The organism is Streptomyces sp. NPDC059534 (assembly GCF_042743475.1).
Taxonomy (GTDB): domain Bacteria; phylum Actinomycetota; class Actinomycetes; order Streptomycetales; family Streptomycetaceae; genus Streptomyces.
The window spans coordinates 1-53,384 of the sequence record NZ_JBHWAQ010000017.1 but is presented as its reverse complement, the minus strand read 5'-3'; the positions used below and the strand labels follow the sequence as shown (position 1 = coordinate 53,384).

General features: G+C 70.1%; 62 protein-coding genes. 17 read left to right on the top strand and 45 right to left on the bottom strand.

The genetic code is table 11. The features are described from left to right. Window positions 1–63: 63 nt before the first annotated feature. On the top strand, window positions 64–300 hold the full coding sequence (locus ACFVZH_RS20780; protein WP_384898943.1) for a hypothetical protein: 237 nt from the start codon (window positions 64–66) through the stop codon (window positions 298–300). Between the two features lie 109 nt (window positions 301–409). Next, the gene (locus ACFVZH_RS20775; RefSeq protein ID WP_384898941.1) at window positions 410–1,897 is read left to right on the top strand and encodes a peptide deformylase; all 1,488 of its coding nucleotides are present in this window, start codon (window positions 410–412) and stop codon (window positions 1,895–1,897) included. A gap of 76 nt (window positions 1,898–1,973) precedes the next feature. Here ACFVZH_RS20775 and ACFVZH_RS20770 read toward each other — a convergent pair whose 3' ends face one another. The 35 genes from ACFVZH_RS20770 to ACFVZH_RS20600 form a co-directional block, all read right to left on the bottom strand. Continuing rightward, window positions 1,974–2,294 (bottom strand): hypothetical protein, encoded by a 321-nt coding sequence (locus ACFVZH_RS20770; protein ID WP_384898939.1) that lies wholly within the window; start codon window positions 2,292–2,294, stop codon window positions 1,974–1,976. Between the two features lie 886 nt (window positions 2,295–3,180). Further along, window positions 3,181–3,837: a hypothetical protein gene (locus ACFVZH_RS20765; RefSeq protein WP_384898937.1), complete on the bottom strand. Its 657-nt coding sequence runs from the start codon at window positions 3,835–3,837 to the stop codon at window positions 3,181–3,183. A gap of 42 nt (window positions 3,838–3,879) precedes the next feature. After that, entirely contained in the window at window positions 3,880–4,305 is a 426-nt protein-coding gene (locus ACFVZH_RS20760; RefSeq protein ID WP_384898936.1) for an SLOG family protein, read from the bottom strand. Then, on the bottom strand, window positions 4,302–4,649 hold the full coding sequence (locus ACFVZH_RS20755) for a hypothetical protein (RefSeq protein WP_384898935.1): 348 nt from the start codon (window positions 4,647–4,649) through the stop codon (window positions 4,302–4,304). The genes ACFVZH_RS20760 and ACFVZH_RS20755 overlap by 4 nt, the downstream gene beginning before the upstream one ends. After that, the gene (locus ACFVZH_RS20750; RefSeq protein WP_384898934.1) at window positions 4,646–4,816 is read right to left on the bottom strand and encodes a hypothetical protein; all 171 of its coding nucleotides are present in this window, start codon (window positions 4,814–4,816) and stop codon (window positions 4,646–4,648) included. The genes ACFVZH_RS20755 and ACFVZH_RS20750 overlap by 4 nt, the downstream gene beginning before the upstream one ends. Then, entirely contained in the window at window positions 4,813–5,187 is a 375-nt protein-coding gene (locus tag ACFVZH_RS20745; RefSeq protein WP_384898932.1) for a hypothetical protein, read from the bottom strand. The genes ACFVZH_RS20750 and ACFVZH_RS20745 overlap by 4 nt, the downstream gene beginning before the upstream one ends. Then, on the bottom strand, window positions 5,184–5,357 hold the full coding sequence (locus ACFVZH_RS20740; RefSeq protein ID WP_384898930.1) for a hypothetical protein: 174 nt from the start codon (window positions 5,355–5,357) through the stop codon (window positions 5,184–5,186). Before ACFVZH_RS20740 ends, ACFVZH_RS20745 begins: the two co-directional genes overlap by 4 nt. Then, window positions 5,354–5,599, bottom strand: coding sequence for a response regulator transcription factor (locus ACFVZH_RS20735; RefSeq protein ID WP_384898929.1), 246 nt, complete (start codon window positions 5,597–5,599; stop codon window positions 5,354–5,356). Before ACFVZH_RS20735 ends, ACFVZH_RS20740 begins: the two co-directional genes overlap by 4 nt. Beyond that, entirely contained in the window at window positions 5,596–5,766 is a 171-nt protein-coding gene (locus ACFVZH_RS20730; protein ID WP_384898927.1) for a hypothetical protein, read from the bottom strand. Before ACFVZH_RS20730 ends, ACFVZH_RS20735 begins: the two co-directional genes overlap by 4 nt. 790 nt (window positions 5,767–6,556) lie before the next feature. Further along, the gene (locus tag ACFVZH_RS20725) at window positions 6,557–7,237 is read right to left on the bottom strand and encodes a hypothetical protein (protein ID WP_384898925.1); all 681 of its coding nucleotides are present in this window, start codon (window positions 7,235–7,237) and stop codon (window positions 6,557–6,559) included. A gap of 53 nt (window positions 7,238–7,290) precedes the next feature. After that, window positions 7,291–7,581, bottom strand: coding sequence for a hypothetical protein (locus ACFVZH_RS20720; RefSeq protein ID WP_384898923.1), 291 nt, complete (start codon window positions 7,579–7,581; stop codon window positions 7,291–7,293). Between the two features lie 74 nt (window positions 7,582–7,655). Next, window positions 7,656–8,468 carry a phosphoadenosine phosphosulfate reductase gene (locus tag ACFVZH_RS20715; protein WP_384898921.1) on the bottom strand — a complete coding sequence of 271 codons (813 nt, stop codon included), beginning with the start codon at window positions 8,466–8,468 and terminating at the stop codon, window positions 7,656–7,658. 28 nt (window positions 8,469–8,496) lie between these two features. Continuing rightward, entirely contained in the window at window positions 8,497–8,754 is a 258-nt protein-coding gene (locus tag ACFVZH_RS20710; RefSeq protein WP_384898920.1) for a helix-turn-helix domain-containing protein, read from the bottom strand. Next, window positions 8,751–9,059 carry a hypothetical protein gene (locus ACFVZH_RS20705; protein WP_384898918.1) on the bottom strand — a complete coding sequence of 103 codons (309 nt, stop codon included), beginning with the start codon at window positions 9,057–9,059 and terminating at the stop codon, window positions 8,751–8,753. The genes ACFVZH_RS20710 and ACFVZH_RS20705 overlap by 4 nt, the downstream gene beginning before the upstream one ends. Beyond that, window positions 9,056–9,397 (bottom strand): hypothetical protein, encoded by a 342-nt coding sequence (locus ACFVZH_RS20700; protein WP_384898916.1) that lies wholly within the window; start codon window positions 9,395–9,397, stop codon window positions 9,056–9,058. The genes ACFVZH_RS20705 and ACFVZH_RS20700 overlap by 4 nt, the downstream gene beginning before the upstream one ends. Continuing rightward, a complete protein-coding gene (locus ACFVZH_RS20695) occupies window positions 9,390–9,668 on the bottom strand; it encodes a hypothetical protein (protein WP_384898914.1) in 279 nt (92 codons plus the stop codon). Before ACFVZH_RS20695 ends, ACFVZH_RS20700 begins: the two co-directional genes overlap by 8 nt. Continuing rightward, complete coding sequence (locus ACFVZH_RS20690; RefSeq protein ID WP_384898912.1) at window positions 9,665–10,405, bottom strand: ATP-binding protein; 741 nt, start codon at window positions 10,403–10,405, stop codon at window positions 9,665–9,667. The genes ACFVZH_RS20695 and ACFVZH_RS20690 overlap by 4 nt, the downstream gene beginning before the upstream one ends. Before the next feature lie 2 nt (window positions 10,406–10,407). Beyond that, complete coding sequence (locus tag ACFVZH_RS20685) at window positions 10,408–11,274, bottom strand: hypothetical protein (RefSeq protein ID WP_384898910.1); 867 nt, start codon at window positions 11,272–11,274, stop codon at window positions 10,408–10,410. A gap of 29 nt (window positions 11,275–11,303) precedes the next feature. Continuing rightward, window positions 11,304–14,009, bottom strand: coding sequence for a DNA cytosine methyltransferase (locus ACFVZH_RS20680; RefSeq protein WP_384898908.1), 2,706 nt, complete (start codon window positions 14,007–14,009; stop codon window positions 11,304–11,306). Continuing rightward, window positions 14,009–14,632 (bottom strand): helix-turn-helix domain-containing protein, encoded by a 624-nt coding sequence (locus ACFVZH_RS20675; protein WP_384898906.1) that lies wholly within the window; start codon window positions 14,630–14,632, stop codon window positions 14,009–14,011. Before ACFVZH_RS20675 ends, ACFVZH_RS20680 begins: the two co-directional genes overlap by 1 nt. After that, complete coding sequence (locus ACFVZH_RS20670; RefSeq protein ID WP_384898904.1) at window positions 14,629–14,811, bottom strand: hypothetical protein; 183 nt, start codon at window positions 14,809–14,811, stop codon at window positions 14,629–14,631. Before ACFVZH_RS20670 ends, ACFVZH_RS20675 begins: the two co-directional genes overlap by 4 nt. Continuing rightward, entirely contained in the window at window positions 14,808–15,146 is a 339-nt protein-coding gene (locus ACFVZH_RS20665; protein WP_384898902.1) for a hypothetical protein, read from the bottom strand. The genes ACFVZH_RS20670 and ACFVZH_RS20665 overlap by 4 nt, the downstream gene beginning before the upstream one ends. Window positions 15,147–15,187: 41 nt before the next feature. Then, a complete protein-coding gene (locus ACFVZH_RS20660) occupies window positions 15,188–16,006 on the bottom strand; it encodes a hypothetical protein (RefSeq protein ID WP_384898900.1) in 819 nt (272 codons plus the stop codon). Beyond that, entirely contained in the window at window positions 16,003–16,860 is an 858-nt protein-coding gene (locus ACFVZH_RS20655; RefSeq protein WP_384898898.1) for a PD-(D/E)XK nuclease-like domain-containing protein, read from the bottom strand. Before ACFVZH_RS20655 ends, ACFVZH_RS20660 begins: the two co-directional genes overlap by 4 nt. Before the next feature lie 97 nt (window positions 16,861–16,957). Then, window positions 16,958–17,200 (bottom strand): hypothetical protein, encoded by a 243-nt coding sequence (locus ACFVZH_RS20650; RefSeq protein WP_384898897.1) that lies wholly within the window; start codon window positions 17,198–17,200, stop codon window positions 16,958–16,960. A 107-nt stretch (window positions 17,201–17,307) separates the two neighbouring features. Then, window positions 17,308–18,483: a hypothetical protein gene (locus ACFVZH_RS20645; RefSeq protein ID WP_384898895.1), complete on the bottom strand. Its 1,176-nt coding sequence runs from the start codon at window positions 18,481–18,483 to the stop codon at window positions 17,308–17,310. Window positions 18,484–18,596: 113 nt separating this feature from the next. Beyond that, the gene (locus tag ACFVZH_RS20640) at window positions 18,597–18,779 is read right to left on the bottom strand and encodes a hypothetical protein (RefSeq protein ID WP_384898893.1); all 183 of its coding nucleotides are present in this window, start codon (window positions 18,777–18,779) and stop codon (window positions 18,597–18,599) included. Next, the gene (locus ACFVZH_RS20635) at window positions 18,776–19,054 is read right to left on the bottom strand and encodes a hypothetical protein (protein WP_384898892.1); all 279 of its coding nucleotides are present in this window, start codon (window positions 19,052–19,054) and stop codon (window positions 18,776–18,778) included. Before ACFVZH_RS20635 ends, ACFVZH_RS20640 begins: the two co-directional genes overlap by 4 nt. Window positions 19,055–19,139: 85 nt before the next feature. Continuing rightward, the gene (locus tag ACFVZH_RS20630; protein WP_384898890.1) at window positions 19,140–19,874 is read right to left on the bottom strand and encodes a hypothetical protein; all 735 of its coding nucleotides are present in this window, start codon (window positions 19,872–19,874) and stop codon (window positions 19,140–19,142) included. Next, on the bottom strand, window positions 19,871–20,416 hold the full coding sequence (locus tag ACFVZH_RS20625) for a hypothetical protein (RefSeq protein ID WP_384898888.1): 546 nt from the start codon (window positions 20,414–20,416) through the stop codon (window positions 19,871–19,873). The genes ACFVZH_RS20630 and ACFVZH_RS20625 overlap by 4 nt, the downstream gene beginning before the upstream one ends. Continuing rightward, complete coding sequence (locus tag ACFVZH_RS20620; RefSeq protein ID WP_384898886.1) at window positions 20,413–20,601, bottom strand: hypothetical protein; 189 nt, start codon at window positions 20,599–20,601, stop codon at window positions 20,413–20,415. The genes ACFVZH_RS20625 and ACFVZH_RS20620 overlap by 4 nt, the downstream gene beginning before the upstream one ends. After that, window positions 20,598–20,849: a hypothetical protein gene (locus tag ACFVZH_RS20615; protein WP_384898885.1), complete on the bottom strand. Its 252-nt coding sequence runs from the start codon at window positions 20,847–20,849 to the stop codon at window positions 20,598–20,600. Before ACFVZH_RS20615 ends, ACFVZH_RS20620 begins: the two co-directional genes overlap by 4 nt. Next, a complete protein-coding gene (locus ACFVZH_RS20610) occupies window positions 20,846–21,052 on the bottom strand; it encodes a hypothetical protein (RefSeq protein ID WP_384898883.1) in 207 nt (68 codons plus the stop codon). The genes ACFVZH_RS20615 and ACFVZH_RS20610 overlap by 4 nt, the downstream gene beginning before the upstream one ends. A 99-nt stretch (window positions 21,053–21,151) precedes the next feature. Beyond that, window positions 21,152–21,454, bottom strand: a complete 303-nt coding sequence (locus tag ACFVZH_RS20605) for a hypothetical protein (RefSeq protein ID WP_384898881.1) — start codon at window positions 21,452–21,454, stop codon at window positions 21,152–21,154. A gap of 1 nt (window position 21,455) precedes the next feature. Further along, complete coding sequence (locus ACFVZH_RS20600; RefSeq protein WP_384898879.1) at window positions 21,456–21,701, bottom strand: helix-turn-helix domain-containing protein; 246 nt, start codon at window positions 21,699–21,701, stop codon at window positions 21,456–21,458. A 201-nt stretch (window positions 21,702–21,902) separates the two neighbouring features. On the opposite strand from ACFVZH_RS20600, the gene ACFVZH_RS20595 reads away from it, so the two are divergent. Further along, window positions 21,903–22,322: a hypothetical protein gene (locus ACFVZH_RS20595; RefSeq protein WP_384898878.1), complete on the top strand. Its 420-nt coding sequence runs from the start codon at window positions 21,903–21,905 to the stop codon at window positions 22,320–22,322. Between the two features lie 437 nt (window positions 22,323–22,759). After that, window positions 22,760–24,052 carry a tyrosine recombinase XerC gene (gene xerC / locus ACFVZH_RS20590; protein ID WP_384898876.1) on the top strand — a complete coding sequence of 431 codons (1,293 nt, stop codon included), beginning with the start codon at window positions 22,760–22,762 and terminating at the stop codon, window positions 24,050–24,052. 79 nt (window positions 24,053–24,131) lie between these two features. On the opposite strand, the gene ACFVZH_RS20585 is transcribed toward xerC, so the two are convergent. The 3 genes from ACFVZH_RS20585 to ACFVZH_RS20575 all read right to left on the bottom strand — a co-directional run bounded on the left by ACFVZH_RS20585 (window position 24,132) and on the right by ACFVZH_RS20575 (window position 29,553). Continuing rightward, window positions 24,132–26,081, bottom strand: a complete 1,950-nt coding sequence (locus tag ACFVZH_RS20585) for an RICIN domain-containing protein (RefSeq protein ID WP_384898874.1) — start codon at window positions 26,079–26,081, stop codon at window positions 24,132–24,134. A 179-nt stretch (window positions 26,082–26,260) separates the two neighbouring features. After that, on the bottom strand, window positions 26,261–27,625 hold the full coding sequence (locus tag ACFVZH_RS20580) for a ricin-type beta-trefoil lectin domain protein (protein ID WP_384898873.1): 1,365 nt from the start codon (window positions 27,623–27,625) through the stop codon (window positions 26,261–26,263). Window positions 27,626–28,089: 464 nt separating this feature from the next. After that, window positions 28,090–29,553: an MFS transporter gene (locus ACFVZH_RS20575; RefSeq protein WP_384898871.1), complete on the bottom strand. Its 1,464-nt coding sequence runs from the start codon at window positions 29,551–29,553 to the stop codon at window positions 28,090–28,092. A 65-nt stretch (window positions 29,554–29,618) separates the two neighbouring features. On the opposite strand from ACFVZH_RS20575, the gene ACFVZH_RS20570 reads away from it, so the two are divergent. After that, window positions 29,619–30,407 carry an ArsR/SmtB family transcription factor gene (locus ACFVZH_RS20570; protein WP_384898869.1) on the top strand — a complete coding sequence of 263 codons (789 nt, stop codon included), beginning with the start codon at window positions 29,619–29,621 and terminating at the stop codon, window positions 30,405–30,407. Between the two features lie 28 nt (window positions 30,408–30,435). Here ACFVZH_RS20570 and ACFVZH_RS20565 read toward each other — a convergent pair whose 3' ends face one another. Further along, window positions 30,436–31,215 (bottom strand): hypothetical protein, encoded by a 780-nt coding sequence (locus ACFVZH_RS20565; protein WP_384898867.1) that lies wholly within the window; start codon window positions 31,213–31,215, stop codon window positions 30,436–30,438. Between the two features lie 139 nt (window positions 31,216–31,354). Further along, window positions 31,355–32,152, bottom strand: a complete 798-nt coding sequence (locus tag ACFVZH_RS20560; protein ID WP_384898866.1) for an alpha/beta fold hydrolase — start codon at window positions 32,150–32,152, stop codon at window positions 31,355–31,357. 293 nt (window positions 32,153–32,445) lie between these two features. On the opposite strand from ACFVZH_RS20560, the gene ACFVZH_RS20555 reads away from it, so the two are divergent. Further along, window positions 32,446–32,793: a hypothetical protein gene (locus ACFVZH_RS20555; RefSeq protein WP_384898864.1), complete on the top strand. Its 348-nt coding sequence runs from the start codon at window positions 32,446–32,448 to the stop codon at window positions 32,791–32,793. Between the two features lie 195 nt (window positions 32,794–32,988). On the opposite strand, the gene ACFVZH_RS20550 is transcribed toward ACFVZH_RS20555, so the two are convergent. Then, a complete protein-coding gene (locus ACFVZH_RS20550) occupies window positions 32,989–33,819 on the bottom strand; it encodes a class I SAM-dependent methyltransferase (protein WP_384898862.1) in 831 nt (276 codons plus the stop codon). Window positions 33,820–33,881: 62 nt separating this feature from the next. Between ACFVZH_RS20550 and ACFVZH_RS20545 the strand changes: the two genes are divergently transcribed. After that, window positions 33,882–34,481 carry a TetR/AcrR family transcriptional regulator gene (locus tag ACFVZH_RS20545; RefSeq protein ID WP_384898860.1) on the top strand — a complete coding sequence of 200 codons (600 nt, stop codon included), beginning with the start codon at window positions 33,882–33,884 and terminating at the stop codon, window positions 34,479–34,481. Between the two features lie 99 nt (window positions 34,482–34,580). Here the strand turns inward: ACFVZH_RS20545 and ACFVZH_RS20540 are convergent, their stop codons facing one another. Then, complete coding sequence (locus ACFVZH_RS20540; RefSeq protein WP_384898858.1) at window positions 34,581–36,092, bottom strand: hypothetical protein; 1,512 nt, start codon at window positions 36,090–36,092, stop codon at window positions 34,581–34,583. A 306-nt stretch (window positions 36,093–36,398) separates the two neighbouring features. Between ACFVZH_RS20540 and ACFVZH_RS20535 the strand changes: the two genes are divergently transcribed. Next, window positions 36,399–38,861, top strand: a complete 2,463-nt coding sequence (locus ACFVZH_RS20535; protein WP_384898857.1) for a glycoside hydrolase family 9 protein — start codon at window positions 36,399–36,401, stop codon at window positions 38,859–38,861. Between the two features lie 279 nt (window positions 38,862–39,140). Here the strand turns inward: ACFVZH_RS20535 and ACFVZH_RS20530 are convergent, their stop codons facing one another. After that, on the bottom strand, window positions 39,141–40,268 hold the full coding sequence (locus ACFVZH_RS20530; protein ID WP_384898856.1) for an NADH:flavin oxidoreductase: 1,128 nt from the start codon (window positions 40,266–40,268) through the stop codon (window positions 39,141–39,143). Window positions 40,269–40,386: 118 nt separating this feature from the next. Between ACFVZH_RS20530 and ACFVZH_RS20525 the strand changes: the two genes are divergently transcribed. Next, complete coding sequence (locus ACFVZH_RS20525) at window positions 40,387–40,821, top strand: MarR family winged helix-turn-helix transcriptional regulator (RefSeq protein ID WP_384898854.1); 435 nt, start codon at window positions 40,387–40,389, stop codon at window positions 40,819–40,821. A gap of 55 nt (window positions 40,822–40,876) precedes the next feature. Here the strand turns inward: ACFVZH_RS20525 and ACFVZH_RS20520 are convergent, their stop codons facing one another. Then, window positions 40,877–41,698, bottom strand: coding sequence for an anti-sigma factor family protein (locus tag ACFVZH_RS20520; RefSeq protein WP_384899154.1), 822 nt, complete (start codon window positions 41,696–41,698; stop codon window positions 40,877–40,879). A 5-nt stretch (window positions 41,699–41,703) separates the two neighbouring features. Then, on the bottom strand, window positions 41,704–42,270 hold the full coding sequence (locus ACFVZH_RS20515; RefSeq protein ID WP_384898852.1) for an RNA polymerase sigma factor: 567 nt from the start codon (window positions 42,268–42,270) through the stop codon (window positions 41,704–41,706). A gap of 130 nt (window positions 42,271–42,400) precedes the next feature. Between ACFVZH_RS20515 and ACFVZH_RS20510 the strand changes: the two genes are divergently transcribed. From ACFVZH_RS20510 to ACFVZH_RS20475, 8 genes are all read left to right on the top strand, one after another. Next, complete coding sequence (locus tag ACFVZH_RS20510; protein ID WP_384898850.1) at window positions 42,401–42,898, top strand: plastocyanin/azurin family copper-binding protein; 498 nt, start codon at window positions 42,401–42,403, stop codon at window positions 42,896–42,898. Beyond that, window positions 42,888–43,301, top strand: coding sequence for a hypothetical protein (locus ACFVZH_RS20505; protein WP_384898849.1), 414 nt, complete (start codon window positions 42,888–42,890; stop codon window positions 43,299–43,301). The genes ACFVZH_RS20510 and ACFVZH_RS20505 overlap by 11 nt, the downstream gene beginning before the upstream one ends. A gap of 264 nt (window positions 43,302–43,565) precedes the next feature. Continuing rightward, complete coding sequence (locus ACFVZH_RS20500) at window positions 43,566–44,789, top strand: alpha/beta hydrolase family protein (RefSeq protein WP_384898847.1); 1,224 nt, start codon at window positions 43,566–43,568, stop codon at window positions 44,787–44,789. A gap of 568 nt (window positions 44,790–45,357) precedes the next feature. Then, complete coding sequence (locus ACFVZH_RS20495) at window positions 45,358–49,887, top strand: polymorphic toxin type 27 domain-containing protein (RefSeq protein ID WP_384899152.1); 4,530 nt, start codon at window positions 45,358–45,360, stop codon at window positions 49,885–49,887. Window positions 49,888–49,906: 19 nt separating this feature from the next. Next, on the top strand, window positions 49,907–50,314 hold the full coding sequence (locus ACFVZH_RS20490; RefSeq protein WP_384898846.1) for a hypothetical protein: 408 nt from the start codon (window positions 49,907–49,909) through the stop codon (window positions 50,312–50,314). A gap of 302 nt (window positions 50,315–50,616) precedes the next feature. Further along, window positions 50,617–52,155: a TerD family protein gene (locus tag ACFVZH_RS20485; RefSeq protein WP_384898844.1), complete on the top strand. Its 1,539-nt coding sequence runs from the start codon at window positions 50,617–50,619 to the stop codon at window positions 52,153–52,155. A gap of 82 nt (window positions 52,156–52,237) precedes the next feature. Further along, complete coding sequence (locus ACFVZH_RS20480; RefSeq protein WP_384898842.1) at window positions 52,238–52,711, top strand: hypothetical protein; 474 nt, start codon at window positions 52,238–52,240, stop codon at window positions 52,709–52,711. A 203-nt stretch (window positions 52,712–52,914) separates the two neighbouring features. Continuing rightward, window positions 52,915–53,337, top strand: coding sequence for a transposase family protein (locus ACFVZH_RS20475; RefSeq protein WP_384898841.1), 423 nt, complete (start codon window positions 52,915–52,917; stop codon window positions 53,335–53,337). The last annotated feature ends 47 nt before the right edge of the window (window positions 53,338–53,384 follow it).

Below are 53,384 nucleotides of genomic sequence, written 5' to 3'. Positions count from 1 at the left end.
GGTGGCCACGATTCGAGTGGCCGAATCTTGCAGGTCGTGGCCACGACCTACTAACCTCGCGACATGAGTGATGACCGCAGCAAGCCGATCTGGGCAAAGATCCGAACGGTCCAAGGCAAGTGGGACGACTTTGGCGATGCCGCCGAGTCCATGCACTCCTCTGGCCGGCCGCCACGCAGCCGGGTCATCAAGGAGTTCATGGATTGGTACATGCGCCAGCCGGGAGCCAAGCTTCCCGAACGTCCACCAGCTGGCCCTTGGTCCAAGCTGCGGGCAGTCGAAGAGGGCGAGGTTGAGTAGCTCCTTCCGGTCGATCCAACGGCCAACCTCAGGACACCTCGGCTCCGAGGTGTGACGGCAGGCTGATCGCCACTCACTCACATGTCACTCACACTCACAGGGGGATGCGATGGCGGCGGACCGCGCGTTAGCGGCGGACGAGTTCATTGCCGAGCTGAAGCGCTGGCGGGATGTCCGCGGCCTGTCGCAGAAGGCGCTCGCGCAGCTGGTCGGGTACACGCCCTCATACATCTCGAAGGTTGAGTCCGGGCACCAGCGCCCGTCGCGCGACTTCGCTGAGGCGGCCGACCGCGTGCTGCTTGCCGGCGGTGCGCTCCGGCGGGCCTTTCAGGCGCTCGGCGCGAAGCCGAAGGTCGAAGTTCCCCGCCCGGCTCCGACGCCCGATCCTCTGTCGAGCTTGGTCGTCGAGCACGAGGACACGTCGCTGCACTACGACGGCCGCGTGTACCGGGCAACGCAGCGCCGGCTGCTGATGAATGGCGGTACGGAGCCGATCACCAGTTACCTGATCCGGATCTCGGTGGACCGCTACCCGGGGGACCCGGAGCGATCGAACGCGCACTACCGGCAGAACCCGCTGACCTGGGAGGAAATCAACCTCAGCGCCAGCGTTGACGGCGAGTCGATCGGCTGGCGCGTCCAGCACGACCGGGACGCCTTCAAGGAGCTGTGGCTGCTCTTCGAGAACGAGGACGGCCGCTACCCGCTATACCCCGGCGAGTCGGTCTGGCTGGAGTACAGCTACACCGTCGAGGACACCAAGTGGGGTTCCTGGTTCCAGCGTGCGGTGCGCCTGCCGACGAAGCGGCTGAGCGTCTCCCTCGACTTCCCGGCGGAGCTGGAGCCGGCGGTCTGGGGCACGGAGACGACGATGACCGCAACCGGCAACCCATTCCGGAATCCGGTCCGTTCGGCCACCGAGGGCGGGCGTCGCGTGTTCTCCTGGAGTACCGACGAACCGCCCCTTCACGCCCGTTTCCGCCTTGAATGGAAGTTCAGGGCCAAACCGATCAAGGAGACTCAGCTGACTGCTGACACGGCCAGCGGCCGCATGCAGGCGATCGGCATCGTCCAGGAGGGCGACCCGATCCTGACGACCCCTGCCCGCCTGTTCTCCCTGCCGGACGAGGCCGAGGACGCTCGCCGCGTCGTGGCCGAGCTGAACTCGGCCGCCGACCGCGCGAGCGGCGTGCACAACTTTGGCAAGGGCATGGGGATCGCCGCCCCTCAGATCGGTATCAACCGTGCCGCCGCGATCATCCGCACGCCGGAGGGCGAGTCGATCACGCTGTTCAACCCGCGCATCATCGAGGAGGGTGGCGGCTTCGACGAACAGTACGAAGGGTGCCTGTCCTTCTTCGACGTCCGCGGCATGGTCCCACGCCCCATGTCCCTGAGCGTCGAACACACGGACATCGACGGCCAGCAGCGCATCACCATCTTCGAGCGCGGCCACGCCCGGCTCGTCGCCCACGAGGTCGACCACCTGCACGGCCAGCTGTACCGGTCGAAGATGCGGCCCGGCGTCCAGCCGATCCCCGTCTCGGAGTACCGCGGCACAGGCAGTCAATGGAGTTACCAGGCCGAGGGGCGCTGACGCCGCGGCGTCTGACCCCGACATGACGAAGCGCCCCCAGCCCGAGGGCTGGGGGCGCTTCATCCTCTTGCCGCTCTTATGCAGCCGCATCCGTGGCCGGCAACGAAGATGGACCAGCTGTCGCTGCAGTCCATCCATCAACCAGGTCGAGAACCAGGCCCAGGACCCGAGCAGGGAAGTACTCGCGACCACGCACGGGCGCCTCTCGAGCGTCGCGCAATGCTGCAAGAACAACCCGTTCCAAACGCGGAGCAAGATCATTCGGTAAGTCTTCCGCGAGCCGAATGACGTGGTCGAAGCCGTCGCGGGCGTGGACAGCTAGACGCGGACGCGGATCCCCGGAAGTGATGCCGAACTTGACGATCTCGTTGAGATCGTCAACGACTACGTAGAACACGTTCGGTTCGCTCCCCTTGCACCGCCAGCAGAGACCCTGCCCTTGCATCACATGGTGAGGGCGGGGGCTAACTTCATGGCCCAGGGCGCACCGCACGCGGTGGGGCGCATTAACTCCTCGCCAGACGGGCTCGAGGGATGTCGCCCCAACCTGCATGAGGAGTCTGCGAAATCGATCCTCGGGAGCTTGCTCGGGTGCCCGCGCACAAGCGAGACAGATACCCCATCGTCGCACGTTGCTCGGTCGCGGCGCGCTTTCATGTCCCGCAGCACATCGCACTCGATGCGGCTGCTTGGTACCCAGCCAGGCCGGCTCCAAGACCTCGCCCCCGAGGCTCGCAACGCGCTCCTGAAATTCCTCCCAGGCGGCACGGGGATCCTTGCCTGCACACCTGCGGCAGATCCCCTGACCCGACGACACACCAGTGGGGCGAGGTGCACACTCGTGCCCGTCTGCGCATCGAACCCGATGAGGCTGGCCGGTGCCGAGCCACCTAGGCTCAAGCAGGGTGGCTCCGAGTTGATCGAGCCGCTCTCGGAATGCTGATGCGGCTGCCGTCGGATCATTACCAGCGCATGTGCGACAAATCCCTTGACCCTGCTGCACGCCTGCTGGACGGGGAGAACATTCGTGCCCGGCGCTGCACTGCGTCCGATGTGGAACGTGGTTGCCGAGCCATTCCGGCTCGAGCACCTGGCCCCCGAGCTCTTCGACGCGCCTCCGAAATGCGGCACTGGCTCGTGCCGCTCTCTCTGTGTTTTGTACGGTTGCCACGCGGGGACTCCTTCACAGTCTCCGAAGTGGCCCCGGCCGGTGCACCACCACCGCTGGGGCCGCGCCATGTCCGATGGCTTCAACGTACCCTCATGCGCTGACAGTTCGGCGCTCACGCTGCGGCCCTTCGCTTGCGGTCAGCGTCGAACTCGGACTCGAGCTGCATGAGTTCACGCTTGTGGTAATCGGTCTCGCAGTCAGGGCAGGTGCTGCCGCTGCTGGCGAGGGAGACGCGCATTTCGCCAGCACAGTCGTCGGTTGAGCAGTAGACGGTGAACTTGCGGGGGCCTCGTTCGCCGGTGGTGTAGTTGCCGAGGCGGCCGTGGATGTCGGTGATGGTCTTGATGTCGGCTGCGATCTCGGGGTACTCCTCGCACGCCCAGCGCAGGTTGTTGATCAGTGGGTGGACTGCGAGGCCGATCTCGTCGTAGCGGAGCTTGCGGCTGGGGTCGAAGGCGAGGGCGACGAACCAGGCGTCGGCTATGGCCTGGAGTTCGGTGACGACGCCGCCGTCGGAGATGTCGCTGAGGACGGGGACCCGGAGGGGCGCGGGGGCTTCGCGGCCGCCGCTGCTTCGGACGGCCTGGCTGCCGCCCTTGATGAGTCCGTTGAGGCCGTTGATCTGGTCGAAGAGTGTGGGGATGGCCCGGAGTGCTTCGAAGGTGCGGCTCTCGCAGATGACGCAGGCGTACCGGCCTGCGGCGATTTCCTCGCTGTAGAGGCGGCGCCGGCAACTGGTGCAGCGCGGGAAGGCGTAGGGCTCGTTCACGGCGGCGGTCTCCTTGCGGCAGTGCTGGTGCGGGCGGGACGGTCAGGCGGTGAATCGCTGGGTGGGGATGCCAGCCTTCTCGGCGAGGTCGGCGCATCCGCTGGCGCCGTGCGAGGGGTGCGGGTCGGGGCGTCGGCAGCGCGGGCTGGTGCACGGTCCGATGAAGGCGAGGCAGAGGTCTGCGCCGAGGTCGACCATGCGCCGGTTGCGGCGGGGGCCGGCGCCGGGCCAGGGGCCGAAGTCTTTGGTGGGGTGGCCTTGGGCGGGGTGTCGCTCCTCGGTGACGCCGAGGGTGCGGCCGTGCATGCGGACCCACCAGGCTGCTTGGGCGTCGGCGCCGGTGGGGCATGCGCCGTGGACGATGACGGCAGGTACGTGCTGGAAGACGGCGGTGGCGATGTTGGCGTAGACGCAATCCATGTCGGCCCAGTCCCGGCTACCGGTGACCAAGATCCGGTAGGGCTTCACGGCGTCTCCTTGGGTCCGTAGAGCGTGTCGCGCCACTGCTGGACGTCTCTCTCCCGCACCCATCCGGTCTGGAGGCAGGGTTCGCCGGGGTGGCCCTTGTGGACGAACTGGCGGAGGACGTTGTCGAGGGTCTCGCCGAGGGCTCGGGCTCGGGTGTCTGCCTTGCTGGCGCGTTCGAGCAGCGGTCGGACGACGGCTTTCATGACGGCGTGTGCGTCGGCGCGGTAGGCGAGGAGGTCGTCGGGGTGGGCGTCCGACCACTTGTAGGGCTGGCAGGACCATTCGTAGATGGCTGCGGCTATCCGGTCGACGAGGTCCTGCTCTGCGGGCTCGGGCTGAGTCACGGTGTCTCCTCGGGGTGGCAGTTCTGGCGGGTCATGAAGGACCGTCCGCAGCCGTCGTTGGGGCAGTTGAAGACGTCGCCCCAGTCGTGGCGGGGACGGGGGACTTCCTTGAGCTCGACGCCGTCGGGGATGACGCACTGCTGCTGGCAGTCGATGTGGCTGGTCACTGGCTGGCCTCGCTGTCGTCGCGTCCGAACTGGCGGTCCCAGACGCGGCAGGTGAGGAGGTGGCCGATCGGGCTACTGGGGTCGGGGTGTCCGCAGTTGCAGGTCTGGGTCATGTCGGGCTGGGGCATGCGGGCGTCTCCGTTCTGGTCGACGTTGGTCGTGACGGTGTAGTCGCGGGGTGGGTGTTCGGCGAGGAGGAGGGCGGCTTCGGCGGTCTTCTCGGCGTCCCAGTAGTGCTCTTCGGCGATCCAGGAGCCGCGTGTGTCCGTCTGCGGGCCTGGCGCAGCGCCAGGCTCCCGCGTTGCCTCCGCACCCTCCGAGGCGCTCTCACGCCCGCACAGCCCCTCTGGCGGGGTCGAGTTGGGGTTCACGCTGCCTCCCCCTTGCGAGCGCGGGGCCTGGCGAGGATGGCGCCGAGCTGCCGGCGGGCTTGGTCGTAGCCGTGCAGGACGTTGCGAAGTCGCTGGGCTTCGTCCTCGGTGAGGGGCCGGGTGGTGGATTCGTCGACGAGGGCGATGATCTCGGCAAGGTGGCGGTTCACGCTGCGTGCTCCTGTCGGGCGTGGAGGTCGTCGGCGGTGATGAGGCCGGAGGCGAAGGCGAGGGCGACGGCGTTGGTGCGGTCGACGGCGCCGAGGCGGGGCTTGATGCCCCAGCGCCATTGGTCGCGGACGGTATGGAGGCTGAGGCCGAGTTGGTGGGCGATGGCGGCGTCGGTGAGGCCGTTGGCAGCGAGCCGGACGATGTCCAGCTGCCGGGGTGAGAGTCGGGTCGGCGTGCTCACAGCACCTCCAGGACGATCGGGACTTCGACGATGAGCCGGCCGCCGCCTTCGGCCCTTGGGGCGTGGAGGTCGAGGAAGGCTTGCTCGTCGGGGTCGCGGCCGGTCTTGCGGTCGGCTTCCTTCTCCCAGCCGTCAGCCCAGAGTGGGGGCTGGGCAGCGCTGGTCACTTCTTGCCTGCCTTCGACCAGCTGCGCTCACGGGGAGGACGTCTCTTCTCGTACTCCCTGCGGCAAGCCCGACACCTTCTCTGGCCACAGTCGATGATCGTGTTGGCTTCGTCATACGGGTGCCCCTGCGGGCAGTGCGTCCGCCTAGCGCAGTTGGCCGTTGGGCCCCTTCCCCTCCGGTTGTTCTCCCGGGGTGTGACTGCCTCAAGATGCGCCGGGTTCACGCAACGCCGGTGCGCACATGACGTCCCACCTGAGCAGGAGAGGTCACGGGTGTGGCATACGTGGTCCAGTTGCATCCCTGTAGGTATGGGGCCGAACGTGACCTCATACGCAAATCGGTGGGCATAGACGTTCCGCGGGGGTGCCCAGAACCTTCCGTAGCCGTGGTGGTCCATGGTCGAGTCCCATGGCCAGCACTCCTCGTTCGCCCGGCTGGGAACCTTGACCCAGAACCGCGCGATGGTGGCCTCCTGCCGCTGACGGATAACAGCGGCGGGCATGTGCGCCGAGACGGACCTGAGGCAGAGGTGGCTTGGTTCGACGCAACCCTCCGTTCCGCACCAGGTTGTGATTGGGACTTCGGGAAGGTCCCCATACTTGGCCTCCCAGGCGACGCGTCGAGCGGAAAGCTGACGCCCCTCGTGCTCCAAGTACGGGACCTTCGTCGGGCCTTTGAGGGTGCCCGTCCAGAGCAGGCAGCCGTCAAGGCTCGGTTCAGTGTGTTCGGGCCACTTGGTCAGGATTCCTGCGACGGCGTGGACACCAAGGGGAGCAGCGTCGATGGGCATTAGTGGGCCTCCTCCGCGGTCCAGGTGGTCGTCACCCGCACAAGGCGGTGGGTGGCCTCGGGGCTGGTCTCCCGAGAGGTCTTCAGGTAGTCCTCGGCCACGGCTCGGTCGTTGACGGCAGGCAGGGTGACGGTCCCGCCGCGCGGGTAGCGACTCTCGACGCTCCAGCGAACGTGGGCCTCGTCGGCGGGTTGTGCTTCGGCCGGCTGCCCGACAGCGGGGACGTGCGGGTCGTCGGAACCGGGAGGCCGGTGGCCGAACGGCTTGGCGCAGTGGGCGCCGCCCATGAACTGGACGTAACACGTGGGGATGCGCCGGTCGGCCATCTCCTCGGGCGTCGGTCCGTGGCGTCCGTCGGCGGTCCACGGCGCGGCCTCGACGTCCGCCTGCCTTCCTCCCGGCGTGCACCAGTCACCGGGCTGGCCGTGGCTGTCGGACCAGGGGGCGCCGCACTGGCCGCAGGGGACGGGCTTGGCGGCCGGGGCGGCGGTGGTCTGGCGGGCGGCGTCTCGGATCCCGGCGATCACCTCCTCGACGCGGGCGGCGGGGACGAAGAGGGTGGTGCCGTTCTCGATCTGGATGCCCACGGCAGGGAGGGGCGGTTCGCCTGCGCGCTGGGCGATGGCGGTGGGGCGGGCGGTGAGGTGGTCGCCGTAGTAGTCGCGGTACTCGAAGGTCACGTGTGGCTCCTGTTGGTGGGGGCTGTCCCGGGGGACAGGCCCGGCGGCGAAGGTCAGGGGGTGTCGAGCGCGTAGCGGACGGCCGCGGCGATCTCGGCTTCGTGGTGCTCCTGGTCGGACTGGGCGCGGGCCTTCTGCTCGCGCTGCTGGGCGGCGCAGTCGGGGCAGTGGATCGGGATGTCGGGGTTCAGGCACCAGGGGCCGTCCCAGTCGAAGTCCCGGGCGTAGCTGGCGGCGCTGTCGCGGCTGGTGAAGTAGGCGGTGAGGCCGTCGTGTTCGGCGTCGAGTTCGCAGGTGTCGCAGGTGAGCTTGAAGACGGGGTGGTCGACCTTGGCGATGGGCACTGCTGCTCCTTGGGATGGGATGCTGTGGGTGGCCGTCCCGCATTGCCCGCGGGACGGCCGGCTTGCGTGCGGGGTCAGGTCATGCACCAGCCCGAGTCGCAGAGCCCGCCGGACTCATCGAACATCGGCAGCAGGTCGACGCCGTCCGGGATGGCGTCGCGCAGCGGGCGGTTGAAGCGGGTCAGGTACACGTGGTCCTTGCCGAGCTCGTCGCGCCGCTTGTTCAGCAGCTCTTCGAGCTGACACGCCTTCTCGAACTCCTCGGGCTCCTGGCGGCGCATGTCGTGCCAGGTCTCGGGCCGGTGGAACGGGCAGAAGAAGCACGACGACTTGGGCGGGACGGGGAGGCCGGCCTCGCGGATGATGCGCTGGCAGTCGATGCGTCGGAGGCCGAGGTCGAGGAGCGGGTAGACGATCTGCTCGTGGGGTTCGGTGATCCGGTTGTTCGCTCGGTGGATCTCGTCGACGGAGATGCCGATGCCGATGGTGGCGCGGTTGGTCTTGCTGGCGCCGCGGCGCTTCATCTCCTTGCCGACGACCTTGATCTTGAAGTCGGCGGTGCAGCTGCGGGTGCCGGGGGCCCCGTTGGACATGCGGACGGGGATCGGCAGGGAGCGGGACCCGGGGCGGGTGAGGCGTCCCCACAGGGTCTCGGTGTCGCCGTCGCGGCGGATGCGCTGAACCTCGACCAGTTCGATGCCGTGCTGGGCGGCGTAGGGCTTGGCGTGCTCCTCGACGTACCGCAGGGTCGCGGCCCGCTCGCTGTCGTTGCCGACGTTGGCGAAGACGAACAGAGGGAAGTCGATGCGGCCCTGGGCGGCGAGGACGAGGAGGGCGGTGGACTGGACGCCGCCGCCGTAGCTGATGGAGCGGACCGGGTCGGTCATTTCGTGTGTCTCCTTCGTGGTGGGCGGGTCAGGCGGCGGGGGTGCGGAGGGCGGCGAGGAGTGTTGCCCGGTTGGCGGCTTGTTGTGCGGGGGAGGTGGGCATTCGTTCGGGCCGGTAGTCGCGGACCTGTCCGGTCGGCACTTCCTCGGCGTAGAGGCGGTCGAGGGAACTGAGGGCCCTGCGGGTCTCGTTGGCGGTGCCGCGGCCGCACCCGAGGCGGAGGGCGATGGAGGCGTCGGAGTGGCCGTCGCGGACGAGGGCGGCGATGTCGGGGCGGATCTTCATGCGGCCATCGCCTCCGCCTCGAGGAACCGGCGGGCGTGGACGAGGTCGGGGAGCGGGAAGCCGTCCGTGTGGCAGGGGGTGCCGGGCGCGACCTGGCAGTGGGGGCAGCAGGCGGTGGCTTCGGCCCACATGGAGCGGCGGGCGGGGTGCGTCTCGTCGAGGGTGCGGCCGGTGGCCTTGACGCGGCAGGGCCGGTGGGGGGCGGCGTCGCAGTGGGGGCAGGCGACGGATCGGGCGGGGTGCTGGCCGGCCCGCATGAAGTGGCGGAGTTCGGTCGGCATCGGGGCGTTGGGGCGGATGGTCACTGGTCCTCCTTGGGTGTGGGCGGGGTGCAGCCGGTGCATCCGCAGATCTGGCCTTCGTCCATGAACTCGGGGTGGTCGGCGGTGCGGAGCCATTCGCGGTACTCGTCGAGGGCGCGGGTCCAGTCGGCCGCGGTATGCCGGGAGGGCCTCGCGACGGGGGCGGTGCCGGCGGGCCAGGCACCGGGCGGGCGGCCTGTGGGGCGCCTGGGGGCCGGAACTGCGGGCTGCTCGCGGCGGGCCTTGCCGATGGCCAGCTGGGCCCGCATGAGGGCGCGGATGCCTGCAGCGCCCTCTTCCTTGCGGATGGCGGCGATGTCCTCGGGGGTGAGGTCACTCACTGGGCACCTCGGGAAGGTCGAGGCAGTCGCCGTCCGGTGGCCGCCAGCCGGCGTCGAGCAGGCGGGCGATGATGCGGCGGGCCGCAACGTGTGGCGTAGCCTCGGGACCGAACTGCGGGCAGGCCGCCGGGTTCACGGCCCGAGCGTTCTGGACCTCGATCAGGGCGCTGACAACAGCGGAGATCCACATCTCGGCTACGTCGAGACCGGATCGGCCGTCCTTGTACATGGACTGGGCCACCACGCAGTCGACGAGTTCCATGTCGCTCATGCCGCGCCTCGCCGGCGTCGGCTCGGGCCGTCCATGGGGACGATGCGGGTGATCTCCCGGAGCCGGTCGGCGATCCGCTCGCCGAGCTTCTCGATGAGGTCGGGCCCCTGCTTCTTGCCGCTCCTGTCACGAGAGTCGGCGGGCAGGTTGCTGGTGATCAGAGTTGGCAGCGACTCGTTGTACCGCTCGTTGAGGAGCCGGTAGGTGGCTTCCTCGGTGAACTCGCTGACCTTCTCGGTGCCGAGGTCGTCGATCAGCAGGAGCGGGATCTTCTTGAGCCGTTTCACTTCGTACTCGGTGCCGCGCTCGCTGCCGCCGGGCCGCATCAGGGCGTACATGTCGGGCGCGGTGATCGCGATGACTTCGTAACGGTCGAGGCCGGCTTCGGCGATGCGGCGGAGGGCGCCGTAGGACTCGTGGGTCTTGCCGGTGCCGAACGTGCCGGTGAGGAGGAGGAAGCCGGCGGTGCGGGGGTCGGCGGCGACCTTGTCGGCCCATGCCTGGAGTTCGGGGTGGGTGCAGGTGGCGTTCTGGTAGCGGAACGGGGTGACTGCCGTCCAGCGCTTGAGGTTCCATTCGGCTCGGCGGCGGCGGTGGTACTCGGGGTGGCCGGGCTCGTCTTCGGCGGGGGTGTTGTCGATGGGGCCGGGCTCGATGTGGTTGAGGCCGCGGGCTGCGAGTGCGCGCTGGAGGCGGGCGGTGATGTTGCCGCCGAGCGCGGGGGCGGGTTCGGGCATGGTCAGAATCCGTTCGCGTAGACGGAGGTGTCGGCTGGCGGCTCGAAGGGCTTGTGGCGCTGGCTGCCGACGGCGTGGAGGTTGGGCTTGCCGGGGGCCTGGTCGGGCTCGTCGTCGTAGCAGCCCTTGGTGAGCCAGGTGGCGGGGTACTTCGTGTACTGGGGGTCCTGGCCGGCACGCTCGCGGGCGTAGGAGAGGGAAGCGGCGACCATGTGCTGGGGGTCCACGCCGCGCTCGATGGCGGCGATCCATGCCTGCTTCGCTTCCTCGCGGTCACGCTTGCGGGGGTAGTTCGACCAGAAGGCACCGAAGGCGGTGAGGTGGTGGTCGGTCTGCTTGGCACCCGGAAGCGGCGTGAGAGTGGGTGCGGGAAGAGAAGACGTTTTCTTCCCCGTTTTCGTCTCTCCGTCTTCTTCTTTAGACGTACCGCCGTGTGGCACGTCGGTCCCAGCTGGGGGAAGACCGGTTTCCGCAGGTCGCTCCGACGTACCACACGCCGGTACGTCGGTCTGGCCTGCGGGTTTCCGTGAATCCGCTGTTCGCACCGACGTACCACCGTGTGGTACGTCGGTGAGGACGAGGACGGTGCCAACCTGACCGCTCTTCAGCGGCTCCAGAACCGGCTCCAGATAGCCGCACGCCTTGAGCTCGGCGAAGGCTGCGCGGAACTGCCGTCGGCCGGGGCTCGCCTTCCCGTGCTTGGCGACGGATGCCTTCCACATGTCGTCAGCCGTGGCCTGCCATCCGTCGGGCCGGCTGAGAAGCTCGGCAAGAATGCCGCGCGCCATGTGGCTCATACGGTCGTCGCGCACGGTGGCGTTCGGGACCTGAAGGAAGTCCTTCGTCAGCCTGCTGCGGCGGATCCTCACGAGGCGTCTTCTCTCTGGCTGGTGGGTGGCTAGGCGGCGGCCGCGAAGGCGGGCTCGGCGTGCCTGTCGATCTGCTCGCCGGTGACGGCTTCGACGAGGGCGCAGACGAGGATCTCGGCGGCGTTCGGCGTGACGGCATTGCCGTACTGGCGGACCTTGTCGCGCTTGTTCCCGAGGACGATGTAGTCGTCGCTGAAGCTCATGGCCCGGCCGATCTCGTGGGGCTCGAGCATTCGGAAGAGAACGTCGTCGACCTGAATCTCGCCCCGGACCAGGGCGTACCGGTCGCGGGTCGTGAGCGCACCGATCGGCTCGTTCACGGATCGGGGTGCGCCGTTGCCGTAGTAGGGGACGAGCATGTGCTCCCAGGTGAGGAGCGACTGGTGGCCGGCCGTGGTCATGGTCCGGAACGGCTCCGCTGGCGTGGTGCAGTGCTCGCCGCCGTCGCCCTTGCTGCCGTTGTTGCGCATCACCATGGCTGCCGGGGCGACGAGCCCGTGGTGGTTGCCGGAGGCGGTTACGGTGGCGAGGGACTCGGACACGGACCGTGCGACTGACCCGCCACCGCGAAGCTCGGCAATGAACGGCAGCCAGGCGAGGCCCGTCTCGTTCCGGGTCGTCATGGCCCGAAGCGGACCGTGCGCGGAGGCAGCGTTCTTCCCCTCCCGTCCCTCGACGGGGACCATCAGCGGCGGCACCATCAGCGCGTCGTTCTCCCGCGTGGTGCGCGCTGGCATCGGCTCCGCCACGGATACGGCCGCGTCTCGCCACGTGCCGCCGGCGGGCACCATCATCGGCACCGGACGGGCGAACTTCTTCAGCCCTGCCTCGATGCGGGCGATCGTCTTGTCGGCGAGGGGCTTGGACCGGTCGCCGATCCGCTGACCGGGGATGGACCAGTCGATCGCGGCCGCAGCTGGCAGCGCTTCGGGCTCGACGATCTGGTTGCGGCATGAGGTGTTCGGGCACCGGTACACGTACTGGGACTTGTAGCGGCCCATGTCGCGCTTCGGGTCCTTGAACACCTGCATCGCCTGTACGTGCCGGTCGCAGCCCGAGCACCAAGCCCGGGGCCGAAGCCACTTGTCCCAGTCGGGGGTCCGGCCGAGGGACTCGTGCCAGTAGCCGACGTACAGCCGGTCGCGGGACTGCGGTGCCCGGTGCACAGACCGCGGGTCGGCGTGCATGCTGTTGAGGGCAATGATTCGGGTTCGGTAGCCGAGCTTGTGGATCTCACCGATCCAGCGGTCCCACTGGTCCCAGGCGCGGACGTCGGTGACGTTCTCGACGATCCCGGCCTTGACGAGTCCGCCGCGCTCGATGACGCCGCGCAGGTACAGCGGGACCTCCTCCATGAGGGCCCGGGACTCTTCCTCGGCGGACGGCTCGTCGTCCTCATCGGTGGTGGCGAGGAGGTCGAGGAGGCTGCCCTGCATGGCGCCGGCGAAGTCCCGCTTCTTGCCCTTGGCGACGGACCAGTTCGTGCACTCCGGGGAGGCCCAGAAGATGTCGGTCACAGGCCAGTCCCAGACGGGTGCCTTGCGGATGTCCCCCTGGTAGTGGCTGGTCGTGGGGAAGTTCGCGGCGTGGGACTCGATGGCGAGCTTCCAGTGGTTCGCGGCGCGTTCGACGCGGACACCGGGCACGGCGTGGACGCCCTGGCTGGATCCGCCGGCGCCACAGTTCCCGGTCCAGTGGACCAGGCCGTTACGGCGGCACAGCCACGTTCCATGCTCCACCGTGGGGCACCACACGACTCCGGTGTAGGTGGTCCATTCGGCGACCGCCTGCCGCAAGGGCTTGGCGGTGACCCGCTCCAGGAGCGAGACCCGCCACATCGGGTAGCCGGTGCCCTTGTGCTGCATCTCCCACCGGTGGATAGACGTTGCCCGGCCGGCCAGGATGGCGGCGAACTGGAACGCCTCAGCACGGTCCTTCCGGTTCTGCGACAGGGACGAGTCGCGCGCACCGTTCCTGACCCGGGTCGTCCCGTCGGCGAGCATCGACGACTCCACCAGGAGGTCAAGCTGCGCGGAGGTGAGCTTGAGCAGCCAGGCGGGGTCGAGGACGTGGTCGGGGGCAGCGGCGAGAATGGGTGCGGCTGCCGCGACATTGAGGCGCCAGTACCTGGTGCCCTCATAGTCCGCGACGTTCCACGCCGGCTGTCCAACGCGGCGGCCGGCTCGGCCCATGGGCGGCCCGTAGAGCGCGGTCAGCGCCTTCTCGATCCGCTCGCACTTCCCGGGGTTGACCGACGGCGACTGCGACAGGTGCAGTCCACCGTTCGCGCGGTAGCTGCCCTCGGTCCACGCCCACCCGACGAGCTCGACCAGCGCGTCATCGTGCAGGCTGCGCTCGGGCAGCTCGAAGGGCGCGCTTCGGACGACCGACGACTCGAGGTTGAGCTGGTCGGAGGTGCGGATCTGCCACTGCTTCTGGCGTCCGGACAGAGTCCCGACGCGCTGCTGGACGGGCCAGCGGTGGCCGACGGTCACCAGAGCGGAGAGAGCCTTGCCCTCGATCTTCAGCATCTTCTCGTCGACCAGGTCGAAGATGTTCATCCGCTGGATCGGCACCCAGCGCGCCACTCCGTCGACGGTGCTGAGGCTGGCGACCAGGTCCCCCTCCGCGATCTGGTCGTAGCGGCGCCACCCACGAGCGGTGAAGATCTCGGTCTCGGTGTCGGTGCAAAACCAGTCCATGACGGTGAGAGCGTCGTTGTCGTGGAGGGCCATCAGGCGGCTTCCTTTCGGGGCTCGGGGTTGCGGAGCAGCTCCTGCTGAAGGTGGTTCCGGGTGATGTCGATGGGCGCTTCGGCGGTCTGCCGCTCGGCGCGTCGGCGTGTGAGCTCGCGGGTGTGCTCGGTGTTGGCAGCGCGGCAGGCATCGCAGAAGGGGGTGCCCTTACGGCTGTGGCGCTTGTAGCCGGCGCGGGTTCCGCAGCGGGCGGGCTCTCGCGGCTTCCGGGGCGGTCGGGGCGCTGCTTCCCGCTGTCGTGCCTGCTGGCGGTAGTGCCGGTCGCACAGGCCGCGCGCTTTCACGATGTCGTCGCATTCGTCTGCGCGGCATGCGCTGGATCCGCCGATGCCGTGCTCGAACTTCCAGCGTGCGATCTGCCGCTTGTCGACGCCGACCACCTGCGCGGTAGCGGCTTCGGTCCAGCCGGCCCGCACGAGGAGGAGAGCCGCGGTGAGGCGTTCTTCGGCGGTGAGCGTGGGCCTTGGGGTGTCGCCGGTGATGGCGCGTTCGATGGCGATCCAGTCGATGTCGCCGGTAGTCGTCGTGTCGGTGGGGAGAGGGGGTCGGGCGTTGATGCCGACGGCTCGCGTGGCCAGCAGGGGCCGGAGTGCTGCGGTCATCGGTCTTCCTCCTTCCGGGGCTGGTGAGCGGGGATTTGCCAGAGGGCCTGGCAGAGTTCGAGGGATTCGACGGCTTCGCGCATGCGCCGGGTGGCCCGCCAGTCGTCGAGGTCGGCGAGGATCCGGAGGGCGGCGAGCTTTCGCCAGCAGTCCGCCTCCCGGCGCTCCCGGGACGTCATGCCGCGGCTCGTCGGGCTGCGGCGGTGCCCTTCCAGGTGCGGACCCCGGAGTGGTTCACCGTGGGGCGGCTGCTGCAGGCCCAACCGGCGGTGCGGATGTAGCCCTCGTCCCGGAGGAGGGTCATCAGCCGGCCCCAGTGGTGGGCGGAGTCCGGTGGTTCGGGCAGCTTGTGCTCGTCGGCGATCTCGAAGCAGGTGAAGGTGCGCCCAGCCGCGGCGGCCGCTATGTACTGGGGCCAGACCTGGGCGAGCCACGTCTCGTAGTCCTCGGCGCGCTGGCGGCGGGCGGACTGCTCGGGGACGGTGCCGTCGAGCGCGGGCTGGATGGGGAGCATGGCGGTGTCCTTCCGGGTTGGCGACTTCTGGGTTGGCGGGGCTACTGCGGGGTGCTGCCGGTGCCGCGGCTCTTGATCTCGGCGGCGGTGATCCGGGCCTGCGGGAACTCCTCCTCGACGGAGATCTCCCTGCGCTGGATCGACTTGTGGGTGATCAGGAGCTGGGCGATGTCGGCCCCGGTCCACTGCTGGCGCTTGCGGCCGAGCTTCTGCTCAAGCCGGTCTTCGGTGACGCCGAGCTGCTTGAAGACGCCGACGGCTCCTTCGATGCGCTGCTCGAGCGGCTTGCCGTCACCCTTGTGGAGGGTCTCCCGGCAGAGGTCCTCGGCTTCCTCGATGAACCAGTCGGGGATGACCGCGAAGATCGCCTCGCGGAGCCGGCGGGCACCGTTGTTGGCGTTGTTCTCGTAGATGTCGCGGAGGTCGATGAGCGCCTCGACCTTGCCCTTGGCGAACTTGGCGTGGGGGACGATGAAGGTGAGGACGTGCCGGGTGTTCGCCTCGACGTCCCAGGCCCATGCCTGCATTTCGGACTGGCGGTACTCGTCGTCGCGGCGCATCTCGCTGACGCCGTACTGGATGTTGCCCCAGGTCTGGGCGAGGGTCTTGGCGAGGTGGATGGTCGAGCCCTCGACGGCGCCGCCGGCCCGGGGGAACCGGTAGAACGCCTTGCCGGCGAGAGCCATCGAGCCGCAGGCGGACTGCATGGCGTTGCGGGAGCGGCCGACCTCGCGGGGGAACTGGCGGGCGACGTAGATGGCGGCCTGGACTTCGGCGACGGCGCGGGACTGCTCGACGGCGGTTCCCTGCCCGATGCGGTCGGCGCTGGGAGCGGCAGGGGTCTGGGCGGGGAAGTTCACAGGTAGGTCTCCTTGTCGCGGATGGCGGACCAGGCGGGCAGCGAGACGTAGTTGGGCTCGTCGCCGTAGCCGGGCCAGACGCCGGTCTCGGTGCACTCGGCCCAGAGCTCGATCGCCCGACGGTTCTTGTTCCGGGCGATGAGCCGGTCCTCGAACGGGATGCCGACCACGTTGATCAGGTAGGGCGGCTTCTTCTCCTGGGCGATGAGGAGCAGTTCGGCGTCCTCGCCGCCGAGGCCGAAGGCGCGGGCGGCGTCCTCGTACCAGTCGGCCTGCATGTGGTAGCCGTACTTGGCGATGGACCTGGCCATGGCGTCGTCGCTGGCGTCTTCGCAAGTCTTGAAGTCGGGGATGATCAGGCGGCCGGCGTGGATGGACGGCAGCCAGTCGAAGCGGACGCGGCGCCGGATCCCGGTGGGGCCGTCGAGCCAGAAGCCGGACTGCTCGGGCGCCCCGTGGGCCGGGTCGAGGAGCGCGGCGGCGAGAGGGTTGGCTCGGAGCGCCTCGCCCATCGCCTTGATCATGTCGAGTTCGTGGCGCTTGAGCGGGATCCCGCCGGCGTCCCGGATCGCGGCGACTTCGCTGCGGATGGCGTCGGTGTTCCACAGGTCGTGGTCGACGAGGACGAGCTCGGGGCCGTTGCCGAGGACTTCCTTGTGGGCGGCGTTGCCGTAGTCGAAGGTCTTGGTTGCGGGCTGGGGGTGGTCCTGCTCGTGGCGGAACTTGGCGGGGCAGGACGGCGGCAGGAGCTTCCGGGCGCCGGACGACGACAGGCTTGTCTTGTCGGCGTGGTAGGCGTCGTTGGACAGATCGGTGTGCAGGCCCAGCGCGGGAGCCCCTGCCGCCGCGGTCACTGCTGGCCGTCCTGGGCTTCGGCGCAGCCTTCGCAGCGCGTGCCGGTGTCGGTGCGGACGAACGGGCCGTCGATGTCGCCGCAGCGGGTGCAGGTGATCACGCGGCCACCTCGCCGCTGGTCGCGATGGCCGTGAGGTTGGCGACGCCGTCGGGGTCGTACTGGATCGCGGCGACGGCGGCCACGTAGTCGGGGAAGCCGAGGGCGAGCTTGTCGCGGTTGGCCGGGTCGGCCATGTCGATGCTCTTGATGATCTGCTCGGTGAAGCTGCCGGCCTGGCAGCCGCCGCGGCCGTAGTGGAAGAGGACGTGGTTCGCGACTTCCGGGGTGATGCTGTCCATCTGGGGCTCCTGAGGGTGTGAGGTGCCAGCCGCCCCGCGCTGGGGGCTTGGGGCGGCTGGCTGGCGCGGAGCTGGGGGGAGGCTCGACGCGCCGGTCTGTGGTGGGGTTACGCCTTGGCCGTCTCGGGCTTCACGGCGGTCCACTGCTCGGCCTGCTCGTCGTAGATGACGTGCGGGTTGTCGTCGACGCGGAAGCCGACGCCTGCGCACTTGGCCGCGTTGAGGCCCGTCGCAAGGCGCTCGGCCCACTCCGGTGCCTGCTTCTCCCGATGGGCAGCCACGGCGTTCCTGTGCTCGTTCTCCCACTGCTGAGGGTCGTGGCCAGCCTGCTCGGCCGTGTCCCAGGCCCACTCGCCGATCTCGCCGGAGTCGAGCTGCTCGGCCGTGTCCTCGACGACCCGGCGTGCGGCCCGGGGGTCGACCTGGTGGAGAGCGTCGAGGTAGCGGAACGCGATCCAGTTGGCGACGGCGACACGGATGTACGCGAACCACAGGTCGCCGTCGGCGTGGTAGTCGACGTCGTGCAGGTCCCACGTGGCCCGCAGCACTTCGCGCAGGCTCTCTTCACCCGCCGCTGGGACGGTACGGACCGCGCCGGTGGCGGGCTGGTCCGCCTCGGGCATGGCCGTGGCCATGTCGATGCCCTTCCCGCCGGCGGAGAGCGACCAGCCCCACAGTTCGCGGGCCTTCTCGAACGTCTCGATGCTGATGGGACTCAGCCCGGAGTAGCGGGCGGGCATCATGGCGCCGATGAAGTCCTCAGCGACCAGGAGTGCAGCCTTCTCGTCGGCTGTCACGCGGACCCGGAGGAAGCCCTCGGCGCTACCGAACCGGGCAAGCTTGTCGCTGTCGAAGGCCGGGAACAGCCTCTCCTCGACGGCGTGCTCGGTGATGGTGCGGAAGAGGCCGCGCCAGTCCGGGAACTCCAGGCTGGGGTCGACCGTGACGCTGAAGGTGGCCTGCTTGGAGCTGAAGGTGGCCACGTTGTCGGCGACCTGGATGGTGATGTCGATGCCGCCCTTGTGGCCAGCTGTCCACTCGCGCAGCGCTTTCAGGCTGGTGCCGGGGATGGTGCAGGCCCACGGCTCCTGGGCGGTGTCGTCGTGGCTGAGCTGGTATCGGGCGGCGGCGAGCGTGTACCGGTCGGAGGCGACGGCGTAGAGGTAGCGGCCGTCGACGTCGAGGCGGATGCCGTGGAGCGGCTTGATTGTCTCGTCGCCGATGTGGCCGATGGTCTTGTTGATGAGGAGGCCCAGCTGGTGGGCGTTGATGCTGATGCTCACGGTTCTCCTTCTGGGATGCTTGGGGTGCGCCCCGTCGAATTCGCCTCGACGGGGCGTCCTGCTGGGTTGTGGCGCCGGGCCGGCGGGTCGGTTCACCGCGGGGCCCGGCGAGTTCAGGCGGCGGCGCGGGGGCCGGTGATGGGGAGGAGCATCTGCGCCTGGTAGCTGGCGGAGACCTCGGGGAAGTCGTGCTTGGCGACGAGGTGGTCGGTCATGTCCTCGACCGCGGCCCGGTTGGCGGTGACGTAGACGTGGTGCTGGCAGTTGGGCGCCGGGCAGCGGAGGTAGGCGGTCACGCTGCGGCCTGCTTCCGGTGCTCGCAGGTCCCCTTGATGCAGGGGGCCGCCTGCTCGTCCCACTGCTTGCGGGTGACGAGCCGGATCGTCCAGCCGGCCTTCAGCTCCCGGTCACGGTCACGCTGCCGCGGGGTGAAGTCCTTGTGGGCCTCGGTCGGGCTGATGGCGGTGTCACCATGGCTGCTGCTGTAGACGCAGCCGGCCGGGTTGGCTCGGACCCAGAAGCACTGGGCGAGCGGGAGGACCTCGTCGTCGATCTGAACCATGAGCTTCACGTGCGCTCCTTCCAGAGGCGGTGGCCGAGGGCCAGGAAGGCGAGGGATGCGACGCCGGTCGCGGCGAGCTGGAGCCAGGCGCGGGTCACGAGACGGTCGCCTTGCGGGCCGCGTCGTGTTGGGTGACAGCCCAGGCGATCGCGTGGCACTGCCAGACGTAGTGGTAGTCGAGGGAGCGGATGCTCCAGTCGCACCAGACGTCGCCGAAGTCGAAGCCTTCGGTGCGGCGGGACCTGGCGTTGTGGGTCTTGCCGTTCTCTCGCTCGTGGCGGATCGCCCACATGACACCCCGGTCGCGGGTGCCGTCATCCTCGGTGGTGCCGCACGAGCACTCCCAGCGCTCCTTCACGCCGTACTCGAACTCGCTTACGACCCGCGTGGCGTTGCCTTCGTCGTCGAGGTACCCGCTCTGCAGGACGTCCTCGGTGACGGCCTTGCCGACGCCGCGCGGGGCCCAGCCCTCGCGGATCGCTTCCCGGGTGTACTCCCGGATCCGTGCTTCAAGGAGACTGCGGTCGTACTCGGCGACCGAGTCCCGGCCGTTGACCAGCATCCGGGCCCAGTGGTCCGGGTTCACCCGGCCACGGAACGCGTCGAGCATGTCCTCGCGGTCGGCGGCATAGTGCGCGAAGTGAAACGAGCCGTGACTGCCGGCGACGACCAGGTTGTGGGGCCAGGTGACCACTTCGATGACGGTCATGCTGGTCTTCGGGGCAGCGAACCGCAGGTAGCGAAGGGGGCCATCCTCGCGCTGAGAGGTGATCTTGTGGTTCGGGACGTCGCTGGCGAAGTGCCCGGCGACATTGTCGTAGTCGGTCACGCCGACGCTCCTTCGGTGATGATGTCGACGTGGCTGAGGCAGATCCCGCCGGCGTAGCCCTCGACGGAGACGACGGGCTCGCCGTGGCCGAGGGTCCAAGCCGGAGTGCGGGTGACCGTGTCGAGACGTTCGGTGGGGTCCGTCTCCGCGCCGTAGACGCAGCCCGCCTCCCGGCGCTCCTGGAACTTCAGGGCGATCGGGTCGTCGGGGCGGACGCCCGGGTAGGCGATGACGCGGGTGCCAACGGAGTACCTGGCGTTGAAGTCATCGGCGGCCTGCTGGCCCTTCCGCTTCTCCTCGTCCTTCTTCGCCTTGAGCTCGGCGGCCCTCGCCTGGTGCTTGGCCTCGATCTCGTCCCGGTGCTGGGCGATGATCTGTCGGGCGTCGTCGAGGGTGACGCCGGCGTCGAGGAGCGGCTGGCAGGGCCAGTCGATCGAGTAGTCCCAGGCGTCGTCGGGGGTGCAGTGGAGGCAGTAGAAGCCGCCGAAGATGAGCTCGTCCCAGTCGTGGAGCTGCAGGAGGTCGTCTCGGGAAGTGCTCATCGGGTGCCTCCGGTGTAGTCGCGACCGCGGAGGTCGTCGTCGATGTCGAGGAACGCGTGCCACTGGTCCCAGTGGTCGCCGTCGGGCTGCGGGTTGGCGGCGAGGGCGTGCGCGCGGATGTCGGCGATCTGCTGCTCGAGGTCGGCCTGCGTGACGTCCAGGCGGGCGATGTCGGCGGCGGTCATCGGGCACCGTCCACGACGAGCAGCGGGCTGTAGGCAGCGAGCACCTTGTTTGCGCGGGCCAGGCGGGCGAGCATGTCTTCGCGGTCGGCACGGTCCTCGGCCCAGGCCAGCGGGCGATAGGCCCGCAGCTCACGCTCGGCGCCCTCCGCGACCGTCATGGCCTGGCGAACCGGCTCGGGCACGGAGTCGAGGACGAGGAGCGCCACCTTCATCGGCATCGGGACGGGCGTCAGGGGCAGGGTGATCACGCCGCCACCTCCGTCCAGACCGTGGAGGGGAGCTGCCGGCTGTACACGAGGGCCTCGGGGCTCACCTTGGCGGCGGCCTTCGCGATGGCCTTCCGGCTCCGGCCGATCTGGACGATCAGCGCGTTGGGGCCGAGGACGTCCTCGAAGGGGATGGCGACACCGAACTCGACGATGTCGTCGGGGGACTGGGATACTCGGGACACGGGGTCCTCACTCTCTCTCGCAGCTGTGTGCGGTGGAGGGGTGGATCTCGAAGGGCCGGCCGTCGGGCTCTGACCTCCGGCGGCGGCCCGCAAAGCCGACTAAGCGGCGAGGGGCGTGAGCGGCTTGCGGCCCAGGCCCTGGCGGCCCCGGCGGGGGGCGATGCTCCGGGCGGGTTCGACCAGGCTGTCTTCGAGCAGGGCCTGCCTGTCGGCCTTGGTGGTCACCACCGTCCGGCCCGGCTTGCGCTTCAGGCCGAGGCTCTTGAGCCGGCGGCGCACGGTCTTGACGCTGCAGCTGAGGACGAATGCCGTCTCCTGGACGGTCATGACCTCGGCGTTCAGGTCCTTCGGCTCCTGCGGCGTCTCGTACTTCTGGTAGCGCTCGTACCTGTCACCAGGCATGTCACTCCTTGTCCTTCTCTCCCCTGTCCGGGAAGGGCTGGGCTTGCTCGGCTGCTTCGAGAGCTGCGAACAGGCGCTTGTGGCGGGCCGGGCGCATGCGGGTGCGGGACCCGGTTTCCAGGTGGCTGAGGTACGACCGGCTTATGCGGGCGGCCGTGGCGAGATCGTCGATTTCGAGACCTGCATCCATGCGCCGTTTGCGCAGTTCCGGCCCGTCCACCGGGATGGTGGTTGGGGCTTGGTGCATGCCTTGAAGGTAGACCTAGTTACACCTTCATGTCCAGCACTAGTTGGACCCTCGACGCCCCGAGTTGGACATCGAGTGTCACCAACTTGGCCCCCGGCAGGTCGCGTGGCCGCTTAACGGCGCCTTAGGGGAGGGTCAAGATTTGCGCCACAGTCGACCCTGGTCCTGGCTGGCCCTAGCTGGCCCTGTCACTATGAGGACATGGCACCCCGTGACCTCGACGCCCTCGCGAAGGCCGTCAAGAAGCGCCGCATCGAGCTCGGCCTCGGCTACAAGATCGCGGCCAAACAGGCCGGCATCTCACCCAGCACATGGAAGCGAATCGAGATCGCCGAGCCGGTCCGCGAACTCAGCTACGCGAAGGTCGACCCTGTCCTGAAGTGGGCACCCGGCAGCTGCACTGCAGTGCTGGAGGGAAGGACCGCGGTCCCCGTCGCCCCTCTGGAGGGTGACCCGAGTGTCTCGATCTCGCCGGTCCCCCCCGAGGCGCTGGCCGCCGCCAAGGATGTCGTGCAACTTGCAGCCATCGCGACCACTAGCGGCCTGACCGCCGATGAGATCCGGTCGCTCAGCGAGCGAGTCGTCGCCGACCTCAAGGAGAAAGGGCTACTCGGCGGTTGAAACTCAGTCTTTAGTCGTACAACCATTTCGCCTGGTCAGATGCTGATAAAAATGGCCACTCAAGTTCGGCCACTAGTAGTACCGAATTCCACTTTTCATGGCAGGCTCGGCGCACACCCTCGAAGGCTCCCGCAACAACCCGACAGGGGGAGCCATGCTGCAACAGGACGCGCTCATCGTCGACTACGGGCCGGTCTTCCATGGAACGGCTCTCAAGACCGACACCGGGATCGTCTGCGTCATCCCTCGTCAACTCCATCCCCACAGCGAAGCCGGTAACGCCTTGCGGGAGTTGGTCCAGGGTCTAGGAGGAAACTGTGGCCAGTGCGACGGCTGCCCGTTGGGCCGTCAGGACTGAGATCATGGGAACGCGGAGGCCCGGCAGGTTGGGGAACCGGCCGGGCGCCGCGGCCTCCGGCCACGTTGAGGGGAGCACCATGCCTGGTATCGATCAGCACGTCCACATCGAATGGCGCGGCGGCACCTGCCGCGTGAAGTGGTGGTGTGGCGAGCTCCTGCCCAATGGCCGCAAGCGCTACGAGTCCAAGGGCGGGTTCACCGACGAGGACGAAGCGTTCCGGCACGGCCAGGACAAGCTCTACGAGATCCGGCACGGCACGAACGTCTCGAACCGGGACGGCGCCACCATGTTCAATGAGTGGGTGGCCGACTGGCTGGCGTCGGTCGACGTGAAGCCGATCACTGAACGCAACTACAAGTCCATGGCGAGCCGCCACATCGAGCCGTTCTTCAAGCATGTGGCCGTCGGCGACGTGGACGTCCTCACCTACAGGGCCTTCAAGAAGCACATCCTCGGAAAGCTCGGCCCCAGCTCCGCCCGCAACGTGCTGATGCTTCTCGGGATGATGCTCGACGATGCTGTGCCGCGGCTGATCAAGACGTCGCCTGTCGAGCGCACCCGGCGGCGCGGCACGTACAAGAAGAAGCCGCGGGAGCGGAAGCGCGATGTACCCCTCGCTGCCGTCGAGCAGCTGGCCCAGAACATGCGCGCGCTCCTGGGGCAGTCCGGGTATGTCTTCGTCTGGACGATGGCGATGACGGGCATGAGGCCGGCCGAACTTTATGGACTGCGGCGGGAGTACTGCTACCCGTACTGGCCTGCGGCCGACCCGCGCGAGGACCCGGACGAGGAGGACCGGTACGAGGAGGACGCCGAGCGTTACGGCAAGGCGCCGACGCACATGCCGGCGATTCGTGTGCAGCAGCAGGTGCAATCCCCTGAGGGCGGGCTCCGGTTCTTCCCTCCCAAGTACGACAGCTACCGGTCGCTGGTGGTGCCGCCGTTCCTCGCGGAGATGCTGGAGGATCTGCTGGAGTCGCACGACAGCCCCTGGGTGTTCCCTGCGCTGGGCGGCGGGAGTCTGGGCGCGGCAAGTCTCAACCGGCGTTACTGGCGTCCGTCTGCGGACGGGAGCGAGGGGCGGGACGGCCCTGGGGTGCGCCGGCCGAGGCCGAAGCTAGAGGAGGTGCCGGGCTGGAAGGGCAAGCGCCTGTATCTCCTGCGGCACGCGCACAAGGCGTGGCTGGACGAGGACGGGATCCACAGCCGGTTCGCCATCGAGCGCCGCATGGGGCATGAAGTGCAGGGCGTGGAGGGCCTGTACAGCAGCGTCACCGTGCCCATGGAGCAGAACATCGCGAACGCTCTGCAAGTACGCTGGGAGAAGTTCACTGCGGGCCGGGACGACAAGGACGACGAGATGTCTTGATCATCTCCCACTTGTTTCCCAGTCAAGGGGCAACAGGGGAGTCCGCCCCAGGTCAGGGCCAGATAGGGCCTTTGAACCACTACTTCTGGTAGAAGTACGTCCGTCCCCGGTTGCCGTTCCAGATCGTCTGGTGCTTCTGGTAGTGCTCGACGAACAGGCCGTACATGGTGACGTCGTCGCCGTTGACGAGCAGGCCCGTGTCGGCGGTGTTCACGGTCCAGCCCACCCCGGAACCGTGGTCCGCGCGCCAGACCCAGAGGTGGTCGCCGATGACGTGGTCGCTGTTGACGACGAGGCTGGTGGTGGCCTTGCCCACGCCCGCGCCGCCGACGCGGAAGTACACGTCGTGGAGCGAGGTCGGGTTCGCCGCGTGGGACGCGGACGACCCGGTGGGGCCGAGTTCCAGCAGGGTCTGCGAGTTGAGGGTCCCGGCGTCGAAGAGGACGCCGGCGATCTTCACCCCGTCGACGTCGGCGACGGTCATCGCCGTGATGCCGTTGTCGGGGACGAAGGTCGCGAGACCGAGACCGAGGACCACGGTGTCCGGGCGGGTCACCCGCAGGGTCTGGTTCAGGTGGTACACCCCGGGGGTGACGAGCAGGTCCTTGCCCTCGGCGAGGGCGGCGTTGATCTGGGCCGCCGTCGCGCCCGGCTTCACGACGAAGAAGCGCTCGATGCCGAGCTGCGTCCCGGCGGGGGTCCCGCCGGCCGCCCAGCTCGTGCCGGTCGAGTCGGTGCGCGGGGCGGGCACGACGACCTTGTACGCGCCGCTGGCGTCCACGGTGAGGTAGGGCTTCTCCCGTACGACGGGGGAGCGGTCCACCGTCGTGTACGGCGGGTTCGGGAAGCTCGTCCCGGGGACGCCCTGGCTGCCGACGAAGACCATGTTCCAGTTCGACCCCGTCCAGGAACCGAGCTGAGAGTTCCGGGTCAACCACTGCTGCTGGGTGCCGGACCGCACCTGGCCGTCGACCTTGGAGTCGGCCATGAAGCCGCCGCTGGACCAGCCGCCGTCGCTCAGCTCCAGGTTGCCGCGCACGTGCATCCGGCGGTACGCCGAGGCTTGCGAGACGGCCCAGCGGTCGGTGCCGCCGGTGGGGGTGACGGAGAGGTTCTCGGCGCCGCGCCAGAAGTTCTGGGTCGCGTTCTGCGGCGGGAACCAGTCGGCCTCCACGTGCACGGCGCCGTTGATCGTCACGGAGTCGGGCGACGCGCCGAGGCCGATGACCTGGGTGTAGAAGCCGACGTTGACATCGTTGTTGTACGTGCCGGGCTTGAAGAGGACGGCGTACCGGTCCTGGCCGAACTGATTGGTCTCCTGCCGCTGGAAGATGGTGTTCAGGCGGCTCTGGACGGTCGCCGAGGGCATCGAAGGGTCGAGGACGACGACGTTCGGGCCGAGGTCGACGTCGCCCGGCGTGGTGCTGACCGGAGTGATCCGGAAGCGCTGGGCGGCCGTCCCGTTGCAGGTGTACTGGACGAGCTGAACGCTGTCTGCGGTGGACGCGGCGGGCACGTCGAGGCACTTGCCGCTGTTGCGGTTGACGAGGCGGAAGCTCCCGTCCCCCTCGTCGACGGCCCGCCACTGCTGGTTGAGGCCACCGCCGTACGTCCACAGGTGGACGCGGGCGTTGTCGGCGGTGGAGACGTCGCTGACGTCGACGACCTGGGCCGGGTCGTTCCGGCTGCCGATCCTGACATGGCCGTCCGAGGTCGGCGCGACGTTCCACTGCTGCGCGGTGGTGCCGTTGCACGCGTACTGCTGGACGGCCGTGCCGTTGGCGGTCGCGGCGGCGCGGGCGTCGAGGCACTTGCCGCTGCCCGCGTTGACGACGGTGACCGTGCCGGTGGGGACCTCGGCGGCGACCGCCGAGGGCGCGGCGGAGGAGGCGGGGGAGAGGGCGACAAGGGCCGACGACAGGGCGGCGCCCGCGACGAGGACTGCTCCCAGGCGACGGGGACGTGAGCGGGCGCGGGCGGGGCGCCGGGGTGCGGCGCTCCCGGGGTGGACGGCGGGCGGGGCGGACATGCGGGCTCCTGACGGGTGGGGGAGAGGGAGACGTGCGGGGCTGCTGCCCAACGGCGGTAGCAGCGGTACCGGCGATACCGGCGGTACCGGGACGCCGGGCGTACCGGGATGCCCTGGTGCGGCGAGCGCGAGGGCTCCGGGGGCGGGTACGCGGGCGCCGGGGGCGCGGGGGCCGCAGGTCAGCCGTTGTAGGCCGCGAGGATCCGGGTGAACTCCCATGCCTGCTGCCCGACGCCGGAGCAGGTGTCGGCGCCGCCGCCGGAGCACGGACGGTCGCGGTTGACGGACCAGAAGGTCAGCCGGGCGAGGTGACGCTGCTGCGCGTAGGCGAGGATCGTGCGGAAGTCGGCCTGGGCGATGGTCTCGCCCACGTCCGTGACGCCGTTCATCGAGGAGATGCCGGTGTGGCGGTATGCCTGGTCGTCGGTGTAGCCGTACGCGTTCTTCACGGCGGTCTTGAGCCCCTCGGCCGCGCGGACGGTGAGGGTCCCCATGTTCTGTCCGTTGCCGCCGAAGTTGAACGGCATGATGGTCCAGCTGTCGACCGTGAGACCCGCCGCGGTGGCGCGGTTGATGAGGCCGGTGTCGGGGCCGTTCTGGCCGGTGCCGAAGGTGACGTACACCTTCAGGCCGGGGTTGGCGGCCTTGACCGTCCTCAGGGCGTCCACGGTGCGCTGCTGGACGGTGGGGCTGTCGTACGCGGCGGCCTCGATGTCGATGTCGATGGCCTTCAGCCCGTACGCGTTGATGACCTTCTGGTACGCGGCGGCGAGCTCACCGGCGCTGGAGCAGGAGCTCTCCAGCTTGTTGCCGCTCCATCCTCCGAAGGAGGGGATGACGTCGCCGCCGGCCGCACGGACGGTGTTGACCGTCTGCTGATCGACGCCGCCGAGGAGCGGACGGCCGCCGTCCCACTGAGGGTTGCAGTAGCCGTTGCTGAGGACGAAGGCGAGGGTGAACCACTTGACCCCGGTGGCGTTCATGACCGTCGTCGGGCTCGGCGGGCTGCCCCAGCCGTTGTAGAGGTAGGGCGCCACGGCCATGGAACCGCCGGGCGCGGGCGCGGTCCCGCCGGCCGGGGGCGCCGTCCACTTCTGGTTCGCCGCGCCGGTACAGGTCCAGATCTGCAGCCGGGTGCCGTTGGCCGAGCTGTTCCCGGTGGCGTCCAGACACTTGTCCGCCTGCGGGTTGACGATGTCGCGGGCCGCGGTCACCGTCCATCGCTGCGCCGCGGAGCCGTTGCACTCCCAGAGCTGAACGGTCGTGCCGTTGGCCGTTCCGCCCGAGGTGACGTCCAGACACTTGCCGAGGGCCTTGATCGTGCCGTCGGCGCCCACGTCCCAGTTCTGGGCGGCGGTGTCGTTGCAGTCGTAGATCTGGACGGCGGTGCCGTTGGCCGGGTTGGCCCCCGCCACGTCGACGCACTTGCCACCGATTCCGGTGATCCGGCCGGCGGCGGCCTCGGCGGGTGAGGTGGCGACGGTGAGACCGCCGGCGGCGAGTGCGAGGGCCGCCAGGGTGAGTGGCAGGCGGTTTCTATGCATGGGGGTCCTCTCGGGTGGGGGGCGGTTCGTCGGTGAGACGTGATGCCGGAGGAGCGCTGATGGGAAAGCAGCGGCGTTCATGGACATGAACGTCAGTCGACTTTCTGAGCGATGAAAGTAAAGGTCTGAACCAGACACGTCAAGACTCCGAGCATTCAGACCTTGAACGCACAATGCCGCTACTCGGTAAGGGAGTTGATAATTGCTGAGTCTTGAGGTGAAGTCTTGACGGCAAATGTGTGCCAGCTTGAGTCAGGTCTTGTCGAGCCGGATGATGGACCACCGGTCAGGCTCTCGGGGCGCGTCGTCCACGGACGGGAACGAACGACCTCCGGGGTCGTGAGCCCGGCCCGTCAAGGCGGGGCCGGTGGCAGCCGCGCGTATCGGACCGGCTGTCCCGTCTGGCGTTTCCCGATCCGACCGTCGCGGCCGGCTTCGGTGCCGGCATCAGCCCTGGGGCAGCGTCACCCGGCCAGGGCCGCGTCGGCACGCCTCTTGGCGACCGTGGCGAGCACCGATGCCAGCAGGAACGCCACCGCGGCGATGACCGCCGACATGTGCAGCCCGCCGATCATGCCGCCCGTCGCGCCGATGAGCGTGCCGAAGAGGGCCACGCCCATCGCGCTGCCCACCTGACGGGACACGTTGAACACCGCTGACGCCGTGCCGGCCTTCTCCGCCGGGCTCGCCTCCATGACGGCCACGGTCGCCGCGACCACGGTGACCGGCGTCGCGAGTCCCGTCGCCATGAGCGCGAAGAGCAGTACGGGATAAGGGGTGTCGGGACCGGCGGCCAGCCAGCCCAGGAATCCGACGCTCCCGAGCAGCAGTGCCCCGGCCATGGGCAGGTACGGACCGCTGCGGGCCGTCAGGCGACTCGACAGCGGTGCCGCGAGGAAGCCCATGCAGACCGACGGCAGCAGGGCGACCCCGGTGCTCAGCGCGCTGAGGTGGCGCTCCTGCTGGAAGTACAGCGTGGCGACGAAGAGCAGCCCGTAGTAGCCGAAGCTGAGCAGCAGGCCGATGAGGTTCGTCGCCGTGAGCCTGATCTCACGGAAGAGCGACAGCGGCAGCAGCGGTCGCCTGCCCTCCGGCCGTACCGCCGCGCCTCTCTCCAGACGCAGTTCGACGGCGACGAACGCGGCCAGGCACAGCACGCCCCCCGCGAGGAGCGCCGACACCTCCGTCGAGAACCAGCCCGAGGACCCCGCCTCGTTGAGCGCTCCGGTCACGCTGAGCAACCCGAGTACGCCGAGGAGCAGACCTGCCGGATCCATCCGGCCAGGCCGGGTCGTCCGCCCCGGGGCCGGTACGTGGCGCAGGGTCAGCAGCGCCGCCACCGCGGCCACGGGCAGGTTCACCCAGAACACCGCACGCCAGTCGAATTCCGCGACGAGCAGCCCGCCGACCGCGGGTCCGGCACCGAAGGCGACCGCCGAGACGAGCCCCCAGTGGCCGACCGCCCGAGCACGCTGGGCCCGATCGGGGTAGGCCGCCTGCAACAGGGCGAACGACGCGGGAACGAGCAGCGCGGCCCCGGCGCCCTGAGCCGACCTGCCGGCGATCAGGACTCCCGTCGAGGGCGCCAGCGCGCAGCCCACAGAGGCGGCGGCGAAGCCCCCCAGCCCCGTGAGGAACAGCGTCCGGTGCCCGAAGCGGTCACCGAGCCCGCCGCCGAGCAGCAGCAGCCCGGCGAAGAAGGCGCTGTATCCGTCGACGATCCACTGCAGGTCCGACGGACCGGCGCCGAGTGAACCCTGGACGGCGGGCACGGCCACGTTCACGACCGTGACGTCGAGCATCACCAGGAAGTACCCGAGGCTCAGGGCGATGAGCGGCGGAAGGGAGAGCGGAGGGTGGTCGGGCGGCGCGTCGGCGCAGGCGCCGGGTCCGCGTGCGGGGGAGACCGAGGGATCCGTGGACGTCATGCGATCGAGTCTCAGGGCGTAACGTTTCGCTGCCTGTCAAAGTGTTGCCCGACTACGCTCGCCGCATGGCAAGGACGACGACCGGTCGACGCCGGGACCAGGACCAGGTGCACCATCAGCCCGACATCGCCCGGGCCGCGCATCTGATCGCCGATCCTTCCCGCGCCCGGATGCTGAAGGCGCTCGGCGACGGCCGCGCCCTGGCCGCCGGCCTGCTCGCCGTCGAGGCGGGTGTGAGCGCCGCGACGGCGAGCGTCCATCTGGGCAAGCTCGTCGAGGCGCGACTGGTCACCATGGAAAGCGCCGGCCGATGCCGCCTCTATCGCTTGGCCAACCCCGACGTGAGCCTCGCCCTGGAGGCGCTCGCCGTCATCGCGCCGCCCCTCCCGGTCACTTCACTGCGCGAGAGCAGCACCGCCGGCGCCCTGCGCCGCTCCCGCACGTGTTACGACCATCTCGCCGGCCGACTCGGCGTGAGCCTTCTGGAGTCCCTGATCAGAGGCGGTCTACTGGCCGGGCACGACGGCAGCCACAGCCCCGGGAAGTCGGTGCGCGACGGCGCGTCCGGATACGGGCACGACGTCGACTACCACCTCACCGACACCGGCCGGGACACGTTGACCCGGTTCGGCATCGACCTGGACCGGCTGCCAACCCGCCGGCCCCCACTCCGCTACTGCGTGGACTGGAGCGAACAGCGACACCACCTCGCGGGCGCGGTGGGTGCCGCGCTCACCGCGCGCCTCTTCGAGTTGCGCTGGCTGCGTTACGGCTCCAGCCCCCGGGTCGTCCATGTGACCGACGACGGCACCGACGGCCTGGCCGACACCTTCGGTCTGCGGCCGGCGGACTGACCGGCACACACCGTCCGACGGCGCTCCTTCACTCGCGCACGCGGTAGTTCATGAACCAGTGGGTGTCGAAGTAGCGATTCATCGTGAACGGGTGCTCGGGATCCAGGAGGATGCGGCAGACGAACTCCGCGGTCGGACAGTCGAACGAGACGAGTTCACCGTCGAACGTCTGAACAGCGACGGGCCAGCGGTCGGGGTCGCCTTCGTCGGTCTGCCAGCAGTACAGGTTCTCGTGCTCGGTGCCTGCCCAGATGAGCAGACCGTCCTCCTTGAAGTGTGTCCACGGCTCCTGGTTCAGGCTGAGGTACCCGTCGAAGGCACCTTCCCCGAACGTCTCCACCATGCGTTTGTAGTCGCTGGGAAACCCCGTACCCACACGCGCCTCGACCTGCGCCCAGTCGATGTCCGGCCGCTCCGGGAGATAGGTCCAGCCGGTGACTCCGACAAGGCGCTCGAACCCGTCGTCATCCTGGCCGGCCACCCCCACCGACGGAACCTGGACGGTCCGCGGCGCGATCGCCAGCACCGGAAAGACGTCCCCGTGGGCATCCCGCGCGGTCCCCGCGCCGATCCACTGCCCTCCGTACGCCCATGCCCGTATCGTCTCGCTCCGCCCGTCGAGAACGGCGAGGAGACCCCCTCCACGAGACTCGTCCACACCCGTGTCCGCACAGCCGTCCAGGACCAGGACCCGCGGTGCCCCGTGACGGTCGGCCAGTCTCTCGACGAGCACCTGCGGGTCAAGGTCTTGCGACAGATACACAAACCCGCTCGGTTCGGTGAGCCGGTCCATCAGGTCGTTGAGCATCGCATGCGTGAACTCCATGGAGGACAGCGAAGCGCACACCACTGACATCCGGTGGATCCGACCTCGAAAGCAACCGTCCCCAGAGCGCCGGTCCGATCAGTGCTTGAGCGAGGAGTGCGATGCGGACCCTGGCTCCGGCTCAGGCGTGCGCCTGGCAGAAGTCGCGCACGGCTCGGTTGAACTCCTCGGGCTGCTCCAGGTTGCTCATGTGTCCCGCGTCGGGAATCACGACCAGTTCGGCGCCCGGGATGGCGTCGTGGAACTGTCGCGCTACGGTCAGTGGCGAGCGCACGTCTTGCTCGCCCCACAGCAGGAGGGTGGGCACAGCGACGGTGGGAAGCAGCGGCCGCTGGTCTGTTTCGGCCATGAGGGACAGCTGCGTCCGCAGGGTCCTCGGGCGTACGCCGGTAGCCATCGCCTCCAGCAGCGGTGCGTATGCGGCGGGCGGCGCGCCGGCGAACAGCCCGGGCAGGGTCGGATCGAACGCATGGGGCGGCGCGGCCAGCATCCTGCGCGTGCCCTCGACACGGGCCCGCACCTCCTCGGCCGGTAGGGAGCCCTTCCAGCCCGCGTAGGTGTCGACGAGGATCAGTGTGCTCACGAGGTCCGCGTGGTGGCGGTAGAACTCCAGAGCGAGAGTGCCGCCCCAGGACAGACCGACGATGTGGGCGGGACCGAGCCGGAGCGATGCCACGACCGCGGCGAGACAATGGGCGTAGTCCGCGAGGCCGAAGGACGGGGGAAGATCGGAGGAGCGACCCGCTCCCGGCTCGTCCCAGGCCACCAGGGTGAACGCGTCCGCCAGCGCGTCAAGTTGCGGCCGCCATGTCCGGGCGTCGTCCGCCGCACCGTGGAGGAAGACCACGGGTGGCCCTTCGCCGACGCGGTCGTATGCGACGTCCAGCCCGTTGACCTGCACCGTCGACATGACCTGCATGACTTCAGGGTAGGCCCGTCCGGGAACGCTGTCGCGGCTCCGCCGGGGAAGCCCACAGCGATCAACGCGGTGAACGGTGGCCCGTACGCCGCGGTCACACTCGATCGTGCGGTGCCGGTGTCGAGTCGGCAGGTGAGGACGAGATCCGGTCGACCGTCCTGACCGGTGGGTTCATCGGTCTTGTGACGAGATGCCGTAGGGGACATTCGGGTGGGGTGCGTCGTGCTCCGCAACCGCCCGCGGCTCCTCGCAGTCGTCATCTGCAGTGGCATGACGACCAAGGAGGCACTTACGTGACTGGTTTTCAGGCTTTCACGACAGGCACGGCGGCGCTGCGGGATCTCGACCCGTACCGCTTCCCCGCCGCGCTGGTCGACGACGTTCCGGAGTCGGAGTCGGAGTCGGCATCAACGGAGTGCGGCCTCACGGGCCCCGGCGACCGCCCCCTGCCCCTACCGGAACCGGTCGGCCGTCGTTCCGCTCCTCTCCGGGCGACCGACCGTCGCCGCCTGGAGCTGCACGCCGCCCTCACCACAGCCGGTGTCGCGCCCCTGCCGGGTGACCTGGACGCGATCGAGGCCCTGTGCGAGCTGGACCGCACCACGCATACCGCGCTCCTGCGGTGGATCACCCACCAGTGACGTGAGCGGGAAGTCCCACGGAGGTGTGAGTGTGGGGTGTGGGGGTAGGCGGGCGGTGGAGCGCAAGGGGACTGCCTCTGTGCCCCAGGTCTGCGGTCGTTTCCCCTGCCGCGGGCCCGCGGCTGTGCGACCGCCCCGCCCGGGCTTCCTCTCCGGTGCGGGGCGGTCGCCGTTGGGGCGTGATGCGTGTGGTGGTCAGGCCGTAGGGGAGCGGGTCGAGGTGATCACGACGGTCGTGTAGGGGAGGGTGGCGTGGCCGCCGAGCGTGTCGATCGCGGCGCCGACGCTGTCCAGGACTTGTGCCAGTTCGTGCGGGGGGAGTCGGGTGAGGCCGCCGAAGGTGGGGAGCTGGTCGAGCCACTCGTCGCGGGTGTAGGTGCGCTGCCAGGTGAAATCCCACTGTTCCGGCTCGGTGAACCCGCCGGTCCGGCGGATCCCGTCGGTGATTCTCGCGAACAGCGGCCGGTACGCATCCATGGCCGTTTCTCTCAGCAGGCCGGGGTCGAACGGGAAGTCGGGGGCGATGCGCCGGAGTGCCTCGGTGAGGGCGTCGACGACCTCGACCGGGAGCTGGGGAACGTGGTGGAAAGGAGCGAGCCGGCCGCCGGGCCGGAGTACCCGGGCCGCTTTGGCCGCGCCGGCGACGGGGTCGACCCAGTGCCAGGCGGTGCCGGCGATGACGGCGTCGAACCGGCGTCCGTGAGGCTGCCAGTCCTCGAACCTGGCGACTTCGACCTCGATGAGGGCGCGTCGTGCGAAGGCGGCCATCCGCTCGTCGGGCTCGACGCCGAGCACCGTGCAGCCGGCCGCCTGGAATTGGCGGGCCTCGATACCGGTCCCGGCTCCCACGTCGAGGACGTGCCGTCCGGGGCTTGCCGCGATGATCCTGTCGATCAGGGCCTGCGGGTATGGGGGTCGGGCGCGGTCGTAGCGCTCGGCGTCCACGCCGAACGACTCGGCCGTCCGTCGGTGGCGGTGGGGCTCGGGTCCCGGGCTGTCGGACCGGCCCTGCGATAAAGTGGGCATGCGCCCACACTAGTGGGCGCATGCCCACTTGTTAAGCCGGGGCCGGCGCGGGAAGGAAGACGATGCCGTCAGGAGTGCACATCCACAACGTGCGCGGCCAGCTGTTCGAAGCCGCCGAGCGGGTCCTGCTGCGAGACGGGCCCGACGCGTTGACCAGCCGGGCGGTCACGGACGAGGCGAACTGCGCCAAGGGCGTGCTGCACCGGCACTTCACCGACTTCGACGGCTTCCTGGCGGAACTGGTCCACGACCGCATCCGCGGCATCGAGGACCGGACCGTCACCCTGCGCGCGGCCGCCGGCGCCGGGGACATCGTGGACAACCTCGCCGACGCACTCAACGACCTGTTCGAGCCCGTCACCGTGGCGGCCATCGCGCTCATCACCTTCCGCGACGGCCTCCGTGTCCGGTTGCGCGAGGCGGGTCTGACCGGCATCCCCCTGGCCGTGCAGGGCACCGTCATGGTCGCCGCCTACCTCGCCGCCGAGCGGGAGTCGGGGCGCCTGGCCGACGACGCCGACATCGAGACGCTCGCCCCCACCCTCGTCGGGGCCGGGCACCTGCTGTTCGCCGACCGGGCCGGCGCCCCACCGCAGACCGTCGCCATCAGGAAGATGGTGGCCACCGTCATCGCCGGCGCCTTGCCCCCACCCCGGTCGTGACCCACGATCCTGCATCGCATCGGATCACATCGGATCACATCGCATGGGATCACATCGCATGGGACGGCCCCGGATCGGGGGCCGTCCGTATCGACCTGCTCAGAAGCGGAAATGCGCCTTGATCGGGTAGTGGTCCGACTCGCCCGCGTCGGCCGTCACGTCGCACGAGACGACGGTGCCGGCGGACGGGCCGAACAGGTAGTCGATCTTGATGCTCCGGCCCGTGAGGGGCTTCGTGGCCCGGCCGTCACGCGGCCGGGTGCTCGACAGGCCCTCGTCGCACTCCTTGTCCGCCGCGTAGGCCGACGTCATGAGGTCGTTGGGGGTGTCGGGCGAGGCGGAGTCCGGGGGGATGGAGTTGAGGTCGCCGCCGTATACGGTCCGATAGCCGGGCATGGTGTACGAGTGCACGATCTTCTGGAGCTCCGCGGCCTGCTCACGGCGCTTGGAGCCGTCCAGGTCGTCCTTGTCCAGACCGGCGCTGAAGTGGGCCGTGCAGAACTGCAGGGCCTCCGCCGGCAGGACGGCGCAGAGCGCGGTGCGCTGCTCCATGCGCACCCACTCGGTGCCGATGGTCTTGTTCTGCGGCGACGGCAGGTCGTACGAGTGGTACCAGACGTTGGCGTCCGGCACCGCGAGGCCGATGCCGTAGGAGCCGCGGTCCTTCCAGCCGGATGCCGCCGAACCGGCGTTGTCGCAGGTCCTCGCGGCCTTCACGGAGGACTTGTCGACGGTGTACTTGATGGGGGCGAACCGTACGTCCCATCCGGTCCCCGTCTTCGCCTCCAGCCACGTCTCGATGGTCTTGGCCTGCGACTCGCACATCTCCTGGAGGAACACGGCCCGGTACTGGCGCGCTTCCGTCGTGGTGCCCATCCGGTCGGTGATCTGGGAACCCAGGGAGGGGCCTTCCACCCGATAGTTTCCGCAGGCGGAGTTGTGGTTCGCGCAGACGTTCCACGACATCACGCGGAAGTCGGCCGCCGGAGCGGGGGAGGCGGGGGCGGGGCGGCCGCCCGCGTCGCTCGCGTTCTCCTCGCCGAGGTAGACGAGCTGGAACTTCTGCCATGAGCCGACGGAATCCCCCCGCGCCCGCAGCAGTCCCGCGTCGTTTCCGGGGTCCTGGACCTCGGCGGTCACGTACTTGTAGCCGTCGTTCGTGGCGGCCTTCAGGGCGTAGGTGCCGTCCGTCTGCTTCTCGAGCTGGAGCTTCTCCCAGTCGCCGGCGTTGGTACCCCGGGCCCGGAGCAGGTTCTGGTAGGTGCCCGTGTATCCGCGCTCGGTCGTGACGTAGTTCCCGTTCGCCTCCGAGCGCAGGGTGGTGCTGACCCCTTTGTCGTCGGTGTGCAGCGTGAACTTCTCCCAGGCGCCCAGGTCTTCGAGCGTGGCCGCCGCCTTGCGGGCGCGCAGCATGGCTTCCCCGCTGCCCGTGGTCGAGACCTCCACGGACACGTAGAGACCGCCGGCGCCCACGGACTTGAGCGCGTATTTGTCACTTGCCGTGACGGGCACCGGCCGGGTTTCGACCGCGTGTGCCTGCGCGGGTGTCATGGCGATCATCGCGAACAGAGCGGAGCACAGCACCGCCAAGCGGCGCGCTGTTTTTCTCATCCTTTTACCTCACCTAAGGCTGGGAGCGACCAAACCGCGCACGCTACGGCGCCGCCGCGCCGCGGGCAAAGAATGCGAGTGTTGTCCGTCAGGTCCCCCGGTCGTCCCGCACGTCTCCCGCACCCCGGCACCGCCCGACCGGGGCAAGCTCCTCGGTGGCCGAGCGGCCCCGGATCAACAGCCTCTGCCTACCGGTCTCTTGACGGGGCACGTGCAACACTGGCTTGATGAGAAATGGGAGCGCTCCCATTCATCGTTCCCCTTCATGGAAGGCCCCCACCCTTGCCTCCTGTCATCTTCCGCGACGTGTCCCGTCGCGCGGCCGCCGTCCTCACCGGTCTCGCCCTGGCCGCCGGCACCGTCACCACCACCGCGTTCGCGGTGGAATCCGCCGGCGCCGAGATCGGCGCGGTCCTCGCGGCGCCCGCCGACTTCCCCGTTCGGGTCAACCAGCTCGGCTACCTGCCCGACGGGCCGAAACGGGCCACCCTGGTCAGCACGGCCACCGCTCCGCTCACCTGGCAGCTGCGCGACACGTCCGGTGCGCAGGTCGCGTCGGGCGCGACGACGGTGAGAGGCGCCGACCAGGCGTCCGGCCAGTCGACGCACCTGGTGGACTTCGGCGGCTACACCGGCACCGGGACGGGCTTCACCCTGGCGGTCGGCGGCCAGGTCAGCCACCCGTTCGACATCTCCGCCGCGCTGTACGACGGACTGCGCGCCGACAGCATGGCCTTCTTCTACCAGCAGCGCAGCGGCATCGCGATCGACGCCGGCCTTGCGGGCAGTGCGTACGCCCGCCCCGCCGGACACCTGGGCGTGGCGCCGAACAAGGGTGACACCAGCGTGCCCTGCCAGGCCGGGGTGTGCGACTACCGGGTGGACGTCCGCGGCGGCTGGTACGACGCGGGTGACCAGGGCAAGTACGTGGTCAACGGCGGGATCGCGACCTGGCAGGTCGTCAACTCCTTCGAGCGGGCCCGCCGCTCCGGCGGTGACGCCGCCCTCGGCGACGCGACCCTGAGGGTGCCCGAGCGCGGCAACGGGGTGCCGGACGTGCTGGACGAAGCGCGCTGGGAGCTGGAGTTCCTGATGCGGATGCAGGTTCCGGTCGGCAAGCCGTCGGCCGGCATGGCCTTCCACAAGATGCATGACACCGAGTGGACCGGCCTCCCGACGCGTCCCGAACTCGACGACAAGCAGCGTGAGTTGCATCGCCCTTCAACGGCGGCCACGCTGAACCTGGCGGCCACGGCCGCGCAGTGCGCCCGGGTGTACGCGCCCTACGACTCCGCGTTCGCAGCCCGGTGTCTGGACACGGCCCGCCGGGCCTGGACGGCGGCCAAGGCCAACCCGAACGCGCTCGCCCCGGCGACCGACAACGCCGGCGGCGGGGCGTACGAGGACGCCGACGTCTCGGACGAGTTCTACTGGGCCGCGGCCGAACTGCTCGCCACCACCGGCGAGGCGCAGTACCGGGACGCCGTGACCTCCTCCCCGCACCACGCGAAACCCGCTGACGCGTTCTGGTGGGGTGGGACGGCCACGCTCGGGCGGATCACCCTCGCCACCGTCCCCGGGGTGGCCCTGCCCGCCGACGACCTGGCCCGTGTACGCGGCCTGCTGACCGCCGCTGCCGACGGACATCTGTCCACCATGGCCGCCGGGGGCTACGCGGTGCCGATCCCCGCCACGGGATACGTGTGGGGATCCAACAGCGCCGTCGCCAACAACGCGATGACGCTGGCCGTCGCGTACGAGATCACCGGAGCGCAGCGCTACCGCGCGGGTGCCCTGGAGTCGCTGGACTACCTGCTGGGGCGCAACGCCCTGGACCACTCGTACATCACCGGCTACGGCGAGCGCGCCTCCGAGAACCAGCACCACCGCTTCTGGGCGCACCAGAACGACGCCTCCCTGCCGCACCCGCCGGCCGGATCCTTCGCCGGCGGCCCGAACGCGGGGCTTGACGACCCGGTGGCGAAGGAGCGGCTCAACGGCTGCGCCCCGGCGGCCTGTTACGTGGACGACATCGGTTCGTACTCCACCAACGAGGTCGCGATCAACTGGAACTCCTCGCTCGCGTGGCTGGCGGCCTTCGCCGCGGAACGGCGCGGTGCCCCTGCGACCCCCGTGGTGCAGGTGACGCCCGTCGCGGTGACCGTCCCGGAGGGCGGCTCGGCCTCGGTCGGCGTACGGCTGTCGGCCGCGCCCGCGCAGAGCGTCACGCTGACGGTGACCCGCGCGGCGGGCGATCCGGACCTGTCCGCGACCGCGGGCTCGACGCTCGTGTTCACGCCTGCCAACTGGGCGACCGCACAGCAGGTTTCGGTGTCCGCCGCGCAGGACGGCGACGCGGTGGCCGGCAGCGCGACGTTCACCGTCGGCGGCGCCGGCGTAGGGGCGGCGACGTTCACGGCAACGGAGGCCGACGACGACGCCGCGCCGCCCGCGGCGTCCTGCGCGGTGACCTACCGGGTGGAGAGCTCATGGGGCAACGGCTTCACGGCCACGGTGGCCGTGAAGAACACCGGGACCTCGGCGATCTCCGGCTGGACCCTCGGGTGGAGTTTCGTCGGTGACCAGACGATCACCAGCGCCTGGAACGCCACGGTGAGCCAGTCGGGCAGCGCCGCGACCGCCCGGGACGCCGGGTGGAACGGCGCGCTGGCGGCCGGTGCGAGCGCCTCCTTCGGGTTCCAGGCGACGTACTCGGGCACGAACGCGCTACCGACGCGATTCACCCTGAACGGCGCGGTCTGCTCCTGAGACGCCGACACCCTGCCCGCCGTACCGGTCCGGCACGGCGGGCAGGGCGTGGGGCAGGGCCCCTCTCGCGCGGTGCGTTGAGCACAGGCGTCCGCGGAGCCCGATCCGGCGTGGGGCATACGCGAACCGGGGGGTGTGTTCGGAGCAGCTCCGAGGGTGCGGAGGGAGTTCAGCGGGCTCCCGACCGGATTGATGTCGTTGCCCAGCTAGGTGCTGTGTCTCTCGGCGACGAGCCCGCCGTCGGAGACCAGCACCTTGTCGACCCTCGAAGGTCCGAGGCTAGCTCAGCGTCTTCACCGCGGCCGCGTCGTACGGCTTGAGCTCGTCGGTCCGTCCCGCCAGGACCTTCGCTGCCCACTCCGGGTCCTGGAGCAGCGCGCGGCCGACGGCGACCATGTCGAACTCGTCGCGCTCCAGGCGGTCGAGAAGGTCGTCGATGCCCTGGACGGGAGCGCCTTCGCCCGCGAAGGCGTGGATGAAGTCGCCGTCGAGGCCGACCGAGCCGACGGTGATGGTGGGCCTGCCGGTGAGCTTCTTGGTCCAGCCCGCCAGGTTCAGGTCCGAGCCGTCGAACTCGGGTATCCAGTGGCGGCGGGTGGAGGCGTGGAAGGCGTCGACTCCGGCCGCGGCGAGCGGGGCCAGGATCGCGTCCAGCTCCTGCGGGGTCTCGGCGAGCCGCGCGTCGTAGGCGTCCTGCTTCCACTGCGAGAAGCGGAAGATCACCGGGAAGTCGGGCGAGACGGACTCGCGGACGGCGGTCACGATCTCGGCCGCGAACCTCGTACGGGCCACGGGGTCGCCGCCGTACGCGTCGGTGCGGCGGTTCGTCCCCGCCCACAGGAACTGGTCCAGGAGGTAGCCGTGGGCGCCGTGGAGCTCCACGCCGTCGAAGCCGATCCGCTCGGCGGCCGCGGCGGCCTCGGCGAAGGCGCCGATGACGTCGTCCAGGTCGCTCTGGGTCATCGCCTTGCCAGTGCCCTCGGTGCCGTCGGGGCGGATGCCGGAGGGGCCCATCGCCGGGGCGTCGGCGTAGGGGGCCTGGCCCTGCTTGCGCACCATGCCGATGTGCCACAGCTGCGGCACGATCGTGCCGCCCGCCGCGTGCACGGCCTCGGCGACCTGCGCCCATCCCGCCAGCTGCTCCTCGCCGTGGAACCGCGGCACCCGGTCGCTCTGCCCGGCCGAATCGTGGCCGACGTAGGTGCCCTCGGTGACGATCAGGCCCACGCCGGCGGCGGCACGGCGGGCGTAGTACGACCGCACGTCCTCGCCGGGGACGCCCCCGGGGGAGAACATGCGCGTCATCGGCGCCATCGCGATGCGGTTCGGGACGGTCAGGCCGTTCAGCGTGACGGGCCGGGACAGGATCTCGGCCGCGCGGGAGGTGGGGGACGCGGTGACGGTCACAGGGACGCTCCTCATGGCAACTACTTGACAACCTTGATGCTTGAGAACTTCATGCAATGAGACGACCGTAGGGGTCGATGCTTGAGGTAGTCAAGTATCTCCGGATAGAGTGGCCCGCATGACAGAAGCTCCCCGCGCCGACACGGCCCAGCTCATGGAGCTGCTCTCCGTGTCGCTCGGCGTCTACTACGGCGACTTCACCGTCGCGGCGGCGAGTGAGAACCTCACGGCGAGCCAGGGCAAGGCCCTGACCGTGCTCCGCCGGGGCCCCGCCGCGATGCGCGCCCTGGCCGAGACCATGACCTGCGACGCCTCCAACATGACCGGGATCATCGACCGGCTGGAGAAGCGCGGCCTGGTACGTCGCGAGGCCGACGCCTCCGACCGGCGCGTCAAGAACGTCATCCTCACCGCCGAGGGCGAACGCGTCACCGACGCCATCCGCGCGAAGATGCGCACCACACACGAGGGCCTGGACCGACTCGACGACCAGGACCGCGACTCCCTGTACACCCTGCTGGAACGGGTCTTCGTCCCCCCGCCCGCCCCCTGATCCCGGCCCCCTCCGACCGGTGGACCCGGGCATGGACCGGGGTCCGGCCGGCGGCTCACCGGGTGGTGGCCGCCCCCGTCCCGGCCCCGTTCCGGTCCGCCCCGTTCCCGCCGGCTCCGTTCCCGTCCGCTCCGGGGAAGCGGGCCGTGGCCAGGACCGTGCCGTCCGCGGCGACGAGGCGGGCGCCGCTCAGGGTGCCGGGGTCCACGGAGGTCGGGGCACCCCAGTAGCCGTAGCCTGCGGTGACAGGGAACGATCCGAGCGATACGACGGAGCCGTCGGCCCGCACCAGGAGGCATCGCACAGGGCCGTCGGCAGCCCTTCCGTCACCGAGGTCGACCGACATGTACACCCAGCCGTTCCCGCCGGTCGCATCCGCCGGGTGCGCGTATATCCGGCCCACCTCCCGGTCGCTCCCGGCCCGGTCGGGGGAGACCAGTGCCGCCTCCAGGATGTGGGACGGCGCCGGGGACACCATCCGGGGTGCGCCCTCCACCACGGTGCCGACGGCCCAGCCGCCGAACCCGAAGGCCAGAGCCGTGGCGACGCCCGCCGCCGCGATCCGGAACCGGCGCCCCTGCCTCCGGCGCCGGGCCGCCGTGGGGGCCGTGGGGGCCGAGGCAGCAGACACAGGGGCCGAGGGAGCGGACGCGGGAGCGGGGGCTATCGCCCGTACCACGCGACTCTCGAAACCCACCGGCGGCTCCGCCCCCGGCAGCAGCCCGAGCAGGCCGTCCCCCACCGCCGTCAGCCGCTCCACGTACGCCCGGCAATCCGGGCAGCGGTCCAGGTGGGCCACCGCCTCGGCCCGCTCGCGCGCGGGTAGGATCCCGAGCGCCAGCTCGGCACCCTCCTCGCGCAGCCGCTCGCAGTCCATGCCGCTCACCGCGTCTCCTCGCTCTCCAGGAGCGCCCGCACCTTGATCGTCCCCGCCCGGATCCTGGTCTTCGCCGTGCCCAGCGGCACACCCTCGAAGGCGGCGACCTCCCGCGCCGTCATCCCGTAGATCCCGGCCATGACCAGCGCCCGCGCCTGCTTCCGGGGCAGCGTCGCCACTGCCTGCCGTACGCGCTCGGCCGCGTCGTCCGCGAGCGCGCGCCGCTCCGGTGTCTCCGACACGATCCCGACCAGCGTCTCCAGGTCCTCCGGGGCCACCGGGGTCGCGCGCCGCGCCCGCACCGCGTCGATCGCCAGGTTGTGCGCGATGGCCGTCAGCCAGGTCCGTACGGAGCCGCGCCGGCCGTCGTACACCTGGGCGTGCCGCCACGCCCGCTCGAAAGTCTGCTGGGCCACGTCCTCCGCAAGCCGGGGATCGCCCACCACGGCGACCGCCACCCCATAGACCGAGCGCTGGAAACGGCGCACGAACGCCACCGCGATCTCCGGATCGCCCGTGGCGAGGCCGGAGAGCAGTGCCTCGTCGGGAACCCGCTCCAGCGGAAGGCCCATGCGTCCCACACCCGTGGATACGTCCGACGTCCCCCAAGGGATCGTTCTCGCCCATTGTCCGCCCGGCACCGCAATCCCGGCGCGGCCCGGTGCCGTACCTCCTGTAGGGACCGATCCGGAGGACAGAACGATGACGGAACCACGCACCCGCGCGCTGCTCGCCCTGTCGGCCGCCGCGCTGGCCGGCCTCCTCGCCGGCTGCGGAGGCGCCAACGGCGGCGGCTCGAGCAGCGGCACCACCACACCGCCCCCCGCCCAGAAGAGCACGGCACCCGCAGGCGCGACCCGGGTGACCGCGGAACTGGCCGACTTCAGGATCACGCTGTCCCAGCAGACCTTCACACCCGGCACGTACGCCTTCGCCGTGACGAACACCGGGCACCACGACCACGCCCTGGAAGTCGAGGGACCGAGCGGCGAGAACCGCTCCAGCACCGTTGCCCCAGGCGAGTCCACCACTTTCACGGTGACCCTCAAGGACGGAAAGTACGAGGTCTACTGCCCGGTCGACGGACACAAGGACCTGGGCATGAAGACCGAGATCACGGTGGCCGGCGCTCCCGTCAACAACCCCGGCACCACCCCGGCCACTCCCAGCACTCCCACCTCTCCCGGCAATGGCTACTGACCGGGCCCGCCGTGGGGCCGTGCTCGCGCTGCGGCTGGCCGCAGCGGGCCTCACCGCGACCATGGGCGCCATTCACCTCTCCCTGTGGACCGACGGCTACCGCGACCTGGCCACCATCGGCGGCCTCTTCCTGCTGAACGGCATCCTCGGCTGCCTCCTCGCCGCCGCCCTGCTCCTCACCCCGTACCGCTGGCTCGGCCTCGTCGCCGCCACCACCGCTCTGTTCACGGCGGGCACCCTCGGTGCGCTCTTCCTCAGCCTCACCACGGGCCTGTTCGGCTTCCAGGAGTCCGCAGACGCGGAGCTGGTACGCCCCACCGTGGCGGTCGAGACGGCCGGCGTCCTGGTACTGACCACCCTGGCGGTGGCCGCCCTCAGCCATCGCCACCACCCACGGGGGTAGGACCTGCATCGCCGGAAGCTCAGCAGCAAGTCCGGGGCGACGCTCAAGGTGTTGTGGTGCGGCGAGCCGGCCGCCGGCCTGGCTCCGGGAAGGAGCCACCGCCGGCTGTGTCTACCCGGGGAGTAAGCCTGTGGGTGAATGCCTGGTGCGAGGGATTGAACGGTGGGCTGATGCTGTGCGCTGGGTGCACGTGGCAGCGTTCCCCCTGTGCCCACGGATGAGCCGTTGCGGCACAGTTGACGATTCGTCATCAGGGGAGGGCCTATGGCCACCACATCGTTCATCAGCGGGAAGAGCATGACGCGCCGCCGCATACTGGGGGCCGCGCTGGCTGTCGGGGCCACCGTGCCGCTCGCCGCCGTTGCCGGCCCCGCGTGGGCCGACTCGCCCGCGGCCGCCCCCGGCACCGCGCCGCGACTCGCACTGCCTGCGCCCACCGGGCCGTACCCGGTGGGCACCACCCAGCTGCACCTCGTCGACCGGTCGCGTCCGGACGTCATCGCGGGCCCCGGGCATTTCCGCGAGCTGATGGCCACCGTCTGGTACCCCGCGCGGGACGTCGGGCGATACCCGGTGGCGCCCTGGATGCCGGCAGGCGTGCTTCAGGCGTTCCTCGCCGACGTCGGGTTGAGCGAGCTGGCCCCGCTGGCGCCGCTTACTGCCGGCCATGTGGGCGCTCCGGTGCGGAGGGCGGGCCGGCGGCTGCCCGTCGTGGTGTTCTCGCATGGGGCGCGCAGTCATCAGGGTGACCACACCGTCGTGGTCCAGGAGCTTGCCAGCCATGGCTACGCGGTGGTGACGGTGGCTCATGCATACGACACCTACACCGAGTTCCCCGACGGTCGGATCACCGTCCCGCTCTTCGACAGGCAGGCGCCGACGCTGCCGGGGGACTTCGCCGCCGACCTGCGCTTCGTCCTCGACTGTGTCGAGCAGCTTGCCGCCGGGTGCAATCCGGATGTCGACCGCAGGGAGTTGCCGGCGGGGCTGCTCGGCTCTCTCGACCCGCGGCGCATGGGCGCGTTCGGCTGGTCGAAGGGTGGGACGGCCACCGCCTGCGCCATGCTCGCCGATGAGCGCATCCGGGCCGGGTTGAGCCTGGACGGTCCGATGCAGATGAACCCGCCGCTGGCCGGGGACCTGCACCGGCCGTTCATGATGATGTCCGCCGCCTTCACCCGGGCGACGGATCCGCAGGCCGCCGCGTTCTGGTCGCAGTTGCGCGGCTGGCGGCTGGACGTCCAGGCCCAGGGTGCCGCCCACTTCTCCTACGGCGACAACGAGGCGCTGTTCCCGCAGGTGGCGAAGGTGCTCGGATGGAGCAGCGAGCAGCTCCAGGATGTGATCGGCACCCTCGATCCCGACCAGGCGGTGAAGATCCAGCAGGCGTACCCGCTCGCGTTCTTCGACGAGCACCTGCGCCACCGCCGGCGGCACCTGCTCGACGGGCCGTCCCCGGCCTTCCCGGCAGTGACGTTCCTGCCGTAAGGGCCCGGGATCGTGGCGCCGAGGTCCCTCCCCAGGCGCTTCAGCACCGTCTACGTGGTGGGGTGACGGCCCCCGGGCTCCCAGGAATGTCCCAGGCCCGTCTGCCGCGCCAACGTCGTGGCTGCCCGCGGGGGAGAGGCGGGGGAGCGGCGTAGGAGAGGCGTGGGAAGTGGAGGGGGAGCCGACGGTCAGCGGACGGTGACCTCGCAGCCGCCACTGGCCGCGGTGCCCGCGTAGGGAACACCGCTCTCGTCGGCACCGCGAGGGCGCCTCTGACCTGCTCAACTCCCGCGCGGGGAAAGATCATCCACTATCCACGCCTGCCGCTGTCTGTGTAGCATCCTGCCTTCAGGTTCGAGCTCCTGTTCCATGTTCGGACGCATTGCTTGAGGGGCCGTCAGGTTCGGTGGCTCGAGGCCGTTGAGTCATGTCGGCGGCTCAGCCGCGTCCTTCGGTCGGCTCCCTGATCAGAAGTGGTACTCCATTGCGCTCCAGACCCCCAGGGTCTTCCAAACCCCTGCGTCGACTCTCCCGCCTGACCAACCGTCTGCTCCCGCCGTTGCTCGCCATGGCCGTGGTGGCCGGGGTGGGTGTGAGCAGCGACTACATGCCACCGCGGACCGAACCGGCCGCCGACTACGACTGGTACGAGGACACCGCCGCCGAGAAGTTGCGGCAGGACCAGTGCCTGATGAGCGACGTCCTGCGGCTGGGCGGGCCGGCCATGGCCGGCACCGCGCAGGACGGGCTCAACCAGAGTCCGGAGCGGCTGCGGGAGCTGGCCGACCGGGCCTACTGGGAGAAGACTCCGCTCGCCACCGCGTACAAGTCGGACCGGGATGCCGCGCTTGCCGAGCTGAACCGGCTCAACACGCTCCACGACAGCTGGAAGATCACCGGGCTCACGACGCCGGGCGGCTTCCGTTCCGTCACCGACTTCGAGTGGCCGCCCGGGACCAGCGGCGACGACGGTGAGGACTTCCACACCCAGACCGGCCTCACGGCGTGGATCGCCGACCGGTTCTGGAAGGACGAGAGCGACTTCTACGAGGACGCGACTCCGCCGGCCGACGCGGCGACCGTCGCGGCGGTCAAGGCTCTGGGGCAGCCGCTCTACGGCAGCGCCGCCGATCCGTCCCTGCCGGACTGGAACCGACAGCTCGCCCTGCGGGACGCCTACGAGCACCTGACGGACTGGAGCCTGGAGCCGACCGGCGCGGACAACGCCCGCATCTTCCTGAGCTCGGGCGGCTTCCCGAACAAGGCACCGGTGCCCGGTACCGCCGAGCACCGGGTCGCGGTCGAGGACCTCAAGTCCCGTTTCGCCGCCTGTGCCTGGCGTGATCCGATCGATCCGGAGAAGGTGCTGGGCGAGGTCTCCGCGACCGCCGGAGCGGAGTGGCAGCAGGAGCTCGGCTCGCAGGCCGCCAAGCGGAACGACATCCTCACCGCGAACAAGAACGCCGTCAAGGCGCTGACCGTGGCCTCCGAGTCGATGGGCAGGATGCTCGGCCACTCGTGGGTCGCCGACCACATCACCCGCTGGCAGGACTACTGGTCCTCGGGCGGCGTCGGCTGGATCGGTACGTCCCCGATGGCCATCCAGATCCCGGGCGCGGCGGGCAAGTGCCTGGGCGTGCAGGGTTCCGGCACCGCGAACGGCACGGCTGTCGAGGTCGTCGCCTGCTCCACGGCGGCCGCCCAGCAGTGGCGGATCAACGGGGGCTACGGCGAGGGCTACAGCCTGCAGAACGTGAACTCGCAGAAGTGCCTCGACGTCGCCACCAACCAGACGAAGATCCAGATCTGGACCTGTAACGGCACGCCCATGCAGGTGTGGAAGTTCAGCGTCCGGGCCGGCGCCACCCTGCAGAACGTGGGGGCGAACAAGTGCCTGAACTTCCCCACGTACACCGCCGGGCAGGACGCGCTCGCCGCCGCCTGCAGCACCGCTGCCACGCAGAAGGTGCTGTTCAAGGTCTCCGAGCACAACGGCAGTGTTCCGTCGTCGGCGGAGTTCACCAAGGCGTCGGCGCGGCTGAGCGCCGCGCGCGCGGGAGCGGTGGCCGAGCTGGCCGAGCTCAAGCGCCAGGCGACGGCCGCCACGGCCGCCCAGACCGCCAGCGCCACCGCCGAACAGGCGGCGTACACGATCGCGGACGCCAACGGGGCGCCGCGGGGCCGCGGTCTGCTGGTGGGCCAGCAGAAGGCGCAGGTCACGCAGGGAGCGGCGGCCGCGGTCGCGGCGCTGGTGAAGGCCGGCGAGACCGCGGAGGCGGCCACCCGGGCGGCCGCCGCGGACAGCGCCACGATCGCCCAGCGCGCGCTGGCGCAGGCCGCGCAGTCCAAGGCGGAGTTCCGCAAGCAGGCGGCCTACCGGGCCGAACTGCAGGCCAAGGCGGCCGCGGACGCGGCCAAGCTGCACCGTGACAACGCCAAGAAGGACAAGGAGCTGGCCGAGGCCAAGCTCGCCGAGTCCCTGATCGCGGAGGCGGACGCCAAGGCGGCGGCGGCCGACGCGCACGCCAAGCGGCTGAAGGCCGAGGCCGAAGAGGCCACGGCGAAGAAGGAGAAGGAGACCGCCGACGTCAAGAAGGCGGAGGCGGCCCGCCACCGGCAGACCGCGGAGACCGAAGCGGTCAACGCCGAGACCGCCAAGGGCAAGGCGGAGACGGCAGAGGCCACCGCGGTGGCCCGGAAGAAGGACGCCGAGACCGCCCGGGACCGTGCCAAGGAACTGCGCGACGACGCGTGGGACGCCCAGCAGAAGGCCGACGCGGCACGCGCCAAGGCCGACGCCAAGAAGGCGTACGCCGAATCCCTGGAAGCGGGGGACGCGGCGGACGCCGCACGGGCGGCGGCCAACGAGGCCGACGGGCACGCGGACGACGCCGAGGCGGCGGCCGGACGGGCCCGTACCGCGGCCGACGCGGCCACCCAGGCGGCAGCGGACGCGGACGCGGCAGCGACCCGCGCGGAGGCAGCCGCCAAGCGCTCCCGTGCGGCCGCGGACGAGGCGCAGGCGGCGAAGCTGCGGGCGGACGCCGCGGTGCGCACCGCGACCAGCGCCGCCGCCGACGCCATCGACGCCTCCGAGCACGCCTCGGCCGAGGCCGCGTTGTCGGTCGAGGCGGCCAACGCGGCCGAGGCGCACGCGAAGACGGCCAAGGCCGAGGCGGACGCGGCCAAGGCCGAGGCCGACAAGGCCACCGCCGCCTCGGCGAAGGCGGCCGGATTCGCCTACGTCACCGCGCAGGCCGCGGTGGACGCCGGGAAGTCGGCGGCGCAGGTCGCGGCTCCCGCGAACGACGCGATCCAGCTCGGCTCGCCGTACGTCACCAAGGACTCGGCCGCCTCCCTGGTGGTCCTGTCCGGCCAGGCGGCGAAGACCATCGCCGAGCAGCAGAAGGCCGTCGCGGACGCCCACGCCGTCAACGCGGCCGAGGAAGCGGCTGCCGCCCAGGTCATCGCCGACCAGGCACAGGGCGACGCCAAGGCCGCGTACCAGCACGCGGCGAACGCCGCCAAGCACGCCGCGGACGCCCGCGGCTACTCGAAGGAGGCACTGACCTACGCGGCCGCGGCGGCGACCGCCGCGGCGAAGGCGCAGCAGTCACTGGCCCGCACCATCGAGTACGGCCGCCAGGCCACGGCCGACGCGGCCGCTGCCGACCAGGCCGCGGGCCGCGCCGAAGGCTACGCCGAAGCCGCCCGCACCTCCGCAGACGCCGCCGCCCTCGACGCCGCCGCCGCCCGCGCGGCCGCCACGCAGGCGGAGGAGTCCGCGACCCAGGCCAGGGCCGCCGCCGAGCGGGCCGACGCCGCGGCGACAGCGGCGGAGGAAGCCGCCAAGGACGCCCAGGCGTACGCCGAGTCCGCCCAGGAAGCCGCGACGCAGGCCGAGAACGCGGGGAACAACAAGCAGATCGAGACCGGGACGGTCCCTGACGAGGCCGGCGGACTCATCGGTGGCGTGTTCTACGTCGTCGACCACATCGAGCAGGTCGGCAAGCCCACGGTCCTGAAGAAGACCGAGGGCTGCGACGGCTGGTGGGACCAGCTGTTCTACGACGGCGACTGCACGATGACCCAGAGGATCGGGTACAAGGCCGACCTCGACCTGTACCTGTGCCGCACGGAGGTCTGGGAGAACTCGTGCTTCTCCGGGAACACGCTGTACCTGGGCGAGCACAAGACGGAGACGCAGTACACCGAGGTCACGCACACCATCACGATCGCGGAGTACCAGCAGGGCGTCGACCCCGTCGACATCCTCTTCGGCAGCTGGATCCGATGCGCCCAGAAGCTCACCCCCGGCGGTGAGAACGGGAGCTGGGGCGGTTGCGCCTGGGCCGTCTTCGATGTGGCGTCCCTGTTCGCCGGCAAGATCATCCGCCCCATCGCGGACGCCATCCGGGCGATGGACGCTGCCGCCAGGACCGGAATCGGATTCCTCGACGCGTGGGCGGCCCTGCGCACCCTCCGGTTGTCCGAGGTCGCCGTCGCGGGCATCGCCAGCAAGATCATGCAGGCGGTGTACGAAGCGTGCGAGACATCCCCTGCGAGGGCGGCACCGACCGCCGGCGCTCGGGCGTTCGCCGTCCAGAGCTCGCCTCAGGAGTGCATAGAGAAGGTCCTCAAGGGCCTGGTGAAGGACGGAGACCACGTCGTCCTCGGCATCAACCCCTACGCGGACGACCTGGCCAAGAGCATCGGCGCCAAGACGTTCAACAACGGTGCCTACGGCGTGAACCTGCCGCGCGAGATGGGCATGGGCGAGCGTCCGATCTGGACGGTCGGAGTCGAAAGGACGGTGTCCAACCCCAACGTGCGGCTGACCGTCTCGCTGGACGGCGTCGCCGGTGCCACCAGCGCCGACGACGCGCTCAAGCGCCTCCTGCAGAGGGGTGAGACGATCAGTGGCGGCGACTGGGAGATGATCAGGTCCAGCGGCTACGGCACCGCGTGGGAGATGACAAAACTGCGCACCGCGGTCCGGCTGGGCGATCGCGGCTGGTCGTCGATCGAATGGCGCATGGGCGGCAAGGAAGTCTTCCCCGAGCGCTTCAAGCTGGCCAACGGGGAGCCGGTGCCGTGATCAAGAGAGGGCTTCGGGCATGACCGATTTCATCCGTACCGGGAGGCTGTTCCGCGTGGTCGGGTTCAACCCGTCCCACCGGTACCTCTTCCTGCAGAGCGAAGCGACGCTGGTCGACAACACCTCGACCCGCATCGAGGTGTCCATCGGCCACGTGGAGCTGATGCTCCTGCAGCCCTACTACCGCAACGGGCTCCACATCCGGCGCGCCGATCCGGAGCAGTTCGCGGTGCTGGCTGAGCGGCACGGACTGGAGCCCGACAGCGCGGCCTACACCTGGATGCTGGACCCCGACGGCGACAGCTTCGTCGTCGGCAGCATCCCGAACTGGCGCGAAGCCGAGTACGCGCTGATGGGCGACCGCGAGTCGCTGTACGACGGCCCCTGGCCGCCGGACTTCCCGGCGGAGTCGGGCAACGTCTACTGACGCCTCGGCGCTACGGACAGGAAAGGTGAGGGCGGCACCCGCATCACGGGCGCCGCCCTCGACTTGTCCGCGGTCCGTTCACCTCCGGCGAAGCCGACCCGTGCACGCGACGCGTTCGCTGCCGGGCCATGTCCTGACCGGGGCGAATGCCCGGTGCCGGCGGCGGCTGTGAGGCCGTGGGCGCGGGAAGCTCACCCCGGACCAGTACGCCCTTCTCGTCACCCCCTTCACCGACGGGGGCGTCCCCGCACTGCCGTACCCGACCGTGGACCTGCCCGGGGGCGGCGTGCCAGCATGACGCGGTGACGTGGATCATCAAGGGGAAGAACCTGCCGGTCCCCGGGCAGGCGTGGCGGATCGAGGTCGTCCGGCAGGCGGCCGGTAACGGGGTGCCGGAGGTGGCGGCCTCCGCGCTGTTCCTGGACGCCACCGGCAAGGCCGTCCGGCATCTGGTCCTGGAACGGGCCGGCGCCGTGGACGACCGGCCCGCGGACCGGCTGGACCTCGACACCGGGCGTGTCGGACCGGACGTCCAGCGCATCGTGATCGTCGCCGTCGGCCAGAACGGCACGCTCGGACAGGTGCCCGGCCTGACGGTGCGGACGTCGAGCGCCGCGACGGGGGAGCCACTCGCCCTGTACGAGATCGACGACGCCACCACCGAGACAGCGCTCGTCCTCGGTGAGTACTACCGACGCGACGGTGGCTGGAAGTTCCGCGCGGTGGGCGAGGGCTACGACGCGGGGCTCGGGGCGCTGGCGGAAGACCTCGGGATCTCGGTGCCGGCACCGGCCCCGGGCGGGCCGGTGCCGGTGGAGCTTCCGCACGGGGCGATGGGCAAGTCTGCGGGCCCGGCCGGGCCGGTGCCGGTAGAGCTCCCACGCGGGGCCGTCGGCAAGTCCCCCGGGCTGGCTGCTGATACGGGGTGGGGGGAAGGATCGGGTTCGGCCCAGGGCCGAGGGCACGCCAGCGGCTCGGGACTGACGAAGGGCGAGGCAGAGGCATACGGCCCTGGCTCGCATACACCGCACACACCGCATGCCTTCGGCCAGGCCGAGTCCGAGGCCCAGACAGGATCCCAGTCCCAGTCCCGGCGCTCGACCGAGAGCTCGCCCCAGCCCCCGTCCCGGCAGCCTGGATCGATCCCGGTGGTCCCCACGCCGGCCCGGTCGCCCGAGGCGGTCGCCGCTGCCGGGATCCTCGGTGGGGAGTTCGACGACATCGTGTACAGCGGGCGAGGCAGCGCAAAGTTCGCCATGGACACGACCCCGCCGCCCGGCTACGTCCTGGTCGACTTCGCCCGAACCGGCAAGGGCTTCTTCGACCTGGACTCCATCGACTGGAACGGCAGGGAGGCCATCGCCCTCGGGAACTCGGACACGTCCCACCGCTTCGAGCGGCGGGTGATGTGGTGCGACAGCCTCTACCCACTGCGCTTCCGCGTCGACTGCGGCGACCACGACGAGTGGACGATCGCGATCCGGCCCGTGAGCGCGGTACGCGCGCTCGGCGAGGCGGCCACCGGCCACGGCTCCGAAGTGCTACTTCACACCGGGCCCGCCGGCGAACTGGTCTCCCGTCTGCGTCCAACGGAGGCAACCGGGTCCGTGCGTGTCGAGGGGCACAAGCCCCGCCGCCCCGGTGCCCCCGCCCCCTACCCGATCACGCTGGCGAGCGAGTACGGCCGCAGCCCGAAGGACGCGCGCGTGCTCCCGGAGGGGCCACTGCTCGTGGCGGTCGTCCAAGGAGCGGGCGACTGGTCGCTGGAAGTCCGTCCCCCCAGGAGAGCCCCTCTCCAGGAGAAGCGCTCCGGTTTCTGGCGTCGCATCGGAAGGTCCTAGGGAGCGTCTTCGCGGCCTCTGCCGTTGGGCTTCGCAGGGGCGCAAAACTGGCTTGTCAGAGGCATCCGCTAGCTTGCGGGCCATGGGAAACTCAGGCGGATCATTGACGACCCGGTCTGCGGGAGACCTGCACCAGCACATGTGGGCAGCCGGCTTCACCGGCATTGACGACACAGAGGCGTTGGCGGAGGGCTGGCAGACGACGCACTTCGCCGACGCCGGACGGCGCAGCCTACCGGCCCTCGTCCAGAGAACTGAGACACCAGCCGTCATGGTGTCCTTCCTCGACAGCGACGTGGGCTTCATCGAGGCCCTCGCGCCGGACGGCAACAACTGGGAGGGCCTGCTCAACCGCGAGAAGGCGAAGAGCTACGAGATACCTCTGGAGCACTTCCCCATCGAACCCGCCGTGGCCGGCGCACTCGCCTGGGCGGCCGCTTCCGGACTGACGCCCGACGAGGAAGCCATCCGGCAGACCCTCACCGGGTCGGCCCTGTTCGCGGAAGAGCTCTTCTCAGCCCTCATAGTCGCCCTGGGGGTGCCCGGCGCAACCTGACCCTCTCAAGCCGGGACCGGGGAATTGCGTGAACCTACCCCTGGGGAATAACGGGCTCTGGCGCTAATCCTGTGACGCTGCGGTGTCAGTGGTGGCTGTGATCATGGCTCGCGTGTTCTTCGCGAGTTCCGAGGTGTTGTTCCCTCATCTGGCCAGCGTCGTCGTGGAGTTGGTCGAGCGGGCTGTGGCCGGGGGTGGTCGCGATGCATGCGCGGGCCCGCTCGGCGGGTGCGGAATGCCCGCACTGCGGTAGTACGTCGGGCCGGGTGCACGGCCGGTACATACGACGGCTCGCGGATGCCGCGGTCGGTGGCGCCAGAGTGGTGATCGAGCTGCTGGTGCGCCGGTTCAAGTGCCCGAACCCCGCGTGCCGGGCGGTGACGTTTGCCGAGCAGATCGCGGGGCTGACAAGCCCGCATGCCCGCTACACACCACTGGTGCGTGAGCAGTTGACCTCGATCGCCCTCGTCCTGGCCGGCGGCGCGGGGGCCCGCCTGGCCGCGGCGCTGGGCCTGTGCGTCGCCAAGGACACCCGGTTACGTCTGGTCCGCGCTACGCCGGAAGAATTCGTCGGACAGATTCGCGTGCTCGGTGTCGACGATTTCGCGCTGCGGAAAGGTGACTAGTACGCCACGATCCTGGTGGACCTGGAGAGACGGCGCCCGGTGGACGT

Coding starts and splice junctions, on each gene's coding strand:
- ACFVZH_RS20780 (WP_384898943.1), top strand. CDS start 64: ATGAGTGATGACCGCAGCAAGCCGATCTGGGCAAAGATCCGAACGGTC.
- ACFVZH_RS20775 (WP_384898941.1), top strand. CDS start 410: ATGGCGGCGGACCGCGCGTTAGCGGCGGACGAGTTCATTGCCGAGCTG.
- ACFVZH_RS20715 (WP_384898921.1), bottom strand. CDS start 8,468: ATGACCGACCCGGTCCGCTCCATCAGCTACGGCGGCGGCGTCCAGTCC.
- ACFVZH_RS20710 (WP_384898920.1), bottom strand. CDS start 8,754: ATGAAGATCCGCCCCGACATCGCCGCCCTCGTCCGCGACGGCCACTCC.
- ACFVZH_RS20695 (WP_384898914.1), bottom strand. CDS start 9,668: ATGAGCGACATGGAACTCGTCGACTGCGTGGTGGCCCAGTCCATGTAC.
- ACFVZH_RS20690 (WP_384898912.1), bottom strand. CDS start 10,405: ATGCCCGAACCCGCCCCCGCGCTCGGCGGCAACATCACCGCCCGCCTC.
- ACFVZH_RS20680 (WP_384898908.1), bottom strand. CDS start 14,009: ATGGCCCTCCACGACAACGACGCTCTCACCGTCATGGACTGGTTTTGC.
- ACFVZH_RS20675 (WP_384898906.1), bottom strand. CDS start 14,632: ATGACCGCAGCACTCCGGCCCCTGCTGGCCACGCGAGCCGTCGGCATC.
- ACFVZH_RS20670 (WP_384898904.1), bottom strand. CDS start 14,811: ATGACGTCCCGGGAGCGCCGGGAGGCGGACTGCTGGCGAAAGCTCGCC.
- ACFVZH_RS20665 (WP_384898902.1), bottom strand. CDS start 15,146: ATGCTCCCCATCCAGCCCGCGCTCGACGGCACCGTCCCCGAGCAGTCC.
- ACFVZH_RS20650 (WP_384898897.1), bottom strand. CDS start 17,200: ATGGACAGCATCACCCCGGAAGTCGCGAACCACGTCCTCTTCCACTAC.
- ACFVZH_RS20625 (WP_384898888.1), bottom strand. CDS start 20,416: ATGAGCACTTCCCGAGACGACCTCCTGCAGCTCCACGACTGGGACGAG.
- ACFVZH_RS20620 (WP_384898886.1), bottom strand. CDS start 20,601: ATGACCGCCGCCGACATCGCCCGCCTGGACGTCACGCAGGCCGACCTC.
- ACFVZH_RS20605 (WP_384898881.1), bottom strand. CDS start 21,454: ATGCCTGGTGACAGGTACGAGCGCTACCAGAAGTACGAGACGCCGCAG.
- ACFVZH_RS20600 (WP_384898879.1), bottom strand. CDS start 21,701: ATGCACCAAGCCCCAACCACCATCCCGGTGGACGGGCCGGAACTGCGC.
- ACFVZH_RS20595 (WP_384898878.1), top strand. CDS start 21,903: ATGGCACCCCGTGACCTCGACGCCCTCGCGAAGGCCGTCAAGAAGCGC.
- xerC (WP_384898876.1), top strand. CDS start 22,760: ATGCCTGGTATCGATCAGCACGTCCACATCGAATGGCGCGGCGGCACC.
- ACFVZH_RS20585 (WP_384898874.1), bottom strand. CDS start 26,081: ATGTCCGCCCCGCCCGCCGTCCACCCCGGGAGCGCCGCACCCCGGCGC.
- ACFVZH_RS20580 (WP_384898873.1), bottom strand. CDS start 27,625: ATGCATAGAAACCGCCTGCCACTCACCCTGGCGGCCCTCGCACTCGCC.
- ACFVZH_RS20575 (WP_384898871.1), bottom strand. CDS start 29,553: ATGACGTCCACGGATCCCTCGGTCTCCCCCGCACGCGGACCCGGCGCC.
- ACFVZH_RS20570 (WP_384898869.1), top strand. CDS start 29,619: ATGGCAAGGACGACGACCGGTCGACGCCGGGACCAGGACCAGGTGCAC.
- ACFVZH_RS20565 (WP_384898867.1), bottom strand. CDS start 31,215: ATGCTCAACGACCTGATGGACCGGCTCACCGAACCGAGCGGGTTTGTG.
- ACFVZH_RS20560 (WP_384898866.1), bottom strand. CDS start 32,152: ATGCAGGTCATGTCGACGGTGCAGGTCAACGGGCTGGACGTCGCATAC.
- ACFVZH_RS20550 (WP_384898862.1), bottom strand. CDS start 33,819: ATGCCCACTTTATCGCAGGGCCGGTCCGACAGCCCGGGACCCGAGCCC.
- ACFVZH_RS20545 (WP_384898860.1), top strand. CDS start 33,882: ATGCCGTCAGGAGTGCACATCCACAACGTGCGCGGCCAGCTGTTCGAA.
- ACFVZH_RS20540 (WP_384898858.1), bottom strand. CDS start 36,092: ATGAGAAAAACAGCGCGCCGCTTGGCGGTGCTGTGCTCCGCTCTGTTC.
- ACFVZH_RS20525 (WP_384898854.1), top strand. CDS start 40,387: ATGACAGAAGCTCCCCGCGCCGACACGGCCCAGCTCATGGAGCTGCTC.
- ACFVZH_RS20520 (WP_384899154.1), bottom strand. CDS start 41,698: ATGGACTGCGAGCGGCTGCGCGAGGAGGGTGCCGAGCTGGCGCTCGGG.
- ACFVZH_RS20515 (WP_384898852.1), bottom strand. CDS start 42,270: ATGGGCCTTCCGCTGGAGCGGGTTCCCGACGAGGCACTGCTCTCCGGC.
- ACFVZH_RS20510 (WP_384898850.1), top strand. CDS start 42,401: ATGACGGAACCACGCACCCGCGCGCTGCTCGCCCTGTCGGCCGCCGCG.
- ACFVZH_RS20505 (WP_384898849.1), top strand. CDS start 42,888: ATGGCTACTGACCGGGCCCGCCGTGGGGCCGTGCTCGCGCTGCGGCTG.
- ACFVZH_RS20500 (WP_384898847.1), top strand. CDS start 43,566: ATGGCCACCACATCGTTCATCAGCGGGAAGAGCATGACGCGCCGCCGC.
- ACFVZH_RS20495 (WP_384899152.1), top strand. CDS start 45,358: ATGGCCGTGGTGGCCGGGGTGGGTGTGAGCAGCGACTACATGCCACCG.
- ACFVZH_RS20490 (WP_384898846.1), top strand. CDS start 49,907: ATGACCGATTTCATCCGTACCGGGAGGCTGTTCCGCGTGGTCGGGTTC.
- ACFVZH_RS20480 (WP_384898842.1), top strand. CDS start 52,238: ATGGGAAACTCAGGCGGATCATTGACGACCCGGTCTGCGGGAGACCTG.
- ACFVZH_RS20475 (WP_384898841.1), top strand. CDS start 52,915: ATGCATGCGCGGGCCCGCTCGGCGGGTGCGGAATGCCCGCACTGCGGT.